Source organism: Balnearium lithotrophicum (assembly GCF_900182585.1).
Classification (GTDB): domain Bacteria; phylum Aquificota; class Aquificia; order Desulfurobacteriales; family Desulfurobacteriaceae; genus Balnearium; species Balnearium lithotrophicum.
In genome coordinates this window covers 1-46888 of sequence record NZ_FXTM01000016.1, presented here as the reverse complement: position 1 = coordinate 46888, position 46888 = coordinate 1, and the positions used below count along the sequence as shown (strand labels likewise).

The following is a 46888-nucleotide window of genomic DNA, read 5'->3' as shown; positions in this document are numbered from 1 at the left end:
TTTGAATTTCTTTAATTGTTTCATTGGTGGACACCTCCTTTTGTTGGAGTTCAAATCTTATTTTAGGGTGTCCACCTTCTTTCTGAACTTCAACACGCTAACCCTTTTTAACTACGGAAAGAGCTACTCTGTCTCCCTCCCTTAATCCCTTCTTTATCTCCGTAAATCTGTCGTCACTCCAGCCTACTTCAACCGGAACCTCAACTATTCTCTTTCCCAAAAGCTTGTAAACTACGTACTTCCCATTCTTCCACTTGACTGCTCCATTTGGGACAACCAGAACGTTCTTCTTAACTCCGGCAATTATTCTGTTGTGTGTGGTCATTTCAGGCCTTAGGAGTTCTTCGTCCTTAAAGCCCCTTACAACGACTATGTAGTAGACAACGTTGTTGAGTATCTTTGGCTTTGGATATATCTCAACAACCTTTCCCTTAAACACTTTGTTTCTGTAGGCATCAACCGTAAACTCAACGTCCATTCCCTTCTTTACTTTTCCAATCTCTGTTTCGTCAACGTAGACCCAGTTCTCAAGCTTTTTTGGGTCCAAGATTGTTACGAACTGGGGAGCGTTCAATCCTGCAACAACAGTTTCTCCCTTCTGTGTTGAGACAAAGGAGATAACTCCGCTAATAGGGGCGTAAATGTAGGAGTAGGAGTACCTTACCTCTGCTTCCTTAAGTGATTCCTTGGCCTTTTTAAGGCTTTGAGCGTACTCTACCCTTAACCTCTTTAGCTCCTCTTCCTGAGCCTTTAGGTTGAACTTGGCCTTTTTTACACTTTCTAAGGCTGACTTAAAGGAACTCTCCGCCCTCTTTAACTCTGCCTTGGCCCTCTTGAACTTTTCCTCCGTCGTGTAACCTATTGAGAGGAGCCTCTTCTGTCTCTCAAACTCCCACCTCTTTAACCTTAAATTCTCCTCCTCAGCCTTTAATTTTGACCTGGCAGAGAGAAGTTCAGACTCTGCAGACTTAACCTTTAACTCCTGTTCCCTTATTCTCCTTGGATACGTTTTCTCAACCTCCTTTAGATTTGCCCTTGCCCTCTCAAGCTCTGCCTTTAGTTCCCTGTTGTCTATTACGGCTATTAAATCGCCCTTTTTAACGATATCTCCTACCTTAACGTTCTCCTCAACGACCGTTCCAGAAATCCTTGCTCCGACCTTTATCTCTGCTCCTACCTGAGGCTTCACTATACCGGTCGCATCAATTACTCTCTTTACCTCTCCCCTCTTTACTTCAACGACCTTTGTTGGAACGAGGGTAACCTTTTTGGTTTTTAACTTGAGAAAAACTCCTATTCCAACTAAAAGTGCTAATAAAAGGGCAAGTAACCTTTTCAATTTTTACCTCCGACGAGCTCTCCTGTTGCCTTTTTGAGGGAAACTATTGATAGGTTGTACTCGTAAAGGGCTCTCACGTAACTCTCCTCTGCCTCTTTCAAAGAGTTGAGTGTCTGCAGGAGAAGAACAATGTCTGAAACACCTAACTTGTACTCGTTTAGAGCTCTATCGTAAGCCTTTTGTGAGTATTTGAGGGAGCTCCTAGCAGAAGTTAGCTTTTTGTAGGCAGATTCAACGTCACTTAGGGCATTTATGACCTCTAACTTTACAGAGTTTTTAACCTTTCTGAGATTTAACTCCGACTGAATCAGTGAGGACTTCTGAGAGAGAGCTCTGTACTTTGTCTCTCCACTGTCAAATATTGGGTAGGAGAGTGTAATTCCTGCAGAGTAGGACTTATCTCCAGGAAATTCAGTTCCGGAGCGCTCTGCAGACAGTGAAATAGAGAGGGTAGGAGAAAGGGTTCTCTCCACAAGTTTTACTCTTTCCCTTTCAATTCTAACCTTCTCCTCAGCCTTTTTTATCTCAGGCCTCAGTTTAAAGGCTGTTTTGAGGAGCTCTTTTAACGTTTTATCTATCGGCTCATCTGAGAACTCAAAGTCGGGTTTTTCTACCTTTTTTAAGGAAAAATCTAAGAGGGCATTTAGTTCTGAAAACTTCTTTCTGTAGTCGTTTTCAGCCTCAATCAGGGAGCTCTCTGCACTTTCAACTTCAGACTCTGCCTTTAAAACGTCGGTAACCATTACAAGTCCCTGTTTGTACTTCTCCCTTGCGACAGAGAGAATCTCCTTAGAGTTTTTAAGGATTGTTCTCCTGATTTTTATCTGTTCGTCGTAGAACTTAAGTTGGTAGAGCTTCTTCAGTGCTTCGTAGTAAACCGTTAGGAAAATTTCCTTTAAGGCTTCCTTGAGTTCCTCTATCTCTTTTGAGTCTATAGAGAGCTCCACGCTCCTTTTTAAGTTCAAGACTTCAGAGTTGATAGAAACTCCATAGCTGTAGTTCTGATTCCAGTTTTCCTTAAAGTCTGGATAGAACTCCTGAAAACTGAAGGAGAGGTTGACTTTAGGGAAGAACTCTCTGAGTGTTGCCCTTCTTTGAAACTCCTGCTGTTTGACCTGTTCCCTTGATATTTTTAAGTCCAACGAGTTTTTCTCAACGAGTTTCTTCAGATTTTCTGGGTTTAAACCTGAGCCGAGAGATTCTGAAGTACAAAAGAGCATAATAGATAAAAATGTAACTAACCGCCTCAACCTAACCTCGAACAGAGAGAGTGTTGGGAAATGATACTAAAATAGAATCTACGAAATTTCAGGAGGTTTTCCATGAGAACGATAGACGTTTCAACAAAGTTTGACAATTTGAGAACGGCAAGGGCAAAGGGAAGGATTAGACTGTCTCCCGAAACTGTTAAGAAAATTGTTAATAGGGAAATTCCGAAGGGAGACGTCCTTTCAGCCTCTCAGATAGCTGGAATAATGGGGGCAAAGAAGACCTCAGAGCTCATGCCATTCTGCCATCCTATCCCAATAGACCACATAGAGGTCAAGACAGAGGTTGGAGAGGACTACGTTGAGGTTGAGGCAGAGGTCAGGGGAATTTGGAGGACGGGTTACGAGGTTGAGGCTATGAATGCCTGTCTCATGGCGCTTTTAAACATTTACGACATGTGTAAGGCCTACGATAAGAACATGGTTATTGAGGAAGTTAAGTTAGTTTCAAAGAGTGGAGGAAAATCGGACTGGGCTGAGGATTTAAGGGGGTTGAAGGCTGCTGTTATAACTGTGAGCGATTCGGCTTCAAGGGGAGAGAAGGAGGACAGGAGTGGGAAGTTGGCTCAGGAAATACTAAGAGAGTTTGGGGCTGAAATTATCGGCTACGAAATCGTTCCAGACGATAAGGAGAGGATTAAAGAGAGTGTTAAAAAGTTCAAGGACATGGGAGCCAATCTAATCGTTACAACGGGAGGAACGGGATTCAGCCCGAGGGATGTGACTCCGGAGGCTTCAAAGGAGCTGTTTGAAAAGGAGATGGTGGGATTCTCTGAGGCTATGCACATTTTAGGCATTAGGTTCACTCCAAAGGCAATAATGTCAAGGGCTAAGGCTGGCCTTCTCTCTCCGGAGTGTATTCTCCTAAACCTCCCAGGTTCCTCAAGGGGAGTGGAACAGAACCTGAGAATGTTCTCTCCACTCATTAAACACGCCCTTAAGATGGCACAGGGGGGTGGCCACTGATAAGTGTATGCGTTCTGGCAGGTGGTAAGAGCTCCCGATTTGGAGCTGATAAGCTCACAGCTCCCTTTAGAGGAAAGTTCTTAATTTCAAACATTCTTGATGAGCTAATCGATTTTCCTGAGGTTATCCTAATAACTAAATTTCCGTTTAAGTTTCTACCGCTGGTGAGGACTTATCACAATTTAAAAGTTGTTGTTGAAAGTTTCCCTGAATTTTCTCCCATTTACGGAATTTACACGGGACTGAGGAGTGCAAAATTTGAGAAGGTTGTTTTCGTTCCAGGCGACGTTCCTCTTTTGAAGGGTGAGCTCGTTAGGGAGCTCTCCTTTGAGGTTCCACCTGCCGTTGTTGTAGAGGGGAATAGGATTCACTCGCTGTTTACGGTAATCTCAAAACTTTCACTGCTGAAAGTTGAGGAGTTTCTGAGAAGTGGAAGGCACAAGTTGAGGGAGCTCCACGGGGAACTAAATTCCCGTCCTATTCCCTTTGAGAAATTCCAGCATCTTGACTTTATAAGGGATTCACTGAAGAACGTTAATAGACAGGAGGACTACATTGAGGCCGTCTGTAGATGAGTTAATTGATAAGGTAAAGAGGAATTCAAATCCTGAAAACTTGGGGATGATTCTGGTTCACAACGGAATTGTTAGGGAGAGCTCCCGCTCAGGGGAGAGGGTTTCCGAGATGGAGCTCTCCTTTGATAGTGAAAAACTGAATGAGGTTGTCTCTGAGATTGAAAAAAAGGACGGAATCGAGGCCGTTGAGGTATGGATAAACAAGGGAAGGTTGAAGGTAGGAGACGACATAATGGTTGTTGTTGTTGCAGGGAGGTTTAGAAGTGATGTTCTCCCTGCATTTGAGGAACTCATTTCCCGTATAAAGAAGGAGGTTGTTGTTGAGAAGGAGATTTGACGATAGCCATCTGACCGATTTTGAAAGGTGGGTAATTTTCAAGAAGGGGACAGAACCTCCGTTTCAAAACAGGTACTGGAACCACTTTGAAAGGGGAGTTTACGTCTGTAAGCTGTGCAGACAACCCTTGTTTAGGAGTGAGGATAAGTTCCTCTCCTACTCTGGCTGGCCTTCCTTTGATAGTTCAATTCCCGGTTCTGTAAAGGAAATTCCTGAGGAGTTTCCAGATGACAGGATTGAGGTTGTATGTTCAAGGTGTGGAGCACACTTGGGACATGTCTTCTACGGGGAGGGATATACTGAAAAGGGCGTTCGTTACTGTATAAATTCTGCTTCGATAGACTTTGTCCCTGAGGAAGAGGATGGCGCTGATAGAGCTCCGTAACGTCAGGAAGGTTTACAGACAGGGGGATTTAGAGGTTGAGGTTTTAAAGGGAATAGACCTTTCGATAGAGAGGGGGGAGTTTGTCTCTATAATGGGACCTTCAGGTTCGGGAAAGTCAACCTTGATGTACATTTTGGGCTGTTTGGACAGGCCTACAAGTGGTGAGTACATTTTGGACGGGAGGAACGTTTTGGAGCTCTCAGACGAGGAACTTTCAAAGCTAAGGGCTGAATACATAGGCTTTGTCTTCCAGGCATTTTACCTTGTTCCCTACCTCAACGTTTTGGACAACGTTGTCCTACCGGTTGAGTACCTTCCGAAGGAAAGGAGAAGGGAGCTCTTTTCAAAAGTTTCTCCTGAGGAGAGGGCAAAGGAACTTCTAAGCCGTTTGGGAATGGAGGAGAGGCTCTCGTTTAAACCGGAGGAGCTTTCTGGAGGACAGAAACAGAGAACTGCAATTGCGAGAGCTCTGATTAACTCTCCAGAGATTATTCTTGCAGATGAACCGACAGGACAGTTGGACACGGCTTCCGGAAGGGCAGTTCTTGAGATTTTCAAGGAGCTTAACTCTGAGGGAAAAACAGTAGTGGTTGTTACACACGACCCTGAAGTGGCAAGACAGGCCAAAAGGGTCATTAGAATTCAGGATGGAGCCATCGTTGGATGAGTAGATTTCTGATAAAGGAGCTCATCCTTTCACTCGTTCACAACAGGCTGAGAACCCTCTTTGGAATTTCGGGAATAGTTTTCGGTGTCGTTTCTGTTGTTTTAATTGTTGCGTCAATAGAAGGAAGTTCATTACTTGCTAACAGAATAATTCAGAAGTTAGGTCCAGATTCTGTTTTAATAGTTTCCGGTTCTGTTAAAAAGGGTCCAAGGAGTGGCTTTAGAAACTTAACGTTAGAGGATGTAAAGGAAATTGGGAGATTAGAGGGAATATTTGCGCTGACCTACGGAGTTGTTAAACCTATGACTATGGTTTCAAGCCTTTCCCAGTCAAAGTTTTCCTCTGTTTTTGGAGTTGGTAGAGACTGGCTAATTTCTTGGGACTACAGAGTTGAGGAGGGAAGGGGATTTACCGAGGGTGATTTTCAGAATTTGAGAAAGGTTGCTGTTGTTGGACACGACGTTAGCGATTTTCTATGGCCAAACCAGAACCCAGTTGGAAAGACCCTCTTGGTTGGAAAAACCCCTTTTAGAGTGGTAGGAGTTTATAAAAAGAAGGGAAAGACTCCGAACGGCCACAATTTGGACAACAGAGTCTTTATTCCTTTTCCCGTTTTTGACAGGGTTATCGAAAAGACCTACGGGCATATAAGCATTATCAGGTTTAGGGTTTTGGATTTGGATAGCTACAACAAAATAGTTTCTGAAACGAGAGAGATTCTACTTAAACACCACAAACCGGACGAATTCATGGTTATAACACCGACCGTTGTTAAGAAATTTCTATCAATGCTATCTGCGACTCTTGCTCTGTTTTTAGGAATTGCCTCAACAACGGCATTAGTAATAGGGGGATTTGTCCTTTCGTCGATTTTTTATATAAATATACAGGTGAGACAGTGGGAAATTGGACTGAGAAGGGCTTTAGGAGCAACAGGGAGAGAGATTCTCTACAGGATTCTCTACGAAGCCGTTTTAATATCTGTAATTTCCTCAATTTTTGGAGTCATTGTAGGTTACATCTTAATAGGAAAGCTCCTTCCTCTTTTAAACATTCCTGTTGTCTACCCTTTAAAAGCCTTTGTTATATCCTCTCTCTTCTCCCTTATCGTTTGCCTCTTTGCTGTCTACTTTCCTGCAAAAAAGGCGGCCTCTTTTGAGCCTGTTAGAGCTCTCAGGAGGAAGGCTTAATGTTAAAAGCTCTTCTATCCTACGCTTCTGAAAATAAAAAGAGGTTCTCACTTTCCATCATAGGAATCGCAATTGGTGTCTTTACGCTTACCCTCATGTTGGGAATTTCGTCTGCAATGAAAAAAAGGGTAGAGTTTGTCATAGGCAAGATGGGCTCATCCGTTTTAGTTGTTCTTCCCGGAGATGTTAAGAACTTAGGCGGAAGGACTATTCAACTGTCGTTCTATCCTACGCTGAAGATATCCGATGCAGAGGCAATCAAGGAAAAGTGTCCCGATGTCCTCTACGTCTCTCCTTACAAAAAGGTATCTCCCAACGTTCACTACGGAGGAAAATCCTACAGTGCCTCTGTTTATGGTGTCTGGCCGGAGTATAGAAATATTGCCAATTTGGAGCTCCTGTGTGGAAGGTTTTTAAACAAGGAAGATGTTGATGGGATTTCTCAGAGGGCTGTCTTGGGATACAGTGTTGCAAGGGAGCTCTACGGGAATACATGTCCGGTTGGAAAGGTTATCTACCTATTTAATGCTCCCTACAGAATTGTTGGAGTTCTTAAAAAGAAGGGAACGGACCTAGGTGGAGAAAACTTGGACGATAGAGTTTATATACCGATAAGTTCTGCCGTTAAGAGAATTTCAAACGTTGACTACATAGATGGAATCTACGTTCTTCCAGACTCTCCAAAACTTGTTGACACAGTTAAAAAGGAAGTTGAAGGGCTGCTCCTCAAAAGACACAAAAAGAAGGACTTTTCTGTCAACAAGTACGAGGACTTGGTAAACACACAAAAGCAGGCAATGGACGTTTTTAAAAAGCTGTCTCTAATTGTCTCTTTCATATCCTTTGGGACGGGAGCTCTGGGAATAATTGCAGTTCTTACACTGTCGGTCTACGAGAGGTACGTTGAAATAGGGATTAGAAGGGCCTTTGGAGCTACAAAGGGGGCAATTTTTATCCAGTTTCTCTACGAGGCTACCTTTCTTTCGTCGGTTGGAGCTCTGATGGGAGCTTCCATCTCCGCCCTTCTTGTCTTTGGAATAACGAAGGTTGCCCACTGGCCTGTTTATATTCCCTTAAAGGAAGCCTTTTTCTCGATAGTTCTTTCATTGTTAATCGGTCTAATTTCGGGAGTCTACCCTGCAGTGAGAGCTCTCTCTGTAGACCCGAAGGAGGTTTTGAAGGAGGAGTAGTGATGTATTAAATTCAAGTTTAAACAGTATGTAGGAAATTAATTATGAAATCCTTAATAACTATTGCTGCTTTAATCCTGTTCATTTCTGTTTTGTTCTATGTAATAACTGTCTACAACAGATTTCAAAAGTTGAAAAACGGAGCTGAAGCTACGTTAGGTCAGATAAAGGTAGCCCTTAAAAAGAGGTTAGATTTATTAACTCAGTTAGTTGATAGTGTTAAAAGCTATGCGTCCTTTGAAAAGGAAACGCTTGAAAGAATTACTCAACTGAGGAGTTCTGTTTTTAAAGCTAATACAGCAAGGGATATTGACAGTTTAGACAGAGAGTCGAGGCAAATTCTTGGAAACATTCTCGTTTCTGTTGAGAACTATCCAGACCTAAAGACCTCAAGCCTTGCTAAGGATATTAATAACTCAATTAATGAGTTAGAAGATGAAATTGCAAGGCACAGGTATACCTATAACAATATCGTTCAGGAATTCAACACTATGCTTGATACGTTTCCCTCAAACTTGATTGGCTCAACTTTTGGATTTAGAAAGATGGAGTACTTAGAGTTTGAGGATAGGATAAATCAAATTCCCAATTTGAAATGGTAGTATGAAAGAAAAGAAATACCTAATCATTGGTCTTATCCTTTTTTCTATCTCTTCTGCTATAAGCTTCTACCTAACAAAAATAAATGACCTCAGGTTAATTTTCTCCTCAATCTTTGCTGATTATTCAGCAGTAATAAGTCTGGATAAGGAAATTAACCTTTCTGAAGATTTTACCTACTTTGTAAAAGAGGACAAGAAATTTCAAATGCTATACAGAGTTTGGAGAGCTCCGCTCACATACAGAGAGAAAATAAACCGTCCCTACATTAGATTGGATGAAACTATTTACAGTAAAGGACTGTACGATTGGTATGTAAAGGACTTTAAGGGAAGAATTTTTGGAAGTTTTTCAAATCCTCAGTCTAAATTTCTGGTTAGAAAACTTGCTGAACAGAATGAAGTAGGAATGGTTAATCCTAACAGATTTTCCTCTGGTAGATACAACTTAGGACTCCTCTATACGGTGTTTCCCCCAATTGAATCTGATGGGAAATTTCTCCACTTGAATCTTAGACTGGGAGATAAACACATCTTTTACAGAAAGGTTTTTGTTGAGATTGATGACCCAAGGGGAATGGTTAAGGAGGTTTTTCCTCACGTTACAAACTGGGATTTAAAAAGGAATGGAAATAAAATCTTTTTAACTGGTCTGTCACCGTTAAACAGTATTGTTGGAGTGGAACTGTTACTTAAACCAACAGATATTAACGGATTTTTCTACAGAACAACTGATGTAGATACCAAAACATTGGAAGCAAATAAAGGACTTTTTACTGTAAGACTTTTTTATGACGTTTTTAAAACTTTCCTTTTTATAATTGTTCTTCTCTACCCTATTTTCTTCTATTTGTTCTACTTGAAATTTGGTAGGGAAAAGGAGTTTTTGGTTCCGAGTTTTTTAAGTTACGTTCCAAATCCTAAAAGAAAGCCTTATGTTGTTAACCTTCTTTTTAATAGAGATGCCCTATCTGGTGATGAAAATGCCCTTTTCTCAACTGTTTTAGATTTTATTAGAAGAGGAATCGTAAGTGTTAAGAAATCCTACAACAGTTTAGTTATAGAAATTCTAAAGGAGAATGAGAAATTTGATGACTATGAACGAAAGGTTATAGAGTTTTTTAAAATTTTCGGATTTAGGGACGATAAATGTAGATACTACTTTGATTTAAAGTCCTTTAAGAATAGAATAGAGTGGTGGAAAAGGGAGAGAAATATTGCTCAGTTGGAACTTTTAAAGAAGTATCTTGACATACTGTTAAGCTACGAAAATCATAAGTTAACAGATAGAGTTTTAGATAGGAAAGGTTGGAATATATTCTTGCTAATTCATACTTCTCTCCTTTCTGTTCTGATATTCTTAATTGCTGTTAATAAGATGTTTTTACTTTCTGACAGGTTTTTTATTGATTTCTACCCTGTTTACGTCTATTCAGCAGCTCTACTTTTTAACTTTCTTCTATCTATTGCTCTTTTTCCTTCGCAGTTTTTTGGAAGGTGGAAGGAAGATTTCTACAGGGAAAAGCTCATGTGGGATGCCTTCAAAAATTTCCTGTCAGACCTTGCAATGATAAAGAAGTATTCACCTGAGGACATTTCCATATGGAAGGAATGGTTAGTCTATGGAACAGCATTGGACGTTGCAGATAAGGTAGAAGAGGCCCTAAGGGAGCTCTCTATTTCTGTTCCTGACTTAAAGGAGTTAACTTCAACGAGAGTAAGTTTGAGTACCTCTTTTTCAGACTACAAATCAACTGTTTCCAGTGCTCTCACAAGCTCCTCTTCTTCCTCCTCCAGAGGAGGTTTTGGAGGAGGTGGAGCTGGAGCAAGGTAGAAACTACTCTGAAAAAAGGGCTTCTGTAAACTCCTCCGGGTCAAACTTTCTCAGGTCCTCAATCTTTTCGCCTATTCCTACAAACTTAATTGGAACCTTCAAGTCGTTGCAGATTGCTATTACGATTCCCCCCTTTGCAGTTCCATCCAACTTTGTCAGGGCTATTCCTGTAACGTCGGTTATCTCCTTGAATGCCTTTGCCTGTGAGATTGCATTCTGACCGGTATTTGCATCCAAGACCAATAAAATCTCTGCAGGCTGACCGGGAAATTCCCTTCCAATAACCTTCTTTATCTTGTGAATTTCCCTCATGAGCCTTTCCTTGTTGTGGAGCCTTCCTGCAGTGTCGACGATTAAGACATCCTCTCCCTTTGCCTTTATACTCTGAATTGCATCGTAGACAACAGCTGCAGGGTCCGTTCCTTCCTGCCCCTTAACAATTCTGACTCCAGCCCTTTCTGCCCAGACCTCTAACTGCTCGATTGCTGCAGCTCTAAAGGTATCTGCTGCGGCAAGGACAACTGAGTATTCCTTGTCCTTTAACTGCTTTGCCAGTTTTCCTATTGTTGTCGTCTTTCCAACGCCGTTTACACCAAGAACCAAAATGACTGAAGGCTTTTCATTTAAATTAAGCTCCCCTTTGCAGGTTCTTAGCATCTCCTTTATTTTCTCCTTTAGGAGCTCCAAAAGCTCATCCGACTTTTTAATCTTTCTCCTCTTTGCCTCTTTTTTTAGATAATCGATAAGCTCGAGGGTTGTCTTCACTCCAACGTCTGCAAGAATCAACCTCTCCTCTAACTCCTCAAACAGACTCTCGTCCACATTCCTGCCGGATAACTGGGAAAGGCCAAGGGCATCCCTTGTCTTTTTGAGTCCCTCTTTAAAGCTCTTTATTATCTTTGAACCGCCTATCCCTAACTTCTCTTCAAGTTCCCTCTTTTTAACCATGTACTCGAAGGAGTAGCTCTCTGGAACCTTATCCTCTATCTCCTTGAGAGCCTTATAGGCAAGGTCGTAGAGACCTTCTTTTATGTAGAGATTTGCAATGTGGTAGTTTGAGAGAAATGAGAGCTTTTCGTTCTGACTGTTTTTAGCTACATCGTACAGGTTTCTGGCCTTCTGAAAGTTTCCCCTGTACTCCTCAATTAGTCCCTTTAGAAATGAACTGTAATCCTTTCCGAGTTTCTCCTCTATTTCAGTTAGGTATGGCTCTATCTCCCTGTAGAGGGCTAAGTTTCTCAATATTTTGGAAACTTCCTCAATGAGTTCACCGTTGCTGTATAAAAGGGCATTTTTTAATGCCTCTGGAGCTCTCCTTTCATTCTCCTCTGCAAGTTTTAACCACTTCTCAGGCTGGTTTGGATTCTCCTTAAGCTCATCTTCAATCTTTGGCTTTCTCTTAAAGAATTTGAACATTTCAGCTCCCTTAGGGTTTTGAGAAAAAACTAAATGTTAAAGCTCATTTGTCAACTTAACAAGTCTACAGAGGAGCTCGTAAGGTTTTCCTTCCTCCATTGCTCTTACAGAGAGCTCCATTCCCTCCTCAACGCTTTTAACCCTATCTCCTGCAAGGAGAGCAAAGGCCGAGTTAAGGGCCACTACGTCCCTCTTAGCTCCTTTCTCCTCTCCAGTTAGGATTCTCCTTACAATCTCCCTGTTCTCCTCCAACGTTTCTCCACCTTTTATTTCCGAAAAGGGAGCTCTCCTTAAACCAAAGTCCTCTGGAGAAATCACGTAGCTCTTTATCTCCCCGTCCTTTATCTCCGTAACCTTTGTCAGGTCGCTTATCGTTATCTCGTCAGTTCCGTCCTTTCCGTGAACTATAAAGGCCCTCTTCGTTCCGAGTTTTAAAAGAACCTCTGCGAGCTTCTCGGTTAGGTTTTCACTGTAAACTCCCATCAGCTGTCTCAGAGCTCCAGCAGGATTTGTCATAGGGCCAAGGAGGTTAAAGATTGTCCTTATACCTAACTCCCTTCTCGGCCTTGCAACAGAGGCCATTGCAGGGTGGAACTTTGGAGCAAACATAAATCCAAATCCCAACTCCTCAATACACCTTGCTACCTTCTCAGGTTCAAGGTCTATCTTTACTCCAAAGCTCTCCAAAATATCTGCACTTCCGCACCTACTTGAAACTGACCTGTTTCCGTGTTTTGCCACAGGAACACCGCAGGATGCAACGACTAAAGCAACAGTTGTTGAGATGTTGAACGTTCCCTTTAAATCCCCTCCCGTTCCGCAGGTATCAACCAACCTCTTCCTTAAATCCTCTGAGAGAGGAACCTTTCTGCTCTTTTCCCTCATTACTCTCGTTGCCCCGGCTATCTCATCAACGGTCTCTCCCTTAGCCCTGAGGGCAACCAAGATACCGGCAATCTGAACGTCGGTCAGTTTCCCTTCCATTATTTGATTGAATAGGTTGGAGCTCTCCTTCTCAGTTAAGTTTTCCTTCTCAACTAACCTGTTTAATAGGTTTTTAAACTCCATACTTTTCCACCTCTTCAGGTTTTAGAAATTTACCGTCAAGTCCTTTAAAAATTTCCTCAATTGGATTTACGTCCTCTAATTTAAAAAGGTGGCTTTCACATTTACAGTCGGTTGAGCCAAACCCTAAGACGGCCTCTCCAACGGCAGAAACCTCTTTTGCAAGTTTACACTCAAACCTCTTTCCCTCAAATATCCAGACTCCAATAAACTCTGTTTCATCCTTTGTAGTTAAAAAATCTATGTGCCAGTGCCTCTTCTTATCCTTTTTCATGTGTCTTAGAACTCTCCTTTTTAATCCGCCACTTCCAAAGGCAGAGCCGCAGTAAACGTAAATTCCCCTCTTTAACTGAAAAGCCCTGCCGTTTCTAACCTCTACATTTAGGTCACTTTTAACCTCAAAGATTAGACAGTAGCTACCCTTCAACGTTTACTTCCTCTAACGAGAGTCTTGGGAGAGCTCCGACTGTGAGCTCGTCTCCACCCTCAAGGAGAAACCTCCTGTATCCAACGTAGGCAACCATTGCACCATTGTCAGATGTGTACGAAAGGTCGGGAAGTAAAACCTCGTACCCCTTTTCTGAAAGCTCTTCCAACTTCTCTCTCAAGAGGGAATTTGCAGAGACTCCCCCGGAAACGGCAATTCTTCTTATCCCAAACTCTTTTAAGGCCTTTTTTAACTTTCCAACTAAGTATTCAACAGCAGTTTTCTGAAACGAAGCAGCAATCTGTTCCTTAGGATACCCCTTCTCAACTAACCTCTTGACTGCAGTCTTTATTCCACTGAAGCTGTAGTTGAGCCCCTTGACCTTTGGTTTAGGAAGTTGGAGGTAGTCTCCCTTAAACTCTCTGTAAATTCTGTCTATTACGGGACCTCCTGGATAACCTAAATTAAGCATCTTTGCAACCTTATCGTAGGCCTCTCCAACTGCATCGTCCAAGGTCTTTCCGACAACCCTGTACCTTCCAAGCCCCCCTGCAAGGACTAAAAGAGTGTGCCCCCCGCTTACAACGAGTCCTAAAAACGGATACTCAGGCTCCTTTCCTATAAAAGGGGATAGGAGGTGAGCCTCTATGTGGTGAACGCCCTTAAATGGCAGACCCGAGCAGTAAGAGATACCCTTTCCGAAAGTTAAACCGACGAGGAGGGCCGGAAGGAGGCCAGGAAACCTTGTGACAGTTATCAGCTCTAAATCCTTAACTTCCACACCTGCAACCTTTAGAGCCTCCTCAAAGACAACATCTATGTTCTCAGCATGTTTTCTTGCAGCAATCTCGGGAACAACCCCTCCAAAGGGGATGTGGAACTCGTACTGAGAAGAGACAATGTTGCTCAAAATCCTGTTTTCCTTAGCATCGTAAACGGCAACAGACGTATCATCACAGGAGGTATCTATTCCCAAAACTATCACTCCTCAACCTCTAAATCCCAGTAGATTTCAGGTCTGTAACCTAACCTCTCCTCTTTCCTGTTTGCTACCTCAATAATTTTATCTGCAACTTCTCTCTTTATCTCCTTCGTTGTCGCAACAACTTTTAAACAAGCGTCAATGTAAATTTCACAGACGGGGACAATTTCCACCCTCTTTACGCCCTCTATACTCTCAACTTCTTCGACAATCTCTTTGACAAAGTCCTTTTCCTCCATTACTCCTTCCTCAAGACAACAATCTGATTTCTCAGTGTTTTTACTGCAGTGTTGAAGAGCTCCCTCAAATCCCCGTACTCATCAGTTGGAACGATTCTCTTCTTTAGAACCATCCTTGATTCCATTTTCAAACTTCTACCCTTTACTTTCCACCTTATTGAGAACTCACCTACTCTGTTCTTAAAGCTGTAGTTTTCAGGTTTTAAGTAGAGTGAATAACCTTTAGGAAGTTGAAGTTCAACGTTTGAAACCTTCTCCATCTTGTACCCCACAACGTAAGGGTACTTTCTCTTTTTAGGAGCAACCAACGTTATAAGCCTGCTGTAGTCAGGAGCCGGAAACTTTGCAAGGAGGTAGTGGGATGTTATCGTTCCGTAGTTTCTGTCCTCACCAGAAATTTCAATCCAAACTCCATTACTGTTCAGGTCCTTAAAGTTGGACAGTTTGTACTTTTCAACATCGAATCCAGGGGAGACCTTTGCAGCTAATTCCTCTACGTGTCTCTTTATCTGCCTTTTTGTTGAAGTGTTAAGCCTTGCCCTTTCGAATATACCGTAAACTCCTGTATAGATAAACTTAAAGTCTCCTTCTAACTTTCCGAAAGGTTTAAGTTCAAAATGTCCCTTGAATCCCTCAACGTTGGTTTCAGGAGGGAAAACTGGAGTCCTCTCTACAAATCCATTTCCCTTTTCAACGTCAACTATTAAAACGTTCCTTCCCTGGTCTCCTGGAGGTAGAAGTCCGAAGGGAACAAAGTCTGAGGTTGTGTCCATAAAGAACCACTTCCCTTTGAACTTTACAGCTGCAATCTCGTGGTTGAATGCGGTTGGCATCGGCATCTCAACGTCCATGTTAGCCCTGCTCAGTGTAGGAATTAGGACAGGGTAAGCCTTTATTCCAACAGCTTTAAGCATTGAGACTAAGAGTGTAGCGTGGTCCTTACAGTCCCCGTACCTGTTCTTCAAAACCTCTGATGCCTTGTGGGGTTTATAACCGTTTATTCCAAACTCCATCCCGACGTATCTAATGTTCTGAGACACAAAGTTGTATATTGCCCTTATTTTTTCCTCCTCTGTTTTTTTTCCTTTTGTAACTCTAAGGGCAGTTTCCCTGACGAGTTTATCGGGTTTTACTGCTTCCTTAGCAAGTTTGGAGTACCACTCTGAAACCTGCTTCCAGCTCTTAAGGGAGGTTATTGATACCCTCTTTGCAAGCTCCTCAAAGGGGGGCATGTTGGGTTCCCTGTCTATTGGTGGAATGTTTTTTAGACTCCAGCGGAGCTCTATAAACTTTCCCCTTTCACTTTCTGTTGGCTTTTTCTCAAAGTTGTAAGTCTTGTACTTAAAGTACTTACCCTTAGGAATTTCAACGGTAAACGTTGCCTCCTCTATGGGATACTCATCCTGAAAGTAGTTTGTCTCCCAAAATTGATTTTTCATGTAAGGTTTAACTGTCTTAATCTCGTAGGCGTACTTGATAATTGCTCCCTTTGAAACTGCAGGCATTGATATTGTTTGGTACTTCAGGTCTGAGTATATGGGAGCTTCGGAGACAAACGGTGGATATACAACGTTGAAGGCTTTTTTGTTAGGTTTGACAATTTTTCCATCTGGAGTAACAGTGTATGCGTAGAGAACCTTCAATTTCTGGTGTTCTGTCGAAAATGGAATTACTATCTCTCCAAAGTCCTTAATTCCCCTCTTTCCCGTTATTTTTACAGCCTTTTCCTCCCTCCAGATTTTTCTTCCATCGGGAAGGAATTTCACGTAGCACCTGTCGTAGAGGATGAGAGCTCCGTAGTTATCTCCTGCAAAGGAGCCAATAAACGTAGAAAGGGTAAAAATTAGGGCGGTTAGAAGCGTCTTCATCCTATTCCTCCTAATCTGTTATTCCCTCACTTTTAATTGCTTCAACAATCCTATTTATTATTTTTTCAATAAGCTCCTCTGAGTCAGCCTCTACCATAATTCTCAAGACAGGTTCCGTTCCAGAGTACCTTAGAACAATCCTTCCCCTATCTTTAAGCTCCTCATCAACCTCCTTCAGAACCTTCTGTAGATTCTCAAGGTTTTCAAGGGGAGTTTTCTTCCTCACCCTAACGTTGACGAGTTTCTGAGGGTAGAGTTTAAACAGGTCAAAGACTTCACTCATAGGTTTCCTCAAGGATTTAACTATTGAGGCTATTAGAACGGAGGTTAGAATACCGTCACCTGTCTTTCCAAATTCCCCTACGATTATGTGTCCGGACTGCTCTCCACCGATTAGAGCTCCAACCTCCTCCATCTTCTCTGCTACAAACCTATCCCCTACGGGTGTTCTGTAGAGGTTCAATCCACGTTCTTTCAGGAAAAGCTCCAGACCTACGTTACTCATAACCGTTGCAACAACGTCCTTTGACCTGTCAGAGTAATGCATTGCTAAAAGGCCAATTATTTTATCACCGTCAATTACATTGCCCTTTTCATCAACTGCTATACACCTGTCTCCATCCCCATCGTAGGCAAATCCCATGTCAAGGTTAAGCTCCCTTACCTTTTCAGCTATAAACTCGGGGTAGAGAGCTCCACATCCGTCGTTAATGTTCTTTCCATCGGGCTCTGCGTTGAAGGTAAAGACCTTTGCCCCTAACGAGTTGAAAACCTCAGGAGCTATTTGAAACGTTGCCCCGTTTGCACAGTCTATTCCAATTCTAAGCCCAGCTAAGTACCTTCCAGCAGACTCAAGGTGTTTTTTGTAGGCATCGACAATGTTGTATCCGTCAAAGACCCTTCCTATGTTGTCCGAGTCTGCCCTCGGAAGCTCGTACTTGTTGAAAACTACAAGCTCCAATCCTCCCTCTTCAGCTTCTGAAAACTTCTTTCCCTTCTCATTAAAGAACTTTAGTCCGTTGTACTCGTAAGGGTTGTGGGAAGCTGAGACCATTACTCCACCGTAGAGGCTGCCCTTATCTATAAAGAACGAAACTGCAGGAGTCGGGACTACTCCAACGTCTATAACATCAACACCGGCCGAAGTTAATCCGCTGATGAGCGCCGATTTAATCATGTCTGACGACAGCCTCGTATCCTTTCCAACAACAACGGTGTTCTTTCTCTCGGGAAACTTTGCATTCAGGTAAACTCCGTAGGAAATTCCTATCTTTTGAACCATTTCAGGAGTCAAGGGATACCTGTTTGCAATTCCCCTTATTCCATCGGTTCCAAAGAGTTTCCTCTTTACTTTCATTTTCCCTCCTCTATAGTCACTCTTACTCTTTTGGGTTCTGCCTTGTAGTAGGTGTCTATTCTTAGAACCAAAACGGCAGGGAGTTTTACTCCTGTTAAGTCGATTCTCTCAGTTTTTACGTTAAAAACTGTTTCCTTGAGCTCCTCGGGGAGGAGAAGAACTGCATAGTTCGGTACGATGTTAATCTTAGCCTTTCTTGGAATTCCAACAGCGTTCAGTTCTATTGGAACAACCTTTTTGTAAAGCTTTTCAATTTTAACAGTTATTTTCTTTGGATGTACTTTCTTAATTTTGACGGATTCTACCGGAAGGGAAATGGAATTCTTGTCCAACTTTACGGTAATCCATCCACTCTCCTCAACTTTACTCGGAACTAAGACCTTAACCTCTTTAATGTTCTCAAGGGTTATTATGTCCTTCCTGTACCCTTCAACCTTTATTTTGAGCGATTTAGGTTGATAGTCCGCTATCTTGTAGTTTCCGGTAGAAACAGGTTTGAAGGGAACTTCTATCGTTGTTTCGACAATTTCCTTGTTTGTTGCTAAAAACCACAGGAGAACTGCAAATAAAAAGGCTAACAGTTTATAGTGAAAGTTCCTGAAAACGATTTCATAGATTCTCTTCATGAAACTTCCTCTTTAGAAACCTGAATCTGTTATCCTTCTGTGGTGTTCTTATTAGGAGTCCCGTTAGAACCTTTTTGAGTTTTTGGGGGTCAATGTCCTTTATGAGCTTACCTGAGTAGGAAACCGATATTGCTCCAGTTTCCTCAGAAACAACAACGGTTACTGCGTCTGTTTCCTCACTTATACCGATGGCTGCCCTGTGTCTCGTTCCAACCGTCTGCGGAAGGTTTGGGTTTAACGTCAGTGGAAGGAATGCACCTGCCTTGTAAATTCTGTTCTTCTTTACAACTACAGCTCCGTCGTGAAGGGGAGTTCCAGGCCAAAAGATTGTTATTAGAAGTTCCTTTGAAACCTTTGCATCAAGAACTGTACCGGATTCAATGTAGTTATCAACGTCAATCTCCCTCTCAATAACTATGAGAGCTCCAATTCTATCCTCAGACATTACAGCTGCCGCCCTGACAATTTCCTCAATTATCCTCTCCGATTCCTCATCGGCGGATAGGATTCCGAACCTGCTCTCACCAAACTTTGCTAAAAGCCTCCTGATTTCTGGCTGGAATATGACTATGAGTCCAAAGGTTCCAACTGTTATCACTCCGTTAAAGAGAAATGAGAGAGTGTATAGGTGGAGAAGCTTTGCAACGACTCCAAGTACTAAGAGGAAGAGAAGTCCTATGAGAACCTGAACGACCCTTGTTTTCGACAGACTCAAAAGAATCCAGTAGAGAATTGCAGAGACTACAACTATGTCTAAAACATCTGTAATAGAGAGTTTCGGAAGGAACTCTAACAATTTACTTCCTCTATTTCGTAGGCTAACTTTATCGCTTCTACAGTTTCCCTTACGTCGTGAGCCCTTACTATTTTTGCTCCCTTAAGGACAGCAACAACTGCTGCGGCTAAACTGCCCGGTAGCCTCTTTTTTGGTTCTTCAACACCGGTTACTTTTCCAATAAAACTCTTTCTTGATGCTCCAATAAGGATAGGTCTTCCGAGAACCTTCAGTTGGTTAAGATTCCTCAAAATGCAGAGGTTATCCTCTAACCTCTTCCCAAAACCTATTCCGGGGTCTACTATCAGCTTTTCCCTGTCAACTCCTTTCTCTACAGCCATATCTATTGAGGTTTCTAAGTAGTCGATAATTTCTGCCATTACGTCTTCGTAGTGGGGGTTCTTCTGCATGTCCTTGGGCTTTCCCTTTATGTGGGAAATAACTGCAGGACAGTTGTACTTAGCCACCACTTCAACCATTCTCTCATCAAACCTGAATCCACTTATGTCGTTTACAATATCGGCTCCCGAAAGGAGTGCCTCTTTTGCAACGGAGCTCTTATAGGTATCAACAGAAATGAAAAATTTGTCCCCTAACTTTTTCCTTATTTCCTCAATTATAGGGATGACTCTTTTTATTTCCTCATCCTCTGGAACGGGTTCAGAGCCCGGTCTTGTTGACTCTCCTCCAACGTCAATAATTTCTGCCCCCTCCTCCAACATCTCCTCACACCTCTTAACTGCCAGGTCAACCCTGTTAAACATTCCTCCATCTGAAAAGGAGTCTGGAGTTACGTTTAGAATTCCCATCACAACAGGCTCTGAAAGTTCAAGTACTTTTCCCCTATACTCTATTTTGAAGCTTTCCCTGTGGTAGTTTTCAAGGGCCTTCTCTATTAAGGAGGAGAGCTCCTTCAGCCTAAAGGGCTGCTCCTTTAATTTTTTAAGGAGCTTTTCCAACTCCCTCTCATTTACCATCAGGAGAACCTTCCACTTCCCTATCTTGAAGAGTGAGGCACTTCTTGGGACTGAACAGTCCCCACCTACAGAAATTGCATCCTGCTTTAAGATGTTTGCTCCTCTTGTGTCTATTCCGTCTATTTCCAACAGAAGAATTTCAGACTTTTTTGAAAGAATCTCGGCACCTTTAGTTGTATTGCCCAATTTCAGTAAATAGCTTCCAATCTCACCCTTGTCTTTGAAGTTTCTTATTCTTACTTTCATCTTAAACTCCGTTTTGGGAAATTATACTCTCAGAGGTGGGATGAGAACAGTTTTGACAACCCATAAAAATATGGATTTGGACGGGCTTGGAGCTCTCGTTGGACTAAAAAAACTCTACCCGGATGCCGAGGTGGTTCTTCCCGACACGAAGGGTGAGGACGTTATCTCCGTTTTAAGGGAAAATCCCGACGTCTTGGAGTTTACAGAGGAAAGCTCCTTCAAGGAGGGAGAGATTGATAAACTCATCGTTGTAGATACTGACTCCTTTGAGAGAATCCCGGAAAGCGTAAAGAGGTCGGTTACAGAGAGGACAGAAATCGTTGTCTTTGACCACCACTCCAAGGAGTTTGAGGTTCCTGCAAAGGTCTTCTTCAAAGAGACAGGTTCAACCTCCTCGATTGTAACCCTATTCTTAAAGGGAAAGGGAGTTGTCCCCTCCCCTTACGAGGCTTCCCTCTTGCTACTTGGAATTTACTCGGATACAGGCTCTTTCAGGTATCCAAGTACAACTCCTATGGACTTTGTTGCCGCAGCCTACCTCTTAGGAGTCGGGGCAGAGCTCTCCTTTGTTAAGAGGTACCTTCCGAAGGAGCTCTCTCCGGAGGAGCTTGACATCCTGAAGGTTATGAAGGACAACCTAACTCTTTTAAACGTTCACGGAAATAGAATAGGACTAACTTACGGAAGGTTTGACAGGTACGTTGGAGAGGTTTCCCACTTAGTCAGTAAACTGCTTGAAATTAGGGACCTTCCTGCTCTCTTTGGGATTTTCGAAATTCAGGGAACAGCGTTCCTTATAGGCCGTTCCCAAAGTGAAAGGATTGACGTCTCAAAGGTTGTAGAGCCCTTTGGAGGAGGGGGGCACAGTGAAGCTGCATCTGCCTCTATTAAGGGTAAGACAGTTTTTGAGATTTTAGACAAACTGAAGGAAGTTCTCTTTGAAAGGGTAGAGCCCCTCGTTAAGGCCAAGGATATTATGACCTCCCCTCCGATAGTGATTCCCGAGAGTATGTCCGTTTCTGAGGGAAGAATGGTTCTAATGAAGAACAGCATAAATGCTGCACCCGTTGTTGATTCAGAGGGGAAAATAGTAGGAATTGTTACAAGGAGCTTGTTGGATAAGGCAGTCTATATGGGTCTTGAGGGAGAGAAGGTCTCAAACGTTGCCGAGAGGGACTTTTACAGCGTCTCCCCCGAAACATCAATCAGGGAGGTTGAGGAGATAATAGTTGAAAAGCACCAGAGCTTTGTTCCCGTTGTTGTTTCTGGTAAACCTGTGGGTGTTATTACGAGGACCGATTTACTCGTTAACTCCTACCGTGACGAAATTAACGAGCTTTCAAACTTCTACAGAAAGAGAGTTTCCTCTCCGCCAAGGTTTAGAAACGTCAGTGAACTTATAAGGAAAGTGCTTCCAAAAGAGACCTTTAACCTTCTGAGGGAAATCGGAAAAATAGCAGATAGGGAGGGAGTGAATGCTTACATCGTTGGCGGATTTGTGAGGGATTTAATAATTGGAAGAGAAAATTTCGACATTGACATTGTCGTTGAGGGAGATGCAACTGAGTTCGCAAAAGTTGTAGGAAGGGAGTTGGGGGCTAAGGTCCACACCTTCAGCAGGTTCAAAACGGCAACTCTTGTATTTAAGGATGGGACGAGAATTGATATGGCATCTGCAAGGACAGAGGTTTACAAGTTTCCCGGAGCTCTCCCTGAGGTTGACATAGCCCCTCTAAAGAAGGACCTGTTCAGAAGGGACTTTACGATAAATACACTATCAGTGAAGATTAACTACTCCGATTTTGGAAAGCTTATTGACTTCTTCGGGGGATTGAAGGACATAAAGGATAAAAAGATAAGGGTTCTCCACTCACTCTCCTTCGTTGAGGACCCAACTAGAATTTTGAGAGCTCTCAGGTTCTCCGTAAGGTACAGGTTTGAGTTAGGAAAACACACGGAAAAGCTCTTAAAGATGGCCGTTGAGAAGAAGCTCTTTAAAACGGTTGAGGGGCAGAGGATATATCACGAGCTTAAACAGATTCTGTTGGAGGACAACCCCTTAAGAGTTTTTCTAAGGCTTGAGAAGTACAGGCTTATTGAGGAGCTGTTTCCTGGTCTTAGGTGGAACAGGGAGAAGAAGGATACATTTGAGAGGGTAAGGAAGCTCATCATCTGGCACAGAATTAATTTCCCTGAGAGAAAAACAGATTACCACTTGGTCTACCTTGGAGCTCTCTTCTTTAAGGAGCCCTTAGAGAGGGTAAAGAGCTACCTGAGTTCACTCTCTTTTCCGGAAAAGGAGGGGAAAAAGCTATTAAAGTTTTTAGATGAGATATACGGAACTTACAGGGCTCTGAAGAGTTCAAATCTACCGAGTGAGGTTTACAAGACCTTGAGGGGAAGGGAGGAGGAATTCTTACTCCTTTTAGCTGCCCTCTTTCCCGATGTTGAGGAGAAGGTTGTTAACTTCATGAGGGATTGGAGGTTTGTGGAGCCCTTGGTTTCGGGAAAGGATATAAAGGAGTTGGGGCTAAAACCGGGACCTGCTTTTAAAGAAATTCTTAATAGGATAAAATACGAAATTATTGACGGTAGGGTTTCTCGGGAGGATAGGGAGGAGCAGTACTCAAGGTTAAAGGAGATGGTCGTTGGAAAAGTTTCTCCGTCTAATTAACGGGTTTTCTCTGCTTCTGTTGGCTTCATCAGTAGGAGTTTTTGTTTCATCTTTTGTTAATTACAGAGTAAGTTTAAACAGCGGTGTTCATTTTTCAAATATTTCATGTAATAAAAAAAATTTAAGTTACGACATCTTTGTTGAAAGAGAGGGATTCTTTAAGTCTGTGGAGAAATTGAGGCCTAAAACAACAACTTTAGAGGGGACCGTTTCCCTAAACGATTACAAGTTAAAGGGAACAGTAGTTAACAATCCCAGTTTAGCGATACTTGAAAAAGGTAAAAGTACGAAGATTTTGTACGAAGGGGATTACTTCGAGGGTTTTAAGCTGAAAAAAATTTATCCTGATAGGGTAGTTTTTTCTAAAAATGGTAAAGACGTTGTTCTTATGCTGATAAAGATAAATCAGAAAAAATTAAAATCCTCAAATAGAGTGGTAAACAGTCGTGGGAGAAATAGATTCTTTGTAAAGAGGTCTGAGATTCTCGAAGAAATATCATCGGGGAAGTTTTTAAGGTACATAAACATAGTTCCCGTTCAGAATCCTCCAGGTTTGAAGGTTAACTATGTTAACAGAAACAGCTTCATCTACAAGTTAGGAATAAGGCCTGGAGATGTGATAATCTCAATCAACGATATCAGGATAAGAACCCCTGAGGATTCATTTTCTGCATTTGAAAAACTGAAGAGTGCCGATTCAATTACAATAACAGTTTTAAGAGGCGGTAGAGAGGAAAAGCTTCACTACGAATTAGAATAGGGGAGATTGAGATGAGAAGTAAAATTTTAGTCCTAAGTACACTTATACTGTCCTTTGTGAACCCGATGAGTTCCTTTTCTCAGGAGAAACCCAAGTCCGTTCAGGTCAACTTTGAGGACGTTAATATAAAGGACTTTACAAAAATTGTCAGTCAGACTGTAGGAAAAAATATAATCATTCCTCCAAGCTTGAGGGGCAAAATTACAATAGTCTCTCCAAAACCAATTCCTAAAAAACAGTTCTTTAACCTCTTTGTTGCTGCTTTGGATGAGTTGGGTTATCAGATAGTTGACTACGGAAGCTACATTAAAATCGTAAGAAGTAGGGAGGCTGCAAGGGAATCTGCGTCGTTGGCCAAGGGCAGGTTGGACGGAGGTGACAGGATTCTAACCTACGTTTACATTCCGAACCACCTGAAAATTATAAGTGTTGAAGGGCTCGTTAGAAATATGCTGTCTGGGATAGGGAGAGTTTCTTACGTTAGAAATTCCAATGCAATAGTTATAACCGATAAGGAGAAAAATATCCACAAAATTCTCCAGATTCTTAACAGACTGGACAGAGCTCCCGTCAAGCTAAAGATAGCCTTGTTTACGTTGAAGAATGCCAATGCCAGCGATACAGTTAAGGTTCTGTCAGCCCTACTTGATAAGAGCTTTGCCTTTGATATATCAAGGACAGTTCCTCTACCGGGAAGGGACTACTACCACTTTGCAGTCGATAGGAGAACGAATACGGTTTACTTAGTTGGAACAGAGGGAGTTTTAGAGAGAGTGAGGGAGCTCCTCCCAAAACTTGACGTCCCCGTTTCTGTTAAATCTGGAAACATACACATCGTTAAACTTCGATACGCCTTTGCAGATGACACTGCTAAGGTTTTAAACAACCTCTTTAGGGGAAGTAGTAGAAGCAGGTACGGCTTGACAGGCTCTGTGAAGGTGGTTTCAGATAAGGGAAGTAACTCTCTGATAGTTTTGGCGTCTCCAGAGGACTTCTCTGTGGTCAAACGGGTAATAGAGGGAATAGATGTTAAGAGACCTCAGGTCTTTGTTGAAGTTCAGATTGTTGAAATGTCGATGGATAAGCTTCTTCAGTTGGGGGTTGAGTGGAAGTTCCTATCAAGGGGAGAACATGTTCCCTTCGGTGGAAGTCTGTACGGAAGCCTTCCTCTCCAGCCGGGATATCCATCCTCCGTTTCTCCCGGTCTTCTCTTAGGACTTGCAAAGTGGAGGGAAGGAACTCCAGATATAGGCCTCCTCTTAAATGCCTATGCTAAGGAAGGGGGAGTAAACGTTATAGCAACCCCCCAGATACTCACACTTGACAACGAAGAGGCCGAGATAAACATTTCGAAGGTAATTCCCTACTCAACAGGTATGAAGTACGATGCAAACAACAACCCTGTTATCTCCTACGACTACAAGGATGTCGGTATCGTTCTGAAGATAACTCCCCACATAACGTCGTCAGGAGAGGTAAAGCTTAAGGTCTACGAGAAAGTGGAGGATGTTGTAGGTTATGCCAATGCCGACCAGACGGCTCCAATCACATCAAAGAGGGAAGCAAAAACAACGGTTGACGTTCAGGACGGTCAAACACTTGTAATAGGAGGACTCATTAAGAGTAAAAAACTTACAACCGTTGAAAAGGTTCCCGTCCTTGGAAGTATTCCCCTAATTGGAAATCTCTTTAAAAAGACAGGTCACCAGATTGAGAAGACGAACCTCCTCGTCTTCATAACTCCCCACGTTGTTAGGAATGTGAAGGAGGAGAATGAGCTGACGAGGAATAAGATTAACATTTACTTGAACAACATTCGGGAGATAGAGAGGTCGAGGAAGGGAGTACTTTCAGATTTAAAGGGATTTGGAAAGTTTGAACTTGATAGGGAGATGAACTTTAATGTTAAGGACGTTAACTGAGAGTGAATTTATTAATTTGCTGAAGGAAAAGGGACTCATTCCAAACCAGGAGTTTTCCTCCTTCAAGCAGGTTTCTGGAATTTTAAAGTGGAACCTTCCTGAGGTAAGGGAGGCTTTTCTCTCCTGTGGGTTCGATTTGAAGGATTCAATTCCCGAAATTGAAACTTCTATTGTTGAAAGGGTTCCTTTAGACATACTCAGAAAGGAGAGGTTGGTTCCCTTTAAAGAGGAGGAAAACTCTGTATTAGTCGCAACAGACAATCCCTTTAACTACTTGGGATTAAAGAAAGTAGAGTGGTTCTTTTCGAAACCCTTAAAAGTTGTTGTTGTTCCCTTTGACGAAATAACAAACTTCTTTTCCTCTCAGGAAGAAACTACAAGGGAAGTAGAGGAGAGCTCCTACGGGGAGGATATTCTCTCCTCTGAAGAGGAAGCTCCTGCCGTTAAGTTCATTAACGACATTCTGACACTTGCCGTAAGGGCAAAGGCAAGTGACATCCACTTTGAGCCCTTTAAAAATAAAATGAGGGTGAGAATCAGAATTGATGGTGTTTTAAAAACTGTGAGGGAGCTCCCCTCATCAAAAATCCCTGCCGTAGTTTCAAGGTTAAAGATAATGGCCAACTTGGACATTGCTGAAAAGAGGCTCCCTCAGGACGGTAGGATAATGATTCGTTTGGGGGGGAAGGAGATTGATATAAGGGTATCAACCCTTCCTACGTACTTTGGAGAGAGGGTTGTTTTAAGGCTCTTATCAAAGGAGAGTGTCCTCTATTCGACGAGGGAGTTGGGACTACTCCCTGAGGACTACGAAAAGTTTGAGAAACTTATAAAAAATCCCCACGGAATAATTTTAGTAACCGGTCCAACAGGTTCGGGAAAAACAACAACACTCTACGCTTCACTTTCAGAGCTAAACAGCGAGGAGATAAACATAGTAACCGTTGAGGACCCCGTCGAGTACCAGTTGGACGGAATATCGCAGGTTCAGGTAAAGCCTGACATAGGACTGACCTTTGTCTCTGCCCTGAGGAGCATCCTCCGTCAGGACCCAGACATTATAATGATTGGAGAGATAAGGGATACCGAAACGGCAGAAATAGCTATACAGTCTGCACTGACAGGCCACCTGGTCTTCTCAACTCTCCACACAAACGACGCTCCGTCCTCTGTAACGAGGCTTTTGGACATGGGAATTGAGCCGTTCTTGGTTGCCTCTTCAGTCATAGGTGTTATAGCCCAGAGGCTTGTGAGGAAGGTCTGTCCCTACTGTAAGGAAGCCTATACACCGACTCCTGAGGAGCTCAGGGATTTGGGTATTAATGACTACGGAGGTAAATTTTACAGGGGGAGGGGCTGTGAGTACTGTATGGGAACGGGATATCTCGGTAGAACGGCAATTTACGAAATACTAACGGTTGATAAGGATATCAGGCGCTACATTTTGAGTGGAAAGGACAGCGATGAAATTAAGGAGCTTGCCGTTAAGAAGGGGATGAAGACGTTAAGGATGGACGGAGCGGAAAAGGTTAAGATGGGAGTAACAACTCCAGAGGAAGTTTTAAGGGTAACAAGGGGATAATGGCAGTCTTTTCCTACAAGGGAGTAACCTCTAAGGGTAAGGATGTTTCCGGAGTAATTGAAGCGCCCACTAAATCGTCTGCCTTTTCCCTCCTAAAGAGCAGGGGTATATACCCGACAGAAATTGTTGAGGAATCTAAGGGGGAGAAGAGGGAACTCTTCTCATTTTTAAAAAGAGGTCCAAAAAATAGTGAGCTGATAGTTTTTTTCAAAACTCTATCTACTCTGCTTGAATCGGGGATTCCGATAGTTGAAGCCGTTGATTCTTTTAGTGAGGATGAGGAAAAGCCCCACCTAAAGGTCTTCTTTAAAAAAGTTGTAAATCTGCTCAAAGAGGGGAATTCACTTTCAGATGCACTTAAAGGGGCTGGATTGAACGACCCCGTTGTCCTATCCCTCATCTCCTCCGGGGAAAAATCTGCACTAATTTCAAAAAACCTTTTGATGGTTGCCTCACTTTTAGAAAAGAGGGAAGGTATTAAATCAAAGCTCCTTCAGGCTCTAATCTATCCTTCGGTTTTGCTCCTTGTTTCCTTTGGAGTTGTTATTTTCATGCTCTTTTCGGTAATACCGAAAATAAAGGCAATTTATACTACTGCAAGGGTTGAACTACCCTTTAGTACAAAATTCCTCCTGACGTTGAGTAGTATTATCATAAACTACTATTCGTTTATAGTCTTAGCTCTTCTTCTCTTTTCCCTCTTAATTTTTGTCTTAATAAGGAGAAATAAGCTTACATTTGATAGATTAAAACTTAAACTTCCCGTTTTGGGGGAGCTCCTTCTACTTTCTGAGCTCACAAAGTTTTTTATGACGTTTGGGGACCTTCTATCGTCAGGAATTTCGGCCATAGATTCCTACAGGACAGCTCTTGAAACTGTAACCAATGAATACTTAAAGAGACAACTTTTTGAGAAGTTGTCCTTAATCGAAAGGGGAGTTAGTCTCTCTGAGGCCTTCTCTCAAATCAAATTCATTCCAAAAGTTGCTGTTCAAATTCTAAGGGCGGGTGAGAGTTCAGGTTCACTTTCTGAGATGAGTATTAAGATTTCCAATTACTTTAACGAGGAGGTTGAACAGAAAATAAAAATCTTGACTTCGCTTTTGGAACCTGTTACTATGTTGATGGTGGGGTTAATCATTGGTTTCATTGTTTATGCGTTACTTCTTCCTATTCTAAGCATTAGTACAATAAGACCTGTTTAGGGGATGGAATGGGATGGTTCTCAAGGCTCTCTAGGTTCTTCTCGGGGAATTATCTGGTACCAGCCTTGGATATAGGAACTTACTCACTAAAGCTTCTTCAATTAGAAAAGAAAGGACACTCCTACAAAGTTAAAAAAAAAGGAAAGAAGGAGTATAAGGACCGAATTTTTGCAGGAACCGAACTGTTAGATGAGTATTCCCTTATAGAACACATAAGGGAGCTCTACAGAGAACTGCAGATTAAGGATAAGGAAGTTGTAATTCACATTCCTCTATACATGAGCTTTTATAACGTTATCAGTGTCCCTGTCTCTAAGAAGCCTGAAGAGGCAGTTGTAGAGTATATGAAGGGTATCCTAACGCCAGAGGAATTGTCGAATGTCAAGCTGACGTACAAGGTTTTGCCTATCTCTATTAAAAAAGGAAATATGGATATAGCCATAGCCGCTGTTCGAAGAGGATACGTAGAACATAGAATTAAAATTCTTTCAAGTGCAGGTTTAAATCCAGTTGTTATTGATATTGAGCCTGCTGCTCTCAACAATCAATACTACCTGAACAATCCAGATAACTTAGCTACCCCTGTTTGTATAGTTGGAATAGGAGCCTCATTCACAAAAATTGTAGTTTCGTTTGGTGGATATCCCTATGTGACGAGAAGTATTGAAATTGGGGGGAACTTAATAACCGAGGAGTTGCAAAAGGAATTTATGCTCAGTAGGGAAGAGGCTGAAAGATTAAAAAGGGGAGAAGAAGTAAACAATATTTCCTATTCTGAGGCTTTTAAAGTTATTAGTAGTGTTTTAAGAAGGGCATTTACCGAAGTTATGTGGACTATTGACACCTTTAGAGAGAGGTTTGACTTAGAGGTTAGTTCCATTAAACTGTACGGTGGTTCTTCCAAGATAAAAGGTATAACGGAGTTTTTCAATGAAATCTCAAACATAGAAGTTGCGTTGGGAGCTCCTTTAAGTTTTGCAGGAATTTCTGATTCTGAGGAATTTGCAGTTGCTGCTGGCTTAAGCATTAGATACAAGGGTGACGAAAATGCTAAGGTTTAACTTTGCCGAGATTGAAGAATCTAAATACAAACAGTACATTAGGGTGGATTTAGGATTCTCCCTGATTGTTTTTTTGTTAGTTATCTTCCTTGTTTACTATCAGACCCAGAGTATTAAAAGGGAGATTAGTGTTACAGACAGTAGAATATCCCAACTTAACAGTGAAATTAAAAGGTTGAGGAAACTTAAAATTTTTGAAAGAAAACTTTTGAGCCTTAAAACCAACTTACAGGGTAAACTTAGTATTGTAAGTAACTTGGAAAAAAGCAGATATGTTCCTAACTTTCTTTACTTCTTTGAAAAAAGACAAAATGTTAACGGAGTTTGGTTGAATAGACTAAAGTACAACAGGAATACCCTTAGCATAGAGGCGAATGCGTTAGACTTAAAGCTCGTTCCTCAATTCCTCAAGAGAGTAGATAGTGAATTGGGAACGGTAAAACTTAGGGATATTGAGAGAAAAAAATATGAAAATAGAGATTTAAACTTTAAGATGAATTACTACAAGTTTGAATTTAGTGTGAGGCTCAGAAATGGACCAAATAATTAGTGTTTATGAATATTTGATTAATCTGCCTCGCTGGAAAAAATGGTTGATAATTATAATAATAGGTATTGTATTTTATGTTATTCTCTATTATTCCAAAGTCGAACCTCTAAAAAAAGAACTATTACAGAAGCAAAGAAAGGTAGAAACGTTAATTTTAACGGTAAATAGACTAAAAATTCTTGAAAAGAGAAGAAAAGAACTTCAAAAAGAGATAGCTATTCTTGAGAAACAAATAAGAAATATTGAAAAGAAGTTGCCAACTGGAAAGGAGGATGTTGCACAAATAGTTAACTCTATATCTAAAGCTGATAGTGGAATGCTGGTAAAAAGAATAGTAAGAAAAGCCAAGGTAAACAAAAAATACTACATAAAATATCCCTATGAAGTGGAATTAGTAGGAACTTATCCTTCTTTTATTTCCTGGTGTGAAAAACTTTCACAGGCCAACAGAATTATTAACTTTGGCTCTATGGAGATAAACTCCATCAAAAGTAACAGGGAAAGCAGTGAGTTAGAGGGAGCAACGGTTTCTATTAGATTGAATATAGAAGCCTTTACTCTAAAGGAGTAACGATGAAATTGTTATACCTATTTCTTCTAACTGGAATATTTACAAATCAGGTTTTTGCCGTTGACCCGTTCGTAAATCCTATAAAGTTAAAGGAAGAACGGCTTAAGACGTTAAAAAAGGAAGTTGTTCAAACAGAGGAGGCTTCTATTTTTTCATCAGTTATTCTTAAACCGTTGGATGAGCTGAGTATACAAGGGGTAATTTCCTCTGGAAATTCGCATAAGCTTGTTCTTGAAGACCCTTCCACAGGAGAGGTATTCATCTTAAAGGAAGGAGAACCTATAAGTAAGAATGAAAAAATAGTAAAAATTACTCCTGAAAAGGTCATAATAGCAGTCTACAAACGTCAAGGAAGACATCTTATTAAGAGCTACAGGATTTTAAAAGTGAATTTAGGAGGAGAGTAATGTTACGGGGTTTGCTAATTTTAGTCCTTCTATTTTTTTCCTCTGCTGTTTATGGAGGCGTTATAAAAAATATCGATTTTTTATACTCTTCTGAACCTTTTGGTGGAGCTCAAAGAGAATTTTTAGAAATAGATATTTCTAAATCGGGTAACTGTAGAGTTGTGCCTCTTAGCAGGGAAGGAAAGACCATAGAAGTTGACTTGGAAAACTGTTCCCTATTAAAACCTTATAGAATAGGTAGAAGAGGAAACTTCATAAAAAGTGTCAGAATAATTCCTACAGACGGCTCTTCTAAGCTTACTGTTGTACTGAACAAAAAAGGAAAACTTAAATTTCTAAGAAGAAAGGGCAAATTTATACTTAAAATTGTAGAAAGTTTCATCACTCCAAAGATTGAAATAACAAGGTTGGTTAACGGTGAGTTAATGATAATAAGTGTTCCTAATTTAAAAGGAACTAACTTTAAAAAGGAAGGAAACAAATTAATAATAGACCTACCGAATTTAAAACTTAAACCAACGAAGAAAGTTGTTAATTCTCTTTCAGTTTCTTCTTTAAAAACAGTTCTAAAAGGGGGTAGCAGTTCAATCACTGTTTATTTAAAACCTTCTGTTGCTGCAGTAGAAGTTTCTCCTGAAGGAGGAAGGATTTCTATAAAGTTTAGGTTAAAGCCACAGAAGAGTTCTAATTTAACAAGTATAAGAGGTGAAGGGCCAAAGGTTTCCCTTCACTTTACAAATGCAGATGTCAGAGCCGTTGTGAGAGCTATAGCTGATATAGCAAAAATAAATGTTGTTTTTGACCCAGAGGTTTCAGGAAGGGTGAGTGTTGATTTTAAGAATCCGGTTTACTGGAAGGATGCATTGAAGGCTGTTTTGGAGCCTTTAATGCTAACCTACATAGAAACCCCCGAATACTACAGAATTTTGCCTAAGTCAAAAATTGTAAAACAGGAAAAAGTAGAACCCCTTAAAAACTACATGATTAAGCTCAAATATGTAGATGCTAAGAATGTAGAGAAAAACATTAAAAAATTGATAAAGAGAGGTTCTATTTCTGTTAATTCACAGACAAATTCCCTACTACTTCAGGTAACGGAGTCTGAATTTAAAGAAATTGAAAGTTTTATAAAAAATATAGATAAACCGAGAAAACAAGTTCTTGTAAAGGCCAAAATAATCCAGATAAGTTCCAAGGCGGAAAAAGATTTAGGTTTTTCCTGGTACATAAGTGGTTTTAACTTTATGGGTAAAAGACCTTCTCCTTATATTACAGGGAGTTATGGGTTTAATACAAATACCTATTCACCTATAATTAGTCCTGACTCTATTGGTGACTATTCAAAAATTCCAGTTTCCGATTCTACTTTAGCGTTGGGCATTTTGAACAAGTCACAAAACTTGAGGGTAGAACTTGCCTTGAAAGCTTTGGAAATTGATGGAAATGCTCAAACAATATCTACACCTAAGGTTTTAGCTCTTGACAATGAAGAAGCTACCATAGAGCAGGGTGTTGAGATACCTTACAGAGAATCTACAGTTGGAGCAGGGGGAGCTACTTCGTACAATATAAACTTTAAAAAAGCTTCTCTTATTCTAAAAGTAAAGCCTCATGTAATAGGCAGTGATAAGGTTCTTTTGGATTTGGAAGTTAGAAAGGACTCTCCAAACTACGAATACGTAGCCGTAACAGGAGGTGGTGAACCTGCAATAAATACGAGGAACGTTAAATCTAAAGTTTTACTGGGAAATGGAGATACTGTCGTAATTGGAGGAATCTACGAGAAAGAGAAGCAAAAGTCATCCTCCGGTGTTCCTGGACTTTCAAGAGTACCCCTTTTAGGCTGGCTATTTAAGAACTCCCAAACGGTCGTTTCCAAGAGTGAAATGCTGATTTTTATAACTCCAGTAATTATTAACTCCGAAAGGTAGGGGATGGTAGGATTTTTGATTGTTGATAAGCCTAAGGGGTTGACCTCACATGACGTTGTTAAAAGGGTGAGGAATTTGCTTCCAAAATCCGTTAAAGTAGGACATACAGGAACTCTTGACCCTTTAGCAACAGGGATTTTGATAATCTCAGTGGGGAAGGCTACAAGGCTCTCAGAATTTCTGTTAAAGAGAGATAAGTCCTACAAGGTAAAGGGAATTTTAGGTCTCTCATCTCCAACGTACGATGTTGATGGTGAGATTAAAGAAGTTGAATGTAAGGAAGCAGGTGAAGAGGAATTTTTGAAAGTTCTTTCAATGTTTAGAGGTGAGATAGAGCAGAAACCTCCTCCATTCTCAGCTGTAAGGATAAGGGGAAAAAGGGCCTATGAACTGGCAAGAAAAGGGGAAAGGGTAGAACTTCCGAGAAGGAGGGTAAAAATTTACGAGATAGACCTTCTCTCTTTTTCATATCCTGAATTTGAACTTCTTGTCAGGTGTTCATCGGGAACGTACATTCGTTCCCTCGTTCACGATATTGGAATAGAGCTCTCCTGTGATGCTGTTGTTTCCGAGCTTCGCCGTACATGCGTTGGAAATATATGTGAAAACGAGGCGGTTCCGTTAGAGAGAGTAATTGAGGAGGGAGTTGAGAGATTCTTAAGACCTCCAGAGGAGATTTTAGGCTTTCCTACAGTTAAACTCTCAAAGGAAGAGGAGACTCTCTTTAGGAACGGTGTCTTTTTAAAGAGAAAACTTCCCAAAGGATACTACTCCGTTCTGTCAGATGAAGGGAAGTTTGTAGGAGTAGGAGTCTCCAACGGGGAGCTCCTTAAACCGGAAAAGGTCATTGCAACTTAACCTTCTTTTATAATTTACCTTAGACTTTACGCGTTTAGGAGGAGTAATGGCCGTTGCTTTTGTCTTCCCCGGTCAGGGTTCGCAGTACATTGGAATGGGTAAGGAGCTCTACGAAACCTTTTTAGAGGCAAAGGAGGTCTTTGAGGAGGCCTCTGAGGGTGCTAAGGTTGACATAGCTAAACTCTGCTTTGAGTCCTCTGAAGGTGAGTTGACCCTTACCTACAACGCTCAGCCTGCAATATTTACAGTGAGTATGGCCGTTCTTAGAGTTTTAAGGGCCTCAGGATTTAACGTTGAACCAATTCTTGTTGCCGGTCACTCGTTAGGTGAGTTCTCTGCGGCGGGAGCTTCTGAGGTATTTTCCGTTTCAGATGGGGCTCTCATCGTTAGAAAGAGGGGAGAGTTCATGCAGGAGGCTGTTCCTGCTGGAGTAGGTGGAATGACTGCAGTTATAGGACTTCCCTCTGATAAGGTTGAGGAAGTTTTAAAATCGGTAGAGAGTGGTTTCGTTCAAGTTGCAAACTTTAATACTCCTGAGCAGACTGTAATATCTGGAGAAATCAAAGCCTTAGAGGAGGCGGAGGAAAAACTTAAGGAAGCAGGGGCCAAGAGATTGGTAAGGCTTTCAGTTTCTGCTCCCTTTCATTCAAAATTGATGAAACCTGCTGCCGAAAGGTTGAAGGAGCTTATGGAAAATATTGAATTTAAAAGGGCAAAATACCCTATTCTTAACAACGCCGATGTGAAACTTATAAGGGAGCCCGACGAAATAAAGGATTCATTTTACAAGCAGGTATTTTCTCCTGTTAGGTGGGTTGAGGATGTCTTAAAAATGAGGGAAATTGGAGTAGATAGAGTTTACGAAATCGGCCCGAAGAACGTTTTGAGGGGTTTAATAAGGAAGATTGACAGAAGCATAAAGGTAATGAATGTTGAGAAACCTAAGGACATTGAAAAGGTTATCTCGGAGATTTGATGCTGAAACTAACGGAAACAGCTTTAGAAATTCTTAAGGCGAGGTACTTAAGGCCTGGAGAGACTCCCGAGGAGCTTTTTGAGAGGGTAGCGAGGAGCGTTTCTCAGGCAGAGCTCCTCTACGGCCCTGCCTCAAAGGCAAGGGAGTGGGAGGAAAAGTTCTTAAAACTTATGTTAAATTTGGATTTTCTACCAAACTCCCCAACCCTTATGAATGCCGGAACAGAGTTGGGACAGCTTGCAGCCTGTTTTGTCCTGCCGGTAGAGGACTCAATTGAGGATATCTTCGACACACTTTCTCTCATGGCAAAGATTCAGAAAACCGGTGGAGGAACCGGATTTTCATTTTCCCACCTAAGGCCAAAGGGTGACATTGTTAGGACTACGAATGGAAGGGCCTCAGGTCCCGTTTCCTTCATGAAGGTTTTTGACTGTACTACCGATTCTATAAAGCAGGGTGGTAAGAGGAGGGGAGCAAATATGGGAGTCCTCTCCTACAACCACCCGGATGTTGAGGAGTTTGTTCTCTCAAAGAGAGACAGGGAAAGTTTTCAGAACTTTAACATATCTGTAGCCTGTGAAGACTCATTCTTTGAAAAAATAGAAAAGGATGAGTACGTTGAGCTTGTAAATCCAAGAACTGGTGAAGTTTGGGGAAGGATAAAAGCAGGGGAGCTCTTTAACCTGATTGCAGAGTCGGCATGGGACTGTGGAGATCCCGGAATTCTCTATATTGACGAGATAAACAGGCACAACCCTACGCCTCAATTAGGGAGGATAGAGGCAACAAACCCCTGTGGAGAAGTTCCCCTTTTACCCTACGAGGAGTGCAATTTAGGTTCGATAAACCTTTCCCACTTTGAAAAGAATGGAAACATTGATTGGGAAAAATTGGAGGAGACTGTAAGAATTGCAGTTAGGTTCTTAGACTGCGTTATAGACGTTAACAAGTATCCAGATGAGAGAATTGAGAAAATGGCAAAGGGAAACAGAAAAATAGGACTTGGAGTTATGGGCTGGGCAGAGCTCCTCATAAAGTTGGGCATTCCCTACAACTCGGAGAGAGCTCTAAAGCTTGCCGATGAGGTTATGGGATTTATAAATAGAAAAGCATTTGAGACATCGGTAGAACTTGCAGGGGAAAAGGGAAGCTTTCCAAACATTGGAAGGAGCATCTACAGGGGAAAAGAGGTGAGAAATGCTACAAGGACAAGTATAGCACCGACGGGAACGATAAGCATGATTGCAGGAACAACTCCAAGTATAGAACCTCTGTTTGCGATTGCCTACATAAAGAAAATCCTCGATGGAAAACCGGCCGTTCAAATAGACCCGTTCTTCCTAAAGTACGCGGGAGACATTCTGACGGATGAGCAGGTTTCAAAAGTTTTAGAGAGTGGAAGCATTCAGAATATTAGTGACATTCCCGAAGAGGTTAGAAGGATTTTTGTAACTGCTTTGGACATTTCCCCCGAATGGCACGTTAGAATGCAAGCTGTATTTCAAAGACACGTTGATAACTCCGTTTCAAAGACTGTTAATTTAAGAAAAGAGGCAACGGTTGAGGATGTTAAGAAAGTATTTATTCTTGGACACAAACTTAAGCTCAAGGGAATAACCGTGTTTCGTCAGGGGTCAAAGGAAGGTGCTATAGAATTTGGTTTAAAGGGAATTAAGCCTGAAGACCTTGTAAAGTACAAGGCCTGTAGCTGTGAACTTTAGGAGGATGGATGCTAAGGCTTCTTTTTCTCATTTCAGTTTTAATTGTGTCTTACAGTTGTGGAGGGGGAGGAGGAGGTTCGGGTAATTTACAGAAAGTAAATGGCCAGTTCGTTTCAAGTTACGTTAAGGGATTAAAGGTCTGTACCGATTCTGGAAGGTGTTCGTATACCGATAGCTTGGGAAAGTTTTCCCTTCTCTCCCCTTCACAAACACCACACTTAACATTTTACATAGGTAGTTTAAAACTCGGGGACTACACCCTCAAGGAAAATGGAGAGGTTATAAATCCTTTTAAGTTAGCAGGAGACTCTCAGGTCGGAGATAAACTTGCGAAGATAATTCACGGAATAGCCAACGATACATCCGGGACTAAGGAGTTGATAGACTTGACAAATCTCTCTGTATCCTCAGACGACTTAGGGAATGACTCCTTAGAGGATGCGGTAAAGAGCGGAAAACCTTTCAAAATTTCAGTTAACAATGATTACTACGTTGAATTCAACGGAACGGACGTGGAGCTCTGTCGGGGGAGTGGAACCTGTGAAACGGTAAACTACAGACAGTGGTTGGTTCTTGTTTACATGATGGGGGACAACAGCCTATCAAACAATGCAAAGGAAGACCTACAGGAAATGGCATCGGTCAACTACACTCCTCAGGTGAAACTGGTTGCTATTACAGACTTTTCAGACTCTCCTGACGAAATATCGATAAGCAACGATACATCAGGAAAACTTGAGTCCTTCTCTTTCCCTCCCGATACAGAGCTTGACCTATCAAAGGAAGAGAGTCTAAAAAACTTTATTTCCACTTACGTAAATATGTATCCGTCAAGCCATAGAGCTCTAATATTCTGGGACCACGGAGATGGATGGCGCTCCTCAAGGTTTGCAGGGATGGATTCAAAACCTTCTGATTACCTTTTTATGTTTAGAGTCTATAACGTTCTAAACCAGCTAAAAAATGACGGGATTACCTTTGACCTTGTAGGGTTTGACGAGTGTTTAATGGGAATGGTTGAAGTTCTTTACGATTTAAAGGACTTTACTGAAAATGTGGTTGCCTCTGAAGGATACGAACCGGAAAACGGTTGGGACTATACAAAGGTTCTCTCCTACTTAGTTCAGAATCCAAGTTCTGATGGTTATACATTTGGAAAGGAAATAGTTGATGCCTATAAACAGACCTACGGAAATTCAGGGAGTTTGGGGTATACGCTGACGATGACACTGTTTGAAAAGAATAGAATTAATGAAATTCTCTCCAACTTAGAGAATTTAGCTAATAATTTAAATTCCTATAACTTTCCAGATTTTAAATCGGCAAGGGACAGTTCAACTGAGGTTGACTCTAATTCTCCTTACTATTACGTGGACCTTTATACGTTTGCAAATTCCCTTCAAAACAAGTATCCTGAAGCTTCGAATTTGGTGAGTTTAATAAACGGGGCCTATAAAGTGGTAATTCCTGGAGGTGATGGTAAGGAGCTCCACGGTTTGTCCATCTACTTCCCTTCAAGTTCTCAGGAAGCTGACGATTCCGGTTTTAGCTGTTATAAGGTTGATACACCATCAGTTTGCCAATTTGGAAATGAGGTAGTTGATGGTTACTACAATCCATTTGCAAAAACAAACTGGGATGAATTTTTAGAAAGTTTTATCTACTACTCAGGAGAGTAAAATGAAGAAACTCCTTTTATTTATACTACCGTTTCTTTTCTCATGCAGTTCTGTTCAGATAAACGGTGAAACGAGGTTAAGACTAGAAACGATTGGAAGTATAAAGAAAAACTGTGAAGAATTCGTGGGAAAAGAGGTGGTTTTAGAAGCTACCTATAGGGGATGGGACTGTCCTTCTGACTGTGGAGCTCTTCCCGTTACCCGCTCAGACGTCTGTTTAGAGGATTCTACGGGCTGTATCTACTCTACTCCTTTCCTCTCTCCAATTAACGACAGGGGGAAAGTGGTGAGACTCCTTGCAGAGGTGAAGAAAAAGGGGAATGAGTGCTACTTAGAGCCCGTGAGGATTTATGAAGTTAGGTGAGTTTGAACTTATAAGCCTTCTTTCGAAAACCTTGAAAAATAAAAGAAATGGCATAAAGGTAGGTATAGGGGACGATACGGCAGTTTTTGAACTAAACGGTACGTTAGGGCTTCTCACCTGTGATGCTCTCGTTGAGGGAGTTCACTTTCTAAGGAACTGGAAAAGCTTGACTCCAGACTTTTTCTACTACTTGGGAAGAAAGTTGGTATCGATTTCTGTCAGCGATGTTGCATCGATGGGTGGAGCTCCCCTCTACTCCCTTATAACTTTAGGAATTCCCGATTGGATGGAGGTTGAGGAGTTAAAGGAGCTCTATGAAGGGGTGAATTCCGCCTTAGAGGAGTACGATTTCTCTTTAATTGGAGGAGATACAGTTAAAAGTCCCAACTTTTTTTTGGACCTATCACTCCTTGGAACTTCGAATAAAAATCGCGTAATGTTGAGGTCGAAGGCAAAACCTGGGGATTTGGTGGGAGTTACTGGAACGTTAGGGGATTCTAGGGCAGGATTGGAACAGCTTTTAAGGGGGAAAGTAGAGGATACTTATCTAGTAGAGAGATTTCTAAATCCAGAAGCAAGGTTAAAGGAAGGAGTTAAAGCCTTAGAAATTGGAGTTTTATGCTCAACGGACGTTAGTGACGGTTTTGTTTTTAACCTCTATACGATAGCAGAATCCTCTAAAGTAAGAATTGATTTAAACTCATCTGAGATTCCGGTTTCTGAAAATTTGGAGAAATTTGCTGGGGATGGAGCCCTTCAGTACGCCCTCTACGGTGGTGAGGACTACGAGCTTATAATTACCTTTCCCGAGGAAAAAAAGGAGAAGTTAGAAAACTTAGGTTTTAAGACTGTAGGTACTGTTTCTGAAGGGGAAGGTGTTTTTTTGGATGATAAGTTTTTAGAAAAGAAGGGGTACGACCACTTTAAGGGAGGTGTATAGTTGAGTATATTGGACTCAGTAATTTTGGGAATAGTTGAAGGAATAACAGAGTTTCTCCCGATATCATCAACAGGGCACCTAATTCTAACCTCTCACCTCTTAGGTTTAAAGCAGGATGCATTTGAAAAAACCTTCGAGATTGCAATTCAGTTAGGAGCAATTCTCTCTGTAGTCTCAATTTACAGGGAGAAGTTGGTAAGAAGCCTGGAGCTCTGGAAAAAACTCATTGCTGCCTTTATTCCAACTGGAATATTGGGTCTCTTACTCCACCACTACGTTGAAAAGCTCTTTAGTCCTACCGTTGTTTGTGGGGCTCTCATTGTCTGGGGAATTGTCTTTATAGTTGTGGAGCTCCTTCACAGTGAGAAGGAACACCACGTAGAGAAGCCTGAAGAGGTTTCGTACCTTCAGGCAGTAGGTATAGGTCTTTTCCAGTCCTTAGCGATGGTTCCAGGAACTTCCCGGTCTGGAGCTACAATTATAGGAGGAATGGTTCTTGGACTTAAGAGATTTGCAGCAACTGAGTTCTCCTTTCTCCTTGCTATTCCAACAATGTTTGCAGCTACGGGCTTTGAGTTGGTTAAGAATTTCGATTCACTAAGTGCAGATAACTGGTTAGCTTTGGCAGTGGGATTTTTTGTTGCCTTTGTCTTTGCATACATCTCTGTTAAATGGCTTTTAAACTACGTGAAGCACCACACATTTATCCCTTTTGGAGTTTACAGAATTGTTGTAGGAATACTCTTTATTCTCTTTTTGCTATAATCCTCTGGAGGTGAACTTTGAATGTTGATATGATTCAACTTTTAAAGGAAGTTGTTGACAAGAAAGCCTCCGACCTGCATATAGTTCCTGGCAGTCCTCCAAGAATTAGAGTTTTAGGAGACTTAATACCCCTTGTTGAGTACGGAACCCTCTCAGCAGCCGACACAAAGAGGCTGATTTACAGTGTTCTTACAGATGCCCAAAAGAAGAAGCTTGAGGAAGAATGGGAGTTAGATTTTTCCTTTGGAATAAGGGGGATTGCAAGATTCAGAGGAAATGCCTACTTTCAGAGACAATCCTTGGCAGGAGCCTTTAGATTAATTCCTTACAGTATTCCTGAATTTGAAAAGTTGGGGCTTCCAGAGATAATAAAGACCTTTGCCCACAAAACAAAGGGATTGGTCTTAGTTACAGGTCCTACAGGTTCTGGTAAATCCACTACCCTTGCATCACTAATCAATATAGTCAATAAAACATACAGCTATCACATAATAACGATTGAAGACCCAATCGAGTTTGTTTACGAACACAACAAATCGATAGTTACCCAGAGGGAGTTGGGAAGTGACACTAAGAGTTTTGCCAGAGCTCTAAAATCAGCACTCCGTGAAGACCCAGATGTGATACTGGTTGGAGAAATGAGGGACCCTGAAACCATAGAGGCAGCTTTAACGGCTGCAGAAACAGGACACCTTGTATTTTCAACACTCCATACAAACTCAGCAGTAGAAACAATAAATCGTATTGTTGACGTTTTTCCTGCGGATAAACAATCCCAAATAAGAACCCAACTTTCATTTGTTTTAGTTGGTACGGTTGCCCAAAAATTGCTCAAGAGAAGGGACGGAACTGGAAGGGTAGCTGCAGTCGAAGTTTTTATTCCTACTCCAGCTATTAGAAACTTAATAAGGGAAAACAAACTCCATCAGATTTACTCTCTAATGCAAACGGGACAAGCATCAACGGGAATGATAACCCTTAATCAACACTTGGCTCAACTCTACTTGGATGGTCTCGTAGATTTGGAAGAGGCAAAGAGGGTATCTCCTGACCCGAAAGAGCTTGAAACACTGATAAGGGCATACTCAAGGAGACATTAATGCCAAGTTACAGGTACGTTGGCAGGGACGTCTTTAACAGAATCAGAAGGGGAATTGTTGAAGCAGATGATGTTGAAAGTGCAAAGGAGTTACTATTAAAACGGGGATTGGTGGTCATTGAAAAATTAAAGGAGGATAAGCCTCTTTTTAGTACAGAGATAACTTTCTCCCTTTTAGATAGAGTTTCTCTAAAGGATATTGTTTTATTTACAAGACAATTACATGCCCTTATTAATGCTGGAATTCCTCTGGTTCAGTCATTAAGAATAATAAAAGACCAAATATCAAACAGGAGGCTTAAGCAAATAATAGATGACATTGCTACTTACATTGAGGAGGGAGGGAGATTTCATATTGCTCTCTCAAAATACAGAAACATTTTTGGAGACCTCTACATATCAATGATAAAGGCTGCAGAGGAAGCAGGAACGTTAGAGGAAACGTTAAAACGCCTTGCAGAACACTTGGAAAAAATAGAGCAGTTAAGAGGAAAAGTAAAAAGTGCTATGTTTTATCCGACATTCGTTTTAGTTGTTGCTACAGTTATTGTAATTGGAATCCTTGTCTTCGTTATTCCAACCTTTCAACAGCTGTATGCAGATTTAGGAGGAGAGCTTCCTTCCCTGACCCAAACGGTAATAAACGTTAGTAACTGGTTAAGGGACTACATAGGCTGGTTTTTACTTGGTGTAGTTGTTCTCTTCATAGGATTTTTTCAACTCAGGAGGTTTTCTAAGCAGTTCAGGTACTTAACAGACCTTTTACTTTTAAAATTGCCTATATTTGGAGAGCTCATTTTGAAATCCAGTATAGCCAATTTTTCAAGAACTTTATCTTCCATGATTTCGAGTGGTATTAATATTCTTGACGCTCTTCAGATTTCCGCAGAAACGGCAAATAATGAAGTGATAATGAGAGCTCTTCTAAATGTAAAGGAACAGGTTGAAAAAGGGGTAAGTTTGGCTTTAGCAATGTCAAGAGTTTCCATTTTTCCACCAATGATTGTAAATATGGCAGCAGTGGGAGAACAGGCAGGTAATTTAGATACAATGCTTTCAAAGGCTGCTGACTTCTACGAAGAGGAAGTAGATAGAACTGTTGATGCGTTAACTTCTCTTATCGAGCCCCTGTTGATGGTCTTTATTGGTTCAATAATTGGGGTAATTGTAATTGCAATGTACCTACCAATCTTCAAAATTGGAGAACTGATAAAGTAACAGTTAAGTTAGTAAACCTTATATCCAAATTCTACTATAACTCTCTCAGAAGGGACTTTTCTATTTTTAACTTCTATTCTAAACGTATAAATTTCTCCATCTTCTATTTCGGCTATACCTAAAAGCGTGGTATTTACCTCATAGTTTGAATTACTGAAAATGGTTTTCGGTAAACTCACCGATAGATTGCATTGATTGTTAATACAGTTAGTATAGTTCGGAACTAAACTATTTATATTTCCTGATAGAATCTCATCGGTCAAGTAGTAGCTTATCCCTTTTGCATACTCTAACGCCGATTTGTACCTTTTCTCTCCTCCTGAAATGGTGGTTGAAGTTATTGAAATATAGATTGCAACTGCTGAGAAAATGAGAGCAATAAGAGTTAAGAAAAGAACTGTTAAAAGAGCTATTCCTTTTCTCATTTTTTTCCTCTAAAGATTCATAGGTTTTACAACCATCTTAATAATTTTCCACCTACAGTGCCTGGCTTTTGGATTGGAAGGAGGATTTAGTATTACTCCATCAATGGTTGTATTTGCTGAAAAATTGTACCTTGGGTCGTATTTCCCTTCTTGAACTAGCAAGTAAATTCTTACTAATTTTAATTGTTTCCTTACACTGTAAACTTTTGTTGAACTTGATGGAGGAATGTTTATATCCTGATTCTCTTCTCCTGAATCGATAATACCGTTTCCGTTCGTATCCCAATCAAACCTCACTTTGAAATCGGCTACACAATAGATAAGGGGATTTGGATTACCAGCGTTAACTTTCCTTCCCAATACGGTATTTGTAATACAGTAATTGGGAACCGATGAGGAACTGTACAAGTAGTACTTAATTTCATTGCAGACTGGCTGTTTACAGCTCCCACTACTTGAGGAATCGTAAGAGAAAACTAAGTATTTCTTTTCCGTTCCATTACAGATACTGGAAAGCCTTCCACTGTTAAAAAAAACTGTATAATCCGAAATAGGTTCAAGGGCTACAACGGTAGTACTATTTTTAAAGTTTCCTTCTTTTACAATGAAATTCCTATTGGAACAGTCATAAATTCCCCAACTATTTGTTTCCTCGTTTGATACGTTATAAATGCTTCGGATAGTTAAAGTTGTTCCATTCCATTCAATGGGAAAATCACCCTCTGAGCCGTTTGATAACTCATAAGCAATTCCGTAACCAGCATGTTCAACATCTAACCGTAGGATTTCTAACCCTAACAGTTTTTCTATCTGCGAGGTTGCAGAGATTGTCTCTTGGGAGCTTGTTTTAAAGAGGGAAACGTATCCGAGATAAATTGCCGATAACAGTAAAAGTGCTATCACCAGGGAAACTAAGAGCTCAACTAAAGAAAGTCCTCTTCTCACTCTTCCTTCCCTAAAATTGTTTCATCTGAAATTTCTTGCAGTTTTCCTCTCTCCTTCCAACAAACAGTTACTTTAACTTTTTTTAAATCAGAGCTAATATTACTTACAGAATAGAATCTTCCATAGCACTTTTGAAAATTGCGAATCTGCCTTAAAATCTGACATTTACTGAGAGAATCTGTACAGTTAGAGGTTCCGTTGTTCAAATAGGAATCTGTAACTTTTGAAAAGTCGATATTTCTAACTGATTCTAAGCTTTCTTCTAGAATACTTATAGCTTCGTTTCTTTCAAGGTTTTTAATGTTGTTTGATAAAACAACCGATACAGTTGCAAACAACCCTAAAAAAACAATACCAAATATTGCAAGAGCGATAAGGACTTCAATTAAAGTATATCCATAATTTAATCGCATCTTGTCATCCTTAAGTTGTAGTAATTAACAACAATGCAGTTGTAAGGCAAATTCAGATTGTTACAGTTAAAACATTTAATAGATGTTTTTTTTGAAAAAGTCCCTCGGGAAGTAACTTTTAATACAACGGGCTTACCTCTTTTTGAGTAAAAGGGTGTATCAAGTTTAATGCTCAAGGTTTGAGAGTTTTTGATTGTTACGTTAGTTCCATTAACTATTACTGTATAGTCCTCCTTTGTAAGAAAAGCTTTGTTTCTCGTTTTTTGCAGTACACTGTACAAGTAATTGATGTCCCGTTTTACTTCTTCCTTCCTTTTCCATTTTTGGAACTTTGGAATTGCAAAGGATAGAAGAACAGATAAGATTACAATTGTTATAACAAGCTCGATTAGAGTAAAACCTCTTTTCATCTTTCAATCCAGAAAAGGAGCTTTCCTACCAATCCTTTACTGTATCCTACAAAGGGAGTTCCCGTTTCCGGAGCAATTCCCTGATACCACTTACTGTAAGGAGAAGCATTTTTCTCATTAGTTCCAAACTCTGTTTTTGGGTTGATAACTATTATGTTGGCTCCAGAGAGTTGAAAATATAACTTTCCTTCAGGAGGAGAGACAGCATACTTTCCGCCAGGACATGCTGAATAGATTGTCCCTCCAGTTGCACAGTTTAAAGCCCATACTCTTGAACGTCCTCCGAATCCACAAGGGTCATCCGTAGGTTCTATGGTTGTAAAGAAAACAACATTTTCGTCTGTAACAGTTGGATCCGATATAACCCTCTCTTTTAAATAACCAGGGTCGTTGTTGTTTAACTCTAAATACCAACTTCTCTCTACATGGTTTCCTATATCTACACAGACATCATGAGAGGAATGAGCAACGTTTACATTTGGACGACACTCATTACCATCACAGTCTAAGGGTACTCCATAAATTCTGTTTTTTTGTCCTGGTAAAGAATTATCTGTCTTATAGAACCACCTACCTGTACCAAAGAAGAGATAAATCTTATTAAAACATTTTCCGAATTTTACAGCTGCAGTTACAGGGGATTGTGCATCTGTAAAATATTTTACTCCATACCAGTTTTTAGGGTTATCGTCTCTAACATCAAACAATAATAAACCACCTTTCCAGTTTTGCATGTTTCCATCTTTTCTAGCATATCCAACTACTACGTAATCTGATTTTCCGTCTCCATCAACATCTATTGCTTCCTCGTTCATTCTGCCACTGAAAGCGTTTCTTATTTCATTTCCTCTTCCATTACCCCGGGCGCTACTTGTAAACTTATCTATTGTTGTTTTTAAATCACCTGTTAGTAAATCCAAAACAAAATACCTTAGACTTTGATTTGAATCCCCCTTGTAGTTAGTTGGTCCCGAACCAAACATTATGTAGTATTTGTCTTTTTTCTTTACTACGGTTCCTCCTGAATAGCTAAATCCTAAATCAGGATGTGTGAATTCCCATAGGAATTTGGGATTTTCTGGGTCTGTAACGTCAAGGGCAAAATATGAGGATAAGCCGTAACATTGTGAATAGTCTTGTTTCGGCTGAGGAATCAGGTTACAGATAAAGTTGGAACCAACAAAGGGCAACGTTATTAAGCCTGTACACTCCTCACACCAATTCTTCATTTCTTTCCACAAGTTCGCAGGGCAAGCATAGAAAGGAGGGTGAACTGCGCTTTCGTCAGAAGCTCCGACAGCCCCCCCTAATCTCATTCCTCCAACGAGAATTTTCCTTTCTTTTCCATCATGTTTTATGTGAACGACAAAGGGTTTTAAATCTACGGTATAGATGTGTTTATAGTTCTTGTTTGCTAAGAGAGCTAAATAGGGTAGTACATTCTGTGGAATAAACGCCCAGAGCTCCTCTCCCAACAAATCGGTTTCATTATCAGTTCTATCGTTTTGAACTGAAACAGGGGAAAGGGGAGCTGGCCTCCTTTTTAAGTAACCTACTCTGAATGCGTGAAGCATACCATCGTTTGCACCAACAAAAGCTACAGTGTAGTTATCGTACTTTTCTATCCAAGGAGTAGAATAAACAATATCTCCTAACTTCCAAACGTTTTCGTCACTTCCGTTTTGAGGAGGAGTTTCTCCATCTATCCTTCTACTTCTCAACTCTGGAAAATCGATACCTCTGATATAGCTTATTAAATTTTGATAATCATCAGGCTGAATACAGTCAATAAAGGCCTTAAACATATCCCAAGGAGTGTAGATTTTTTTATTGAAGTATTCGCAAACATTAAAGCAATGAGCCGGAAGACCTAAGAGAGGTATTTTAAATATATTATCTTCATAACTGGTTTCAACAATATGTTCTCGTTCAATACATGGTGGACACCCTGGTGTTTTTTAATATATTCCTCAAACTTCTCTACTGGAGTCTTATAACCAAGACCTTGATGAGGCCTAACGAAGTTGTAAAAGTTCAGATACCTAAATAACTTCCTGTTCATTTCATCAACTTTCGGCTCAGTC

45 protein-coding genes and 1 pseudogene are annotated in these 46888 nt (G+C 41.0%); 28 read left to right on the top strand and 18 right to left on the bottom strand.

All coding sequences use genetic code 11. From position 1 onward, the window contains the following. Positions 1–97: 97 nt before the first annotated feature. The gene (locus tag FN732_RS06800; RefSeq protein WP_142935814.1) at positions 98–1339 is read right to left on the bottom strand and encodes an efflux RND transporter periplasmic adaptor subunit; all 1242 of its coding nucleotides are present in this window, start codon (positions 1337–1339) and stop codon (positions 98–100) included. Then, entirely contained in the window at positions 1336–2589 is a 1254-nt protein-coding gene (locus FN732_RS06795) for a TolC family protein (protein WP_142935813.1), read from the bottom strand. Before FN732_RS06795 ends, FN732_RS06800 begins: the two co-directional genes overlap by 4 nt. Positions 2590–2661: 72 nt before the next feature. Between FN732_RS06795 and moaCB the strand changes: the two genes are divergently transcribed. The 9 genes from moaCB to FN732_RS06750 are packed head-to-tail and all read left to right on the top strand — an operon-like array spanning position 2662 to position 10350. Beyond that, positions 2662–3573, top strand: a complete 912-nt coding sequence (gene moaCB / locus FN732_RS06790; RefSeq protein ID WP_142935812.1) for a bifunctional molybdenum cofactor biosynthesis protein MoaC/MoaB — start codon at positions 2662–2664, stop codon at positions 3571–3573. After that, a complete protein-coding gene (mobA, locus tag FN732_RS06785; RefSeq protein WP_142935811.1) occupies positions 3570–4148 on the top strand; it encodes an NTP transferase domain-containing protein in 579 nt (192 codons plus the stop codon). The genes moaCB and mobA overlap by 4 nt, the downstream gene beginning before the upstream one ends. Next, positions 4129–4485 carry a molybdenum cofactor biosynthesis protein MoaE gene (locus tag FN732_RS06780; protein WP_142935810.1) on the top strand — a complete coding sequence of 119 codons (357 nt, stop codon included), beginning with the start codon at positions 4129–4131 and terminating at the stop codon, positions 4483–4485. The genes mobA and FN732_RS06780 overlap by 20 nt, the downstream gene beginning before the upstream one ends. Then, the gene (gene msrB / locus FN732_RS06775) at positions 4469–4870 is read left to right on the top strand and encodes a peptide-methionine (R)-S-oxide reductase MsrB (protein ID WP_142935809.1); all 402 of its coding nucleotides are present in this window, start codon (positions 4469–4471) and stop codon (positions 4868–4870) included. The genes FN732_RS06780 and msrB overlap by 17 nt, the downstream gene beginning before the upstream one ends. Further along, positions 4848–5537, top strand: coding sequence for an ABC transporter ATP-binding protein (locus tag FN732_RS06770; RefSeq protein ID WP_142935808.1), 690 nt, complete (start codon positions 4848–4850; stop codon positions 5535–5537). The genes msrB and FN732_RS06770 overlap by 23 nt, the downstream gene beginning before the upstream one ends. Then, on the top strand, positions 5534–6727 hold the full coding sequence (locus tag FN732_RS06765) for an ABC transporter permease (protein ID WP_142935807.1): 1194 nt from the start codon (positions 5534–5536) through the stop codon (positions 6725–6727). Before FN732_RS06770 ends, FN732_RS06765 begins: the two co-directional genes overlap by 4 nt. Beyond that, on the top strand, positions 6727–7917 hold the full coding sequence (locus FN732_RS06760) for an ABC transporter permease (protein WP_142935806.1): 1191 nt from the start codon (positions 6727–6729) through the stop codon (positions 7915–7917). The genes FN732_RS06765 and FN732_RS06760 overlap by 1 nt, the downstream gene beginning before the upstream one ends. Positions 7918–7961: 44 nt before the next feature. Beyond that, positions 7962–8519 (top strand): LemA family protein, encoded by a 558-nt coding sequence (locus FN732_RS06755; protein ID WP_142935805.1) that lies wholly within the window; start codon positions 7962–7964, stop codon positions 8517–8519. A gap of 1 nt (position 8520) precedes the next feature. Further along, positions 8521–10350 carry a DUF2207 family protein gene (locus FN732_RS06750; protein ID WP_142935804.1) on the top strand — a complete coding sequence of 610 codons (1830 nt, stop codon included), beginning with the start codon at positions 8521–8523 and terminating at the stop codon, positions 10348–10350. Positions 10351–10353: 3 nt separating this feature from the next. On the opposite strand, the gene ftsY is transcribed toward FN732_RS06750, so the two are convergent. Genes ftsY through folP form a run of 10 tightly spaced genes read right to left on the bottom strand, consistent with a single transcriptional unit; the run spans position 10354 to position 20328 of the window. Continuing rightward, positions 10354–11766, bottom strand: a complete 1413-nt coding sequence (ftsY, locus tag FN732_RS06745) for a signal recognition particle-docking protein FtsY (protein ID WP_142935803.1) — start codon at positions 11764–11766, stop codon at positions 10354–10356. A gap of 36 nt (positions 11767–11802) precedes the next feature. Continuing rightward, positions 11803–12834, bottom strand: coding sequence for an anthranilate phosphoribosyltransferase (trpD, locus tag FN732_RS06740; protein WP_142935802.1), 1032 nt, complete (start codon positions 12832–12834; stop codon positions 11803–11805). Continuing rightward, positions 12824–13258, bottom strand: coding sequence for a GIY-YIG nuclease family protein (locus tag FN732_RS06735; RefSeq protein WP_142935801.1), 435 nt, complete (start codon positions 13256–13258; stop codon positions 12824–12826). Before FN732_RS06735 ends, trpD begins: the two co-directional genes overlap by 11 nt. Then, positions 13248–14243: a tRNA (adenosine(37)-N6)-threonylcarbamoyltransferase complex transferase subunit TsaD gene (gene tsaD, locus FN732_RS06730; protein WP_142935800.1), complete on the bottom strand. Its 996-nt coding sequence runs from the start codon at positions 14241–14243 to the stop codon at positions 13248–13250. Before tsaD ends, FN732_RS06735 begins: the two co-directional genes overlap by 11 nt. Beyond that, positions 14240–14479, bottom strand: coding sequence for a hypothetical protein (locus FN732_RS06725; RefSeq protein WP_142935799.1), 240 nt, complete (start codon positions 14477–14479; stop codon positions 14240–14242). Before FN732_RS06725 ends, tsaD begins: the two co-directional genes overlap by 4 nt. After that, positions 14479–16347: a DUF3857 domain-containing protein gene (locus FN732_RS06720; protein WP_142935798.1), complete on the bottom strand. Its 1869-nt coding sequence runs from the start codon at positions 16345–16347 to the stop codon at positions 14479–14481. Before FN732_RS06720 ends, FN732_RS06725 begins: the two co-directional genes overlap by 1 nt. 10 nt (positions 16348–16357) lie before the next feature. After that, complete coding sequence (gene glmM / locus FN732_RS06715) at positions 16358–17704, bottom strand: phosphoglucosamine mutase (RefSeq protein ID WP_142935797.1); 1347 nt, start codon at positions 17702–17704, stop codon at positions 16358–16360. After that, complete coding sequence (locus tag FN732_RS06710; protein WP_142935796.1) at positions 17701–18330, bottom strand: YbbR-like domain-containing protein; 630 nt, start codon at positions 18328–18330, stop codon at positions 17701–17703. Before FN732_RS06710 ends, glmM begins: the two co-directional genes overlap by 4 nt. Beyond that, positions 18314–19126 (bottom strand): diadenylate cyclase CdaA, encoded by an 813-nt coding sequence (gene cdaA / locus FN732_RS06705; protein ID WP_142935795.1) that lies wholly within the window; start codon positions 19124–19126, stop codon positions 18314–18316. Before cdaA ends, FN732_RS06710 begins: the two co-directional genes overlap by 17 nt. Beyond that, positions 19120–20328, bottom strand: coding sequence for a dihydropteroate synthase (gene folP / locus FN732_RS06700; protein WP_142935794.1), 1209 nt, complete (start codon positions 20326–20328; stop codon positions 19120–19122). Before folP ends, cdaA begins: the two co-directional genes overlap by 7 nt. A gap of 40 nt (positions 20329–20368) precedes the next feature. Between folP and FN732_RS06695 the strand changes: the two genes are divergently transcribed. From FN732_RS06695 to FN732_RS06605, 19 genes are read left to right on the top strand one after another with little or no spacing between them, the layout of a single operon-like run. Then, entirely contained in the window at positions 20369–23002 is a 2634-nt protein-coding gene (locus FN732_RS06695; protein WP_142935793.1) for a CBS domain-containing protein, read from the top strand. Then, positions 22977–23762, top strand: a complete 786-nt coding sequence (locus FN732_RS06690) for a PDZ domain-containing protein (protein ID WP_142935792.1) — start codon at positions 22977–22979, stop codon at positions 23760–23762. Before FN732_RS06695 ends, FN732_RS06690 begins: the two co-directional genes overlap by 26 nt. A gap of 11 nt (positions 23763–23773) precedes the next feature. After that, on the top strand, positions 23774–25684 hold the full coding sequence (gene gspD, locus FN732_RS06685) for a type II secretion system secretin GspD (protein ID WP_142935791.1): 1911 nt from the start codon (positions 23774–23776) through the stop codon (positions 25682–25684). Continuing rightward, positions 25665–27266 (top strand): type II secretion system ATPase GspE, encoded by a 1602-nt coding sequence (gene gspE / locus FN732_RS06680; RefSeq protein WP_142935790.1) that lies wholly within the window; start codon positions 25665–25667, stop codon positions 27264–27266. Before gspD ends, gspE begins: the two co-directional genes overlap by 20 nt. Next, a complete protein-coding gene (locus tag FN732_RS06675) occupies positions 27266–28471 on the top strand; it encodes a type II secretion system F family protein (RefSeq protein ID WP_142935789.1) in 1206 nt (401 codons plus the stop codon). The genes gspE and FN732_RS06675 overlap by 1 nt, the downstream gene beginning before the upstream one ends. Before the next feature lie 8 nt (positions 28472–28479). Continuing rightward, positions 28480–29532, top strand: a complete 1053-nt coding sequence (gene pilM, locus FN732_RS06670; protein WP_142935788.1) for a pilus assembly protein PilM — start codon at positions 28480–28482, stop codon at positions 29530–29532. Then, a complete protein-coding gene (locus FN732_RS06665) occupies positions 29519–30082 on the top strand; it encodes a PilN domain-containing protein (protein WP_142935787.1) in 564 nt (187 codons plus the stop codon). The genes pilM and FN732_RS06665 overlap by 14 nt, the downstream gene beginning before the upstream one ends. Beyond that, on the top strand, positions 30066–30653 hold the full coding sequence (pilO, locus tag FN732_RS06660; protein WP_142935786.1) for a type 4a pilus biogenesis protein PilO: 588 nt from the start codon (positions 30066–30068) through the stop codon (positions 30651–30653). The genes FN732_RS06665 and pilO overlap by 17 nt, the downstream gene beginning before the upstream one ends. Before the next feature lie 2 nt (positions 30654–30655). Beyond that, complete coding sequence (locus tag FN732_RS06655; RefSeq protein ID WP_142935785.1) at positions 30656–31060, top strand: hypothetical protein; 405 nt, start codon at positions 30656–30658, stop codon at positions 31058–31060. Beyond that, complete coding sequence (pilQ, locus tag FN732_RS06650; RefSeq protein WP_142935784.1) at positions 31060–32991, top strand: type IV pilus secretin PilQ; 1932 nt, start codon at positions 31060–31062, stop codon at positions 32989–32991. Before FN732_RS06655 ends, pilQ begins: the two co-directional genes overlap by 1 nt. Before the next feature lie 3 nt (positions 32992–32994). Further along, positions 32995–33849, top strand: a complete 855-nt coding sequence (truB, locus tag FN732_RS06645) for a tRNA pseudouridine(55) synthase TruB (RefSeq protein ID WP_142935783.1) — start codon at positions 32995–32997, stop codon at positions 33847–33849. 46 nt (positions 33850–33895) lie between these two features. After that, positions 33896–34825, top strand: a complete 930-nt coding sequence (fabD, locus tag FN732_RS06640) for an ACP S-malonyltransferase (RefSeq protein ID WP_142935782.1) — start codon at positions 33896–33898, stop codon at positions 34823–34825. Next, on the top strand, positions 34825–36546 hold the full coding sequence (locus FN732_RS06635) for an adenosylcobalamin-dependent ribonucleoside-diphosphate reductase (RefSeq protein WP_142935781.1): 1722 nt from the start codon (positions 34825–34827) through the stop codon (positions 36544–36546). The genes fabD and FN732_RS06635 overlap by 1 nt, the downstream gene beginning before the upstream one ends. An 8-nt stretch (positions 36547–36554) precedes the next feature. Continuing rightward, entirely contained in the window at positions 36555–38225 is a 1671-nt protein-coding gene (locus FN732_RS06630; protein ID WP_142935780.1) for a clostripain-related cysteine peptidase, read from the top strand. A 1-nt stretch (position 38226) separates the two neighbouring features. Continuing rightward, complete coding sequence (locus FN732_RS06625) at positions 38227–38589, top strand: hypothetical protein (protein WP_142935779.1); 363 nt, start codon at positions 38227–38229, stop codon at positions 38587–38589. Further along, entirely contained in the window at positions 38576–39529 is a 954-nt protein-coding gene (thiL, locus tag FN732_RS06620) for a thiamine-phosphate kinase (RefSeq protein ID WP_142935778.1), read from the top strand. Before FN732_RS06625 ends, thiL begins: the two co-directional genes overlap by 14 nt. Beyond that, the gene (locus FN732_RS06615; protein WP_142935777.1) at positions 39530–40294 is read left to right on the top strand and encodes an undecaprenyl-diphosphate phosphatase; all 765 of its coding nucleotides are present in this window, start codon (positions 39530–39532) and stop codon (positions 40292–40294) included. Positions 40295–40323: 29 nt separating this feature from the next. Then, a complete protein-coding gene (locus FN732_RS06610; protein ID WP_142935815.1) occupies positions 40324–41394 on the top strand; it encodes a type IV pilus twitching motility protein PilT in 1071 nt (356 codons plus the stop codon). Further along, positions 41394–42611, top strand: a complete 1218-nt coding sequence (locus FN732_RS06605) for a type II secretion system F family protein (RefSeq protein ID WP_142935776.1) — start codon at positions 41394–41396, stop codon at positions 42609–42611. The genes FN732_RS06610 and FN732_RS06605 overlap by 1 nt, the downstream gene beginning before the upstream one ends. Before the next feature lie 8 nt (positions 42612–42619). On the opposite strand, the gene FN732_RS06600 is transcribed toward FN732_RS06605, so the two are convergent. The 6 genes and pseudogenes from FN732_RS06600 to FN732_RS06575 all read right to left on the bottom strand — a co-directional run. Then, entirely contained in the window at positions 42620–43036 is a 417-nt protein-coding gene (locus FN732_RS06600) for a hypothetical protein (RefSeq protein ID WP_142935775.1), read from the bottom strand. Positions 43037–43045: 9 nt separating this feature from the next. After that, entirely contained in the window at positions 43046–43981 is a 936-nt protein-coding gene (locus FN732_RS06595) for a prepilin-type N-terminal cleavage/methylation domain-containing protein (protein WP_142935774.1), read from the bottom strand. Further along, a complete protein-coding gene (locus FN732_RS06590) occupies positions 43978–44394 on the bottom strand; it encodes a type IV pilus modification PilV family protein (protein WP_142935773.1) in 417 nt (138 codons plus the stop codon). Before FN732_RS06590 ends, FN732_RS06595 begins: the two co-directional genes overlap by 4 nt. Beyond that, the gene (locus tag FN732_RS06585; protein ID WP_142935772.1) at positions 44385–44804 is read right to left on the bottom strand and encodes a pilus assembly FimT family protein; all 420 of its coding nucleotides are present in this window, start codon (positions 44802–44804) and stop codon (positions 44385–44387) included. The genes FN732_RS06590 and FN732_RS06585 overlap by 10 nt, the downstream gene beginning before the upstream one ends. Then, positions 44801–46609, bottom strand: a complete 1809-nt coding sequence (locus FN732_RS06580; RefSeq protein ID WP_142935771.1) for a pilus assembly protein — start codon at positions 46607–46609, stop codon at positions 44801–44803. The genes FN732_RS06585 and FN732_RS06580 overlap by 4 nt, the downstream gene beginning before the upstream one ends. Before the next feature lie 65 nt (positions 46610–46674). Next, positions 46675–46888: pseudogene (locus FN732_RS06575) on the bottom strand (integrase core domain-containing protein); the annotation flags it as partial.

What these genes read in the sequence shown, in the direction of transcription:
- FN732_RS06750 (WP_142935804.1), top strand. Translation starts at nt 8,521, where the DNA reads ATGAAAGAAAAGAAATACCTAATCATTGGTCTTATCCTTTTTTCTATC.
- pilO (WP_142935786.1), top strand. Translation starts at nt 30,066, where the DNA reads ATGGACCAAATAATTAGTGTTTATGAATATTTGATTAATCTGCCTCGC.
- pilQ (WP_142935784.1), top strand. Translation starts at nt 31,060, where the DNA reads ATGTTACGGGGTTTGCTAATTTTAGTCCTTCTATTTTTTTCCTCTGCT.
- fabD (WP_142935782.1), top strand. Translation starts at nt 33,896, where the DNA reads ATGGCCGTTGCTTTTGTCTTCCCCGGTCAGGGTTCGCAGTACATTGGA.
- FN732_RS06635 (WP_142935781.1), top strand. Translation starts at nt 34,825, where the DNA reads ATGCTGAAACTAACGGAAACAGCTTTAGAAATTCTTAAGGCGAGGTAC.
- FN732_RS06580 (WP_142935771.1), bottom strand. Translation starts at nt 46,609, where the DNA reads ATGTTTAAGGCCTTTATTGACTGTATTCAGCCTGATGATTATCAAAAT.
- FN732_RS06720 (WP_142935798.1), bottom strand. Translation starts at nt 16,347, where the DNA reads ATGAAGACGCTTCTAACCGCCCTAATTTTTACCCTTTCTACGTTTATT.
- FN732_RS06765 (WP_142935807.1), top strand. Translation starts at nt 5,534, where the DNA reads ATGAGTAGATTTCTGATAAAGGAGCTCATCCTTTCACTCGTTCACAAC.
- FN732_RS06725 (WP_142935799.1), bottom strand. Translation starts at nt 14,479, where the DNA reads ATGGAGGAAAAGGACTTTGTCAAAGAGATTGTCGAAGAAGTTGAGAGT.
- folP (WP_142935794.1), bottom strand. Translation starts at nt 20,328, where the DNA reads ATGAAAGTAAGAATAAGAAACTTCAAAGACAAGGGTGAGATTGGAAGC.
- FN732_RS06755 (WP_142935805.1), top strand. Translation starts at nt 7,962, where the DNA reads ATGAAATCCTTAATAACTATTGCTGCTTTAATCCTGTTCATTTCTGTT.
- FN732_RS06600 (WP_142935775.1), bottom strand. Translation starts at nt 43,036, where the DNA reads ATGAGAAAAGGAATAGCTCTTTTAACAGTTCTTTTCTTAACTCTTATT.
- FN732_RS06770 (WP_142935808.1), top strand. Translation starts at nt 4,848, where the DNA reads ATGGCGCTGATAGAGCTCCGTAACGTCAGGAAGGTTTACAGACAGGGG.
- gspD (WP_142935791.1), top strand. Translation starts at nt 23,774, where the DNA reads ATGAGAAGTAAAATTTTAGTCCTAAGTACACTTATACTGTCCTTTGTG.
- gspE (WP_142935790.1), top strand. Translation starts at nt 25,665, where the DNA reads ATGTTAAGGACGTTAACTGAGAGTGAATTTATTAATTTGCTGAAGGAA.
- moaCB (WP_142935812.1), top strand. Translation starts at nt 2,662, where the DNA reads ATGAGAACGATAGACGTTTCAACAAAGTTTGACAATTTGAGAACGGCA.
- FN732_RS06630 (WP_142935780.1), top strand. Translation starts at nt 36,555, where the DNA reads ATGCTAAGGCTTCTTTTTCTCATTTCAGTTTTAATTGTGTCTTACAGT.
- glmM (WP_142935797.1), bottom strand. Translation starts at nt 17,704, where the DNA reads ATGAAAGTAAAGAGGAAACTCTTTGGAACCGATGGAATAAGGGGAATT.
- FN732_RS06655 (WP_142935785.1), top strand. Translation starts at nt 30,656, where the DNA reads ATGAAATTGTTATACCTATTTCTTCTAACTGGAATATTTACAAATCAG.
- FN732_RS06710 (WP_142935796.1), bottom strand. Translation starts at nt 18,330, where the DNA reads ATGAAGAGAATCTATGAAATCGTTTTCAGGAACTTTCACTATAAACTG.
- FN732_RS06585 (WP_142935772.1), bottom strand. Translation starts at nt 44,804, where the DNA reads ATGAAAAGAGGTTTTACTCTAATCGAGCTTGTTATAACAATTGTAATC.
- pilM (WP_142935788.1), top strand. Translation starts at nt 28,480, where the DNA reads ATGGGATGGTTCTCAAGGCTCTCTAGGTTCTTCTCGGGGAATTATCTG.
- trpD (WP_142935802.1), bottom strand. Translation starts at nt 12,834, where the DNA reads ATGGAGTTTAAAAACCTATTAAACAGGTTAGTTGAGAAGGAAAACTTA.
- FN732_RS06695 (WP_142935793.1), top strand. Translation starts at nt 20,369, where the DNA reads ATGAGAACAGTTTTGACAACCCATAAAAATATGGATTTGGACGGGCTT.
- FN732_RS06590 (WP_142935773.1), bottom strand. Translation starts at nt 44,394, where the DNA reads ATGCGATTAAATTATGGATATACTTTAATTGAAGTCCTTATCGCTCTT.
- FN732_RS06610 (WP_142935815.1), top strand. Translation starts at nt 40,324, where the DNA reads ATGATTCAACTTTTAAAGGAAGTTGTTGACAAGAAAGCCTCCGACCTG.
- FN732_RS06675 (WP_142935789.1), top strand. Translation starts at nt 27,266, where the DNA reads ATGGCAGTCTTTTCCTACAAGGGAGTAACCTCTAAGGGTAAGGATGTT.
- truB (WP_142935783.1), top strand. Translation starts at nt 32,995, where the DNA reads ATGGTAGGATTTTTGATTGTTGATAAGCCTAAGGGGTTGACCTCACAT.
- FN732_RS06605 (WP_142935776.1), top strand. Translation starts at nt 41,394, where the DNA reads ATGCCAAGTTACAGGTACGTTGGCAGGGACGTCTTTAACAGAATCAGA.
- FN732_RS06760 (WP_142935806.1), top strand. Translation starts at nt 6,727, where the DNA reads ATGTTAAAAGCTCTTCTATCCTACGCTTCTGAAAATAAAAAGAGGTTC.
- FN732_RS06625 (WP_142935779.1), top strand. Translation starts at nt 38,227, where the DNA reads ATGAAGAAACTCCTTTTATTTATACTACCGTTTCTTTTCTCATGCAGT.
- thiL (WP_142935778.1), top strand. Translation starts at nt 38,576, where the DNA reads ATGAAGTTAGGTGAGTTTGAACTTATAAGCCTTCTTTCGAAAACCTTG.
- ftsY (WP_142935803.1), bottom strand. Translation starts at nt 11,766, where the DNA reads ATGTTCAAATTCTTTAAGAGAAAGCCAAAGATTGAAGATGAGCTTAAG.
- FN732_RS06665 (WP_142935787.1), top strand. Translation starts at nt 29,519, where the DNA reads ATGCTAAGGTTTAACTTTGCCGAGATTGAAGAATCTAAATACAAACAG.